This is a genomic window from Janthinobacterium pasteuri, assembly GCF_051380775.1.
Classification (GTDB): Bacteria; Pseudomonadota; Gammaproteobacteria; order Burkholderiales; family Burkholderiaceae_D; genus Janthinobacterium.
This window is the reverse complement of the sequence record NZ_JBNYXS010000013.1, coordinates 113,658-157,620: the sequence shown is the minus strand read 5'-3', so window position 1 is coordinate 157,620 and position 43,963 is coordinate 113,658. Positions and strand designations below refer to the sequence as shown.

Genomic DNA, 43,963 nt, shown 5'->3' with positions numbered 1-43,963 from the left:
TGAAGGTTTTCCACTGGGCTGGCTGCATGGAAGACTCCCGTTTGTCTGCTATGTACCGTCAGACAGCAGGGCCCCAGGAAAATTCTCGGAATTCCCCTACTTATCGGGGACAGAGCCAAAAATATCCGCAATCACCTGGACGCCAGCCCCAACGCCACCGTCGTGCTCGTGGCGCATGGCCTCGGCATCGATTTTCTGCTCGACGGCGCCATCGACAAGAATGGCACGCCGTATGACGTGGTGGTGCGCGAACTGGCCAAGCGCGGCGTGAGCTTTCGTGTTTGCAATAACACCTTGCAAGGAAGCAACATCGAGCGCCAGCGCGTGCTGCCCGAAGCCGTCATCGTGCCGTCGGGCGTGGCCGAGCTGAGCCGCTTGCAGTGGCAACAAGGGTATGCGTATATCAAGCCCTGAAGCAAACGCCGCGCCGTTGCCTGATGGCCAGCGGCGCGGCGTCAGTGAGAGCAGCCTTACTGGATCTTGGCGATCGACACTTCCGTCGATTTCACGAGGGCGATGACTTCGCTGCCCACTTTCAGGTCCAGGTCCTTGATCGAGCGCGAGGTGATCACCGAGGTGACGATACCGTGCGGCGTTTCCACGTCCACTTCCGAGACCACGGGGCCAAAGATGATTTCCTTGATCTTGCCACGAAACTGGTTACGTACATTCACTTCCGAGATAGCCATGATATTTCCTTTGTGCCCGTAAAACGCCGTGCGGCGCGACAACGCCAGAGTACGGCGCGCGCGGGATTTTGACCACGAATCGATGCGCATATCGATATGCGGAAGTGTGCCGGTTTTTCTGTTTTTATTGCGTCATCATCAGTGATGGCTGGCTCTTGCCAGTACGGTTCGCTTCGATGGCTGCCTGGAACACCTTTTCGCACAGGGTCGTCATGGTCTGAAATGGCGCATCCGTGCGCGCCGCCGGCTGTTCGCGTATCGAACTCATGAAATTGATGCAGTTATCGGTCATGTGCCCCTTCTCCAGCACCGCTTTCACGATCTCGACGCTGGCCCTGGCCAGATGGCGCGCCGTGGCGGGCGACACATTGCTGTGGACTCGGCCGCCTCTGAACTGTGCCGTCCCCGCTGCCGATGCGCTGCTGTCGGCCACTGCCGCGGCGATTTTTTTCTCCAGGGCATCTCTTTCGCTTTCGGCCTTGTCGACGGCCTGCTGGGCGGCGGCCAGGCGCGCGTCGAGCTGGGCCAATTTCAGTTGTGTGGAACTCGCCGCGTACTGCAAGGTCTTACTTTCTGCCGCTGTTTTTTTGGGATCTGCCTTGGCTGCGTCCCGCAGAGCCTGTTGTGCCTGCTCGCTTGCGCTGGCTTGGGCAATGCGCGCATCACGGACATCGTCGAGGTCGCCTTCGCGCTCGGCGAGGCGTTCCTCCGCCTTGTCAAGCTGCGCCTGGGTTGCAAGGACGCCAGCCGATGCGGCGGACTCGCCTTGTCCCGTCAGTGCCGCTTGGCGTGCCACGACCGCGCCCGTCAGCTGTTCGATGGCGAGCACGCCCATTGTCAGGTCTTGCGAGCGTTCCATCAGCAGCATGGTGTCAGCAGGGTTGATCGACTTGTTTTGCGCGTATTCACAGATACGGAACAGATGTTCTCGCATCAGGGTGATTGATTGCGAATGCAAGCCGACGCTGGCGGCATTGGCGCTCAGGGCCATTGAAATGGACGCGGCGTTTTGCCCGCTGTTAACGCCGGCGCCAGCGGCCGAGATATAGGCTTGCAGGGCATCTGGAGTCGGCTCAGCGCAGGTGTGCCCCAGGGCGTCGGCATATACGAGACGCTGCGGAGCGTCCAGATGGATGGCCTTGCCATTGAGCGGCAGATCCGTCGTGCGGTTGATGGTGTGCAGGTTGGCGCAGGCCGAGAGCAACAGCAGTACCGTGCCGCCCATAAGCAGGCGCCAGGGTGCAGGGTGAACGCCGGTCGATACGGCATGATCGGAAACGGCGGTATATATGGCGGGCATGATGCGGCTCCTTTAACGTGGATAGTTGAATTGATGGGCTGGCGGCAACGCCAGATGCTGACGCCATTGCCACCATGTTGCTAGGCTTGACGCGCGTGCGCATCCTTCACCTGAAGGAGGTGGCACCGTTAGGAGGGGGGATGAATAAGGAAGACGCCGATCCCGTCATCGCCGCCTTTTACCGGGCGGCACTGGAACCGCTGCAATGGAGCGTGGCCATGCGCGCGTTCGCCCGGCTGGCGGGCGGCGATGTGGCCTGCTGCTTCCTGAAAGCGGAAACGGGCGCGGTGCCCTCACGCGGCTATGTTACCGGGCTGGACCAGGGTGCCTGGGAGGATGGCTACCGGCGCTACTACCACGCGTTCGATCCCGGCTATGCGGTCCTCACGCGCGCGCCGCCCGGGCGCATGCATTTGATGCAGGATTATTTCAGCGAGCAGGCCGTGGCGCGCAGCGAGTATTTCCAGGATTTCTATTTGCGCGCGGGTGTGCGCTATTCGTGCAGCGGCGTCGTGCGCGACAACGGCGCGCTCACCATCCTGTCCGCGCACCGCGCCGCAGGCCAGGGCCCGTATGACGCGAACACGCGCGGCCAGCTGCAGCGCGTACTCGATCATCTGCCAAATGTGTTTCTCCTGCGCGATACGGCGCAGCAAGCCCAGGCGCATGGCGCGCTGGCCTGGGAGGCGCTCGATGCCTTGCCGCGCGCCATCTTGCTGGCCGATGCCTGCCTGCGCATGGTGTTCATGAATGTGGCGGCGCAGCGGCTGCTGGCCACCACGTCGCCGCTTGCCGCCGTGTTTACCTTGCATGGCGGTAAGGTGGCTGTGCGCATGAGCCAGTTGCAGCAGCAACTGGCGCAGCGCGTGCGGCAAGCTTGCCTCGGAACGGCGTGCCACCGTCCCGCGCCTTTGTATGCGAGCGATGCAGACGGCCGCCCGGCGCTGGAAATTGGCATCCTGCCGCTGCCCGTGCGTATCGGCCCGGCAGACGGCGATGGCGCCAGCCTGGCCATGCTGTCGTTGCGGCCGCTGTTCAGGGCAGGGATGCGGTATTGGCCCGGCGCGGCCGAGCGGCCATGCGGTTTGACGGGCGCCGAGTGGTCGCTGGCACTGGCCCTGGCCGACGGTATTGAGCCAGTCGAGTACGCGCAGCGCCAGGGCGTGCGCATCAGCACCGTGCGCAGCCAGATCCAGGCGATCCTGGCCAAGACGGGCACGCACCGCAGCAGCGAAATCGCCAGCCTGTTCAGCGCACTGGAGTGGGATGCTGGTGCGCCGGCATAAAAAAACCGGGACTTGTCCCGGTTTTTTGCTGATACGGCGCAGATTACTTCTGATAAATCTTGTCGAATTCACCACCATCGTCAAAGTGTTTCTTTTGTGCCTGTTTCCAGCCGCCAAAGACGTCATCGATGGTAAACAGGGTGATCGGCTTGAAGCTGGCCGCGTATTTCTTCGCGACGGCTGCCGAACGGGGGCGCAGGTAGTGTTTGGCGACCAGTTCCTGGCCTGGTTCCGAGTACAGGTATTGCAGGTAGGCCGTGGCTTCCTTGCGGATGCCGCGACGGTCGACGACTTTGTCGACGACGGCCACCGGTGACTCGGCCAGAATGGAGATGCTTGGATACACCACTTCAAAGTTGTCGCCGAATTCGGCGCGCACCAGTTGCACTTCATTTTCAAACGTCACCAGCACGTCGCCGATTTCACGTTGCGTGAAGGTGGTGGTGGCGCCACGGCCGCCGCCGTCGAGCACGGGCACGTTCTTGAACAGCTTGGTCACCAGCTCGCGCGCCTGGGCTTCGCTGCCGCCTTTTTTCACGGCATAGCCCCACGCTGCCAGATACGTGTAGCGGCCATTGCCCGAGGTTTTCGGGTTCGGCACGATGACCTTGATGCCGGGCTTGGCCAGATCGTCCCAATCCTTGATGTGTTTCGGGTTGCCTTTGCGCACCAGGTACACCATGGTGGAATAGAACGGCGCCGCATTGTTCGGGAATTTCTTGGCCCAGTCGGCCACCACCAGGCCGCGGTCGACGAGGATATCGATGTCATTTGCCTGGTTCATGGTCACGACGGACGCTTCCAGGCCATCGGCAACGGAGCGCGCCTGCTTGCTGGAACCGCCGTGCGACTGCTTGATGGTGATGGTTTCGCCCGTTTTGGCTTTCCAGTCAGCAACAAATGCGGGATTCACATCTTTGAACAGTTCGCGCATCACGTCGTACGAGGCGTTCAGCAAGACCACGGGTTCGGCGGCGCTGGCGGCCATCGGCAGGCTCATGGCGGCAGCCGAAGCGGCCAGGGCGCTGGCCAGGAACCAGCGGCGCGAGCGTTGGGTGAGCGTCGCTGCGTTAGTCGATACGGCGTTGGAATGGGTCATGTTGAACTCTTGTTGTGAGAATAGATAGACATAGTCTAAAATTCCGGCCGGAAAAGAAACGAATTTTTCGTAATATGCTTAGACTTGATTCCCGTTTGCGCTAAAAAACAGATATCGATTTTTGGAAACATTCGTGGGCAAGGTGCGCATCAGCACTTAGTCTGCAAGCATTGCGCCATAGGCAAAACCAGCCCGTGGCGTGCGGCAAAAAACCTGATTGCGCCGCTTGGTGTATAGTCGAATCGCACGGTACAGGGGTAAAACCGTCTGTATTGGCAACTGGAATATTTTGTGAGCGTACATGAGTCTTGACATTCGTATTGCAACATCGACCGACGCTTTCGAGGCGTGCAACGTATTACGACGCTCCATCGTCGAATGCTGCAGCCTCGATCATCGGGACGATCCGGCCATCCTGGAAGCCTGGCTGGGCAATAAAACACCGCAGATGGTGGCGTGCTGGTTTGCGTCGCCTACCAATTTTTCGCTGGTCGCAGTCGAGGCGGGCGCCGTCGTCGGCGTCGGTTTGCTGACGCGCGCCGGCAAGCTGGCCCTGTGCTATCTGCTGCCCGAGGCGCAAGGCCGGGGCGCGGGCAAGGCGCTGGTGGAACAGCTGGAAGCGCAGGCGCGCGAGTGGGGCATCAAGGCCCTGCAACTGCACAGCACGGCCAGCAGCCAGGCTTTTTTCGTCAAGCAGGGGTATGTCGAGGCGGGCAATGTGCGTTCGCCGTATGGTGTGGAAACGATTTTTTGCTGGAAACAGATCGACCCCACAGGTATCGCTAGCGGCGACCCCAAGCGCAAGCGCTTTTGCAATTGCAATTCGGCCTGACGGCCCTCCAGCACCTCAGCCCGCCCATCCGGCGGCGGGCTTTTTCCTCCCTTTAAATATTTCCCTTCAGTAACTGATCTGGATATACACGCCTTGTTGCGTGCCTTGTTGCGCGCTATCGTTTGCCTGCAGCAAGGTGCCGCCAGCAAACAATTTCAGTTCGCCGGGCGCGAACGCGAGCCAGTCTTCGTTTTGCGTCAGCGGATGCGTGGCGATGACGGCGATGCGGTCGTCCAGGTGGTTATGCTGGCGAAAGTCGATGCTGCGCTCGCAGTCGATCAGTTGCGCTACGGAAAACGGGTACTCGCGTATCACATAGTGCAAATGCGTGGAGCAGTGGGCAAACAGCAGCTCGCCATCGGAGAGGATGAAATTGAAGCTGCCGTGCGCGGCGATCTCCGTGGCGACCTCGGCGATGGCGGCGCGCAGCGCGGCGCGCGTGGGTACACCCAGGGGAAACTGCGTGCGCAAGCGGGCCAGCAAGTGGCAGAAAGCCTGTTCGCTGTCCGTGTCGCCACTGGCATGGTAATACGCATTGGCGGGCGCGCGCCACGTCTTGAGGTCGCCATTGTGGGCGAAGGACCAGGTCTTGCCCCACAGTTCGCGGGCGAACGGGTGGGTGTTTTCCGGCGCGATGCGGCCCTGCGTGGCCTTGCGGATGTGCGCGACGATGTTTTTCGCCTTCACGGGATGCTGCTGCACGGTGGCAGCCAGCGGCGAATCGATGGCGGCCAGGTGATCGGTCAGCAAAGTGCAGCCACTACTGGAATGATAAGCGATGCCCCAGCCGTCGCGGTGCTCGTCCGTGCGTCCGCCCCGTTCGGCAAAGCCGGCGAACGAAAATCCCAGCGCAGCGGGCTTGCTGCTGTTCATTGCGAGTAACTGGCACATGGCGGCGCTTCCTGATGGTATCGGTACACGCCAACAGTAAAGGCCGGGGCAGGGGGGCTGGAACGAATGTTTCCGACTATCGTTATGCGTCGGCCGTTGTTGCGTTCATATGTGCTGGACGCATATCAAATGGCGAAACCATTCGTTCTCCTTTGCCTGGCGCTGCCTTACTCTGCACACTTTGGCGTCGTCTTCCCCATGCGGGATGCCGACGCAGCCCCATGAAGGAGCACGTATGCCATTTCCCGTCCTGAAAAATTACCTGGCCCGCCTGTCGCATCAAACCCAGGCCGGCACCAGTGTCTGGCTCGACGGGGAGGGCAGGGCGCTGGGGCGCTTTTTCAACTGCACCATGACGAGCGCCTTCCAGCCGCTGCGCGAACTGGACAGCGGCAAGCTGGTGGCGTTCGAGGGCCTGGCGCGCAGCGTGTCGAAGGCGGACGAGGGCTTGTCGCTGTGGCGTTTGCTCGACCACGCGGCCAGCGACGATGAATCGGTGGAGCTGGACCGGCTGTGCCGCATGCTGCATGCGATCAATTTCTTCCGCCAGAGCGAAGCGGAGCAGTCCGACCTGTACCTGAACGTGCATGACCGCCTGCTGAGCGCCGTCAGCAGCAATCATGGCCACGCCTTCCAGCGCATCCTCGACGCGCTGGGTTTGCCCATCGAGCGCATCGTGCTGCAATTGCCTGCAGTGACGCCGAACCAGGGCTGGCTGCTCAACTACGTGGCCGACAATTACCGGCGCAACGGTTTCCGCCTGGCCGTCAACGTGGCCAGCGTGTACGAGGCAAGCGGCATGCTGGAACGCTTGCACCCGCATGCGTTCAAGCTCGATGCGGGCAATCTCAGCGACGAGCAGGCCGTCGCCAGCTTTGTCACCGTGTGCCATGCGGCGAACATTCGCGTCATCTTCAAGCGCCTCGACACGCCGGCTGCGCTGGCCGCGCTGCAGCGCGTCGCCGCCATCACGGGCTTGCCCATCGTGGCGCAGGGTTATTTACTGGACAAACCCCTGACGGCGCTGGTGCAGGCAAACCGGGACCTCGCGGCCAGCGCGGCCGCCGCGTAGGGCGCCAGATGCTGAAATGAGGGCGACACGATAGGCATTGAGGGTTTTTCTTCGCAGCACAATACGCTATAGTATTCGCATCGTTAAATTGGACTGACTATGGCATCGCGCAGAAATTTTCTACATCACGGTATGGGCCTGGCTGCGCTGGGCCTGGTAGCCACCCCGCTCATCGGCTGCGCCTCGCGCACGGCCGCTCCCGCCTCGGCTTCGGCCAGCGCCAGGCCGCGCGCGCCGCGCACAGGCGTGCCGCCCCAGCCGACGCAACTGGCCAGCGTCGACCGCTCGATCACGTCGCAGTCGCGCCAGGCCATCACGGAGATGGAACCGCCTCCCGACATCTTCGATGCGCAGGCGCTGGACCTGGAATTCTGGCTCAAGCCCCGCACCCTGGAAGTGGTGCGCCCGGCCAGCAATGAAAAGGCCAGGCTGCTGTACTGGAAAGATGGCGAGGTCATCGATTCGGCCTACCAGGAACTGTGCCACTTGCTGCGCGACGTGAACGGCAAGAAGACGGCGCCCATCGATCCGAAACTGCTGGAAACCCTGTGGGGCACGCAAGCATTCGTGGCTCGCTACGGCATCGAGCAGCCGCTGGAGATCCTGTCGGGCTACCGCACGGCCGAGTCGAACAGCCGTCTGCGCGAAGCGGGCGTGCCGGCCGCGCGCCAGTCGCTGCACATCTCGGGCCGCGCCGCCGATATCCGCGTGGCCAACCTGAACGCGGAAGTGCTCGGTTCGCTGGTGCGCAGCTTCAAACAGGGCGGCGTGGGCTTCTATTACCGCTCCGGCCCGCGTGGCGGCTGGATCCATGCGGATACGGGCTTGCAGCGCACCTGGAAGGGGTAAGTACCCACGCCAGGCAGGTGCTATACAGCCGCCGTCGCGGTACGGTAGTCGATGAGGCATCTTGACTTCGGTCATTGCCGATTTGACCGCCGGCGCGCCAAAAAGTGCCACCCTTTTCCACTCCATGAAACTCTCCAGCCATAACATCGAACTGTTTCTGGCCGTCGTCGACGGCGGCTCGTTCTCGGCCGCCGCGCGCGCCCTGCGGCGGGCGCCGTCGGCCGTCAGCATGGCGATCGCCAATATCGAGGCGGAACTGGGCATCGCCCTGTTCGACCGTGGCGCGCGCGAAGCCGTGCCCACGCCCGCCGCGATGGCGCTGATTCCGCACGCGCGCCTGATCGCCGAGCAGTTGAAGCAGTTGCACCTGCACGTGCAGGAATTGTCGCAGGGATTGGAAAGCCGCATTTCGCTGGGCATCGCGGCCGAGCTCGACCATACGCCGTTCCTGGCCGCCGTGCGCGCGCTGTCGCAGCGTCATCCGCTGCTCGACATCGAGGTGCTGACGGCGCCGCAGGACGATGTGCTCGACATGCTGCACCGGGGCCGCATCAGCGCCTGCATGGCCTTCGCTGGCGGACGCATCAATCACGAGGAACAGTTTCAGCTGGTGGGCAGTGATGCCTTGCTGGCGATCATTTCCACCCAGCATCCGCCTAGTGCGGCGGGCCGGCCCCTGTATATCGAGGAATTGGTGAATTTGCGCCAGATCATCGTGGCCAGTCGCGAACTGGACCTGGCCGATGCGCGCCCCGTGGTGGGCTTGTCCTACTGGCGCACGGACAGTTTGCCGATGGCGCTGGCGATGGTGGAGGCCGGATTGGGCTGGGGCAACTTTGCCGCTTCGGCCATCGCCCACTCGCTGGCGGCGGGGCGGGTGCGCCGCGTGGCATTCAAGAATACGGGCAATGGCCTGGTCGTGCCCATCCACCTGGTGTGGATGAAGGACCGGCCGCTGGGCATGGCGGCACGGTCCTTTCTTCAGTTGCTGAGCGAGGTGCCGGCAGCGGCGCCCTGAAGTCCGGTCGCTTCTTCCTTCGGCTGCTGTGCCGACAGGGGCACGCCGAACAGGCCATCGAAGAAATAGTTGAAGATGAAGCTGTAGCACGGGATGATCAGCATCAGGGCGAAGTCCAGCACGAAGGCTTGCCACAGGCTGATGTTGAGCCAGCAGGCGATCAGCGGGATCAGGTAGATGACCAGCGTGATCTGGAAGCCGATCGCATGCAGGATGCGGCGCCAGACGGTGCGCGTGCGCGACACCTGGCGGATTTCCCAGTATTCGAAAGCCGTGTTGTAGAGCAGGTTCCAGATCACGGCGATGCTGGTGATCATGATCGCCAGCGGGCCCGTGCTGGTGGGCGATTCGCCCGAAAGCAGGGTCAGCCAGGCCGTGGAAATGGCCATGCCGATGATTTCAAAGGCGGTGACGTAGACGATTTTGCGTTTGATGCCTTGCATGTAAAGCCTGTAAAGAAGAGATGGCGGCTATTTTAAGTCAGGCGTGCTGATGTTAAAAGTTGATAGCAATCAGTTTTTCTGATGAATATGCGCCGGCAATACCATGCTGGCCGTGAACGGTGGATAATGGCGGCTGGCGGGCAACCTGTCCCGCCGCATCACCGCAGAAGAGGTCAACGAGCATGCAAGGCGCAGCAGACAGCAACATCCCCGACACCCCCGCCAGCGCGGACGAACGTCCCCGTTTTCGCCCCTGTCCATGGGAGCACCTGGAAACGCCGTACGACGTGGAAGTGTGGATCGAGGAACATAACCGCAGCATGCAGGACAATATCCGTGCCACGGAAACGGGCGTGGGTATCTGTTTTACCCTGGCCGAAGGGGGCGACATTTATATGCAGACCAGCGCCGACGGTGCCGTCGTGCTGGACGTGACGCCGGACGCGGCCTGGGTCTCGCCACTCATCAGTGCGGCGACGGGCTGCGAGGCGCCGGACTCGTCGTTGTGGATCTTGCCTGACGATAAGCTGATTCAGCTGATCGTGGGTCTGTCCAGCCTGGTGGCCAGCACCTTGCTGGTGGTAGGCCATGATTTCGGCTTGCGCCGGCGCAGCATGGGCCGCTGAACCGTGCGCACGGCAGTGGGGGCGGGCGGCCGTGCCCCTTGTCCGGCCCCGGTTTGCGCTGTATGATGCGGGCGTTGCAAAATATGCCATGCCCGCGCCTGGCATGCCTTCCGTTGTACATTCCGATGAAAAGCCTGCGATGCATAATGACAAGCTGGACCTCCGCAACATCAGCCTGGTGTGCGTGGAAACGCGTTATCCCGAACTGGCCAGGTTTGCCATCGAGCGCTGCCTGGCCGGCGCCGATTTCAAGGAATGCCTGCTGTTCACTTCCCGCCTGCATGACTTGCCCCCGCATATACGCCAGGTGCTGATCGCCCCCATCGAGAGCGTGGAAGCGTATTCGGCGTTCATGGTGCATGAGCTGGGCGCCCATTTCAGCGGCACGCATGTGCTCATCATGCAGTGGGACAGTTTCATCGTGGATGCGCGTCAATGGCAAGGCGCTTTCCTGGACTGTGATTACATAGGCGCACCGTGGTCGCATCGCCCGGTGGCCGTCGGCAATGGCGGCTTTTCGCTGCGATCGCGGCGCCTGTACGAGGTCTTGCCACAGCTTGCCATCACGCAAGCCCATCCCGAGGACTACGCGATCTGTGAGCTGCATGGCGAGCAGTTGTGCGCGGATTTTGGCGTGCGCTTTGCCGATGCCAGCCTGGCCTCCAGCTTTGCCTTCGAATGTGTTGCACCCACCGGTCCCACGTTCGGCTTCCATGGTTTTTTCAACTTTGGCCGGGTGCTGGACGACGTGGCATTGCGCGACTACCTGCTCCTGTGCGACGATGCCATCATGCATGCATCCGCCGTGCGCAGGCTGGTCAAGCAGCTGTATGGTTCCGGCCGCTACCGGATGGCGGCACACGTATTGCGCCGGCGCCTCAACGGCGGCGCCGCCATGTTCGCCGATGCCTGCCTGCTTGCCTTGCGCGCCGGCTGGCATGCGCTCACGCGTGGCCGCTCGCGCGCCGCTGTGCTGCCGGCGCAGCTGTCCTGACGGTGGTGCGGCGCGAGTCGCGCTTGTGGTGAAAGTGCTATACCGGCATGCATCGCTCGACAGCGCGCATCGCGCATGCTAGTCTCGGTATTGCACCCACCTGTTTGCTAGGGCGGCAGTGCCAAGGACAGCCATGGATACATCACCGCAAGCGGTACCTGATCCGGATTCCTCACCGCGCTGCCACCACGGCGTGCCGCAGCATGCCGCGTCCCTGCTTGACGATGGCGTCTTCAGCCCGGAACGGGTGAAGGCCGAACGCGAGCAAGCCTATTTCAACGATTTATACCTGCTGGCGCCCGTCGCCTATTTCGTGCTGGGCCTCGATGGCTTGATTCTGCAAGTCAACCTGGTGGCGGCCGAGCTGTTCGGCCTGCCGCGTGAACGGCCCGGCCACGTGCTGTTCCACTCCTATGTCCACGAGGCCTTCCTCCACGATTACGAGCAGTTCGTGCAGCGCGTGCTCAATAGCAGCGAGCCCGAGCGTATCCAGCTGCAGGTGCGGCGGCGTCCCGGCGCGCGCGAGGCCGGCTTGCCCGTCAGCCTGCTGGGCAGCGCCGACCCGAACGGCCAGGCGCTGCGTCTGGTGCTGGAGCAGGCCGAGGGCAAGCTGGCGGCGCTTGAACGCAGCGAAGAACGCTTCCGGCGCATCGTGCACACCGCCGAGGAGGGAATCTGGGAAATCGATGCGCAGGCGCTGACCAGTTTTGTCAATCCGAAGATGGCGCAGATGCTGGGCTGCCAGATCGAGGATATGCTGGGCCAGCCGCTGGCGGCTTTCATGGATGACGAGGGACGCGCCATCCTTGAACGCAACATTGGGCGGCGCCAGGATGGTATTGCCGAACGCCACGAATTCAAGTTCCTGCAGCGTGACGGCAGCACCCTGTGGGCCACGCTGGCCACCAATCCCATCTTCGACTCCGGCGGCACCTACTTGGGCGCGCTGGCGCTGGTCAGCGACATCACGGCGCAGCGCGCCGCGTCCGAGCGCATCTGGCGGCAAGCCAATTTCGACCAGCTGACGGACTTGCCGAACCGCCACATGTTTCTCGACCGCCTGCAGCACGAGGCGGCCCACGCCAAACGCGAGGGCGCTTGCCTGGCCCTGCTGTTCATCGACCTCGACCATTTCAAGCAGGTGAATGACCGCCTGGGCCACGAGAAGGGTGACATGCTGCTGCGCCAGGCGGCGCGGCGCATCGGCGAACGCGTGCGCGCCACCGATACCGTCGCGCGCCTGGGCGGCGACGAGTTCACCGTGATCCTGGCCGGCGTGGGGCAGCTAGGCGGTATCGAGCGCGTGCTGCAGGAATTGACGGCGGCGCTGGCGCAGCCTTTCATGCTCGACGGCGACACGGCGCAAGTGTCGGCCAGCGTGGGCGTTGCCCTGTATCCGGCCGATGCCGAGGCACTGGACACCTTGCTGCGACATGCGGACCAGGCCATGTATGCGGCCAAGAGTGCGGGGCGCAACGGCTACAGCTATTTCACGCCGGCCTTGCAGCAGGCGGCCGAATTGCGCCGCCATACGGTGCGCGAGATGCGCCTGGCACTAGCGCAGGACCAGTTTGAAGTGCATTACCAGCCCATCATCCGCCTGTGCGATGGCAGCATCGAGCGGGCCGAGGCGCTGCTGCGCTGGCGTCATCCGCTGCGTGGCTTGCTGCTGCCCGCCGATTTCATCGCCTTTGCCGAGGCGAACGGTTTGATCATCGATATCGGCGAGTGGGTGTTTCGCGAGGTCGTGCGCCAGGCGCGGAAGTGGCAAGACGAGCATGGCGCCGCGTTCCAGATCACCATTAACAAGTCGGCCGTGGAATTTCGCTGCGACGCCGCGCTGTACCAGGATTGGGGCGCGCATCTGGCACGCCAGGGCCTGGCGCCGGGCGCCATCGTTATTGAAGCAACAGAAGCGGTGCTGCTCGACGAGGCGCGCCAGGTGGTCGAGCGCCTGCGCCAGTTCCGCGCCATGGGCCTGGCGCTGGCGCTCGACGATTTCGGCCGCGGCCAGGTGTCGCTCGCGTGCCTGAAAACGGCCGATATCGACTTTCTCAAGATTGACCGTTCGCTGGTGGGCGAGCTGGGACGCGATGATGCGGGGCCGGGCCTGTGCGTGGCGCTCATTGCGCTGGCGCAGCGGCTGGGCCTGAAAGTCGTGGCCGAAGGTGTGGAGACGGCATCGCAGCGCGATCTGCTGCGCGCTGCCGGCTGCGATTATGCGCAGGGGTATTTCTTTTCCCGCGCGTTGCCGGCAGGGCAGATGGACCGCCTGCTGGCGGCTCAGCCGGCTGCCTGAATGGTCGCCTGCGCCGGCCCGTCGCCTTCCATCAGCTGTTCCACGGCAGACAGGGTCTCGGCGGCGCTGACCTTGGCCAGCGTCAGGCCTGGTGCCAGGATGACGCGGTAATGGCGGCTGGCCGGATAAAACCAGCGATAGTTGTCGGTGCGGATGTAGTAGCCGACGATTTTCTTGTCATACGCCGAGGCGATGTGGATCACCGAGGTGTCGGGCGAGAGTATCAGTTCGCAGCGGCGTATCAGGGCCGCCAGCGCCAGGATGTGGCCGGTGGGTGGCGCGACCATCACGTTGGCATGGCCGGCACCGTCCACGATCTCGGCAGCGCGCGCCTCGGTGCCCGGTGCGGCGATCACCAGCAGCGCATGGCGCGGATAGCGGGCCGCCAGGGCGGCGCAGCAGCGCTGGGCATCGGCCACGCTGACCGTGCGTTGCGCATTGCTGCCCTGGAAATTGATGCAGAACAATCCTTCATAGGTACGCAGCAGGGTGTCGCAGGCGGGGTCGACCTGTGCCGCGTGCGCATCCACGCCGAACAGTTCATAGCGCAGGTCGATGTCGCGCAGGGAAAAGGCGTCAAACGTGGCGAAAAAGCTGTGCAGGATGTGGCGGCTGCGGTCGCAGGGTACGGTATGGTCGAACATGCCCAGATTGGCTGTCGAAGTGCCGTATTTGGGAATGGCAAAGCCCGTCAAATAGCGCGCACCCAGCCATTTGATGCGCAGCAGCAAGGGAATCGAAAAGCGGTTGTAGGGGTTGAAAATGACATCGTAGCGCCGCCGGCGCAGCTCGGCGATGGTGGTGCGCAAGTCGCGCAGCAGCGGCTGCTTGTCCCAGATGAGGATGTCGCTCACATGCGGATTGTCGGCGATAATGTCACGGTTGGCGCTGCTGGCTGCCACGTCGATCTGCCAGTGCGGATAGTTCTTTTTCAGCTCGCGCAGCAGGGCCGAGGTGACGACCATGTCGCCGATTTTGTCGTTGCGCAAAATCAATACCTTGCGCACGCGGGCGATATCGAGGGGCTGCTTGTCGGATTTGCCCAGCAGGGCGTAACTGATCAGCCGGGCGGCGGTTTTTATCAAGGGAACTCCGGAAGTGGATGACGGGATGCGCTGGCATATTGGTGAATCAGCAAGCGACAGCAGCATCTTACGTATTTCCACCGTCCTGAGCTAGGGGGCGTGCCGCATTATTGCTGTGCGCGCCAAGGCGGCGCACGCGGGAGGGCTTATTCCAGGCCCAGCAGGGCGACGACCCGCTCGCGGCTGATGCCGACGAGCGCCGAACTGATCGCCAGCAGCGATTCATAGCCGGGCTGGCTGGCCTTTTGCGTGAAGTTTTCGGCCAGCGTATCCATGCTGACGCTCACTTGCACCGGTTGTGCGCGGGCGACCCGTCCCGTGGCTTGCGCCAGGGCCACGCTGACGGAACTGCGCGCCGCCTGCAACCGGGCCAGCGCCTGCACTACTTGCTGCAGGGTGGCGCGCAGGGCTTCCATGTCGACGGTATGCCATTCTTCGGGGGTGATGGCGGCCGGTTCCGCATCCGTGCGCACGCGGCTCATCTGGCCGGTCGGGTAGCGGATACCGCTGCCGCGCACCGAGAGGCTGTCGCGCACGTTGGCCCAGGCCGCTTCCGACGTGCTGAACACCAGTTCGCCATTCTCGCCCAGTTTGACACCGATGCCGGACGGCATCAGTGCACGGTCGAAGCGCGACACGATTTCATTCTCGCTCAGGCCAGGTTCGATATTTACCGAGCGCAAGGCTTGGTTCGCGCCGCCGACGGAAAAGGCCAGCACTTCCTGCGGGCCTTCCTGCAGACTGGCCATGGTCAGGCCACGGATGCTGAAGTTCTGCTGTGACGCCTGCGGGCTGGTATAGTTGAGCTGTGCGTCGAGCGTGCCGCCTGAGGCGCTGGCGCGCTGGCGCCAGGTATTGCTGAACTGGCGCACGCGCGCTTCGACTTGCCCTTCGCGACCCTGGCGCGCGGCCAGCTTGGCCGCCAGCTCGCTTTTCAGCGCTTGAAGCTGACTGCTGCTGCGTTCCAGGTAATCGAGCGTTTGCTGTGCATTGGAAATTTCTCCCTGCAGCTGGTGATCCCAGTTGCTCAGGCCACGCTGCAGACTCGCCGTCGAAGCCCTCGCCGCCGGCGCCTCGCTGCGCGCGCTGGCGCTGCCGTTGATGGCGGCGGACGCGTCATCGACGACGCGGGCTGTGCCGGCGCCTTTGGCATTGACGCCGGAAGAGGAGGAGGTCTGAACGATTTGCATGGTGGTCAGAGAAGATCAAACAGGGAAATGTTGCCCACCTTGGCGTACGCCTTGTACGTCGCCTGCAGGGCCACCTGATAGCCGTTCAGTTCAATGGCGGCCGCGCCCATGTCGGTCTTTTTCAGGTCCAGCAGGGCCGAATCGTTCGACAGCGACACATTGGCCAGGTTGCCGGAGAGCGTGGTGAGGATGTTTTGCGCGCCGCCAAAGATGGCGATCTTGCCGGAGAGTAAATCCATGCCGTCATCGGTGCCAGCCAGGCCTGCGCCAACTATGGCGCGCACGGCAGGGTCGTTGGGGCTGACGCCCTTCGTGCTAAGGGTGGTGATGACCTGGTCGATCTTGTTCAGCCACACCTCCAGGTTCTTCACGTCGACGTTGGCTGCCTGCGTCACACCATTGCCCACCACCACGGTCTGCGAGTCGGTATTGCCGATATAGCTGTAGCGCGAACCAGCCACTGCCGACTGGTCATACTTGATTGCAGGCTGGTCGGTAGCGGTGCCGGAAAACATGTAGCGACCTTCCTGGTCCTTCAGGTTGGCCGTGTACAGCACGCTGTCGCGCATGGCGATCAGTGATGCCGACATCGCATTCAAATCGTCCGGCGCATTGCCGCCGTCGGCAGCCCATACCAGCAGGTCGCGGGCCTGGCCCATGTCGGTGACCATGCTTGACAGGTAGTTTTCGTTTTTCAACAGGCGCACTTTCACCGTGGCGATATTGTCCTGGTATTGGGTGACCATGGCTTGCTCGCGGGTCAGGCGCGATATGCGCACGTTGCCGATCGGATCGTCCGATGGCAGCTGAATGCGCAAGCCCGAGGCCATCTGCTGGGTCAGGTAATTGATGCGTTCCTGATTTTGCTGAAGCGAAATATTGATCAGCGCTTGGTACTGGCTGCTGGCGACACGCATGATTTTCTCCTTAACCCATCATTTGCAAAGTGGCATCAAACAAGGTATTCGCCACGGAAATGACTTTCATGTTTGCCTGGTACATATTCTGGAATTCCACCAGGTTCATCGCTTCCTCGTCCTTGTTCACGCCGCTGGTGGACTTCCAGTCATCGATGGCCTGCGCGCGCACCGTGTTGGCCGTCTTCAGCAAGGCCTGGTTTTGCTGGCTGTAGATAGCCAGCTTGCCGACGAGCTGCGTGTCGGCGTCGCTCATCAGGACAGAACCTACCCAGCTGACGGTGATCGGTTGATTCTTGATATCGATCAATTTCTGCAAGTTGCCGCTGTCGCCAGCCACCCCCGTCAGCGACAGGGCCAGGTCCTTGGCGTTGAAGCCGGGGGTAATGCTCAGCTTGCCATTCGCATAGGCCAGCAGGGGGCCGCCAGGAGTGCCAGCCATGGTTTTGCCCAGTGCCAGCTGCGCGTTGACCTTGTTGCTCAACTCGGTGGCCATGTCTTGCAGCGACTGTTGCAGCGGTTTCAGGGTATTTTTCTCGAATGCACCCAGGCCGCCCATCTGGCCGCCGATGGCGACCAGATCGAGGTTGTACGAGGACTTGGCGAAATCGAGGCTCAGGGTTTGGTCGCCCGTGTTTGTCATGCTGCTGCTCAGCGTGCCGGCAATGCTGCCGAGGACCAGCGGCTGCCCCGATTTCAGTGCGACATTGCGCGAGCCGTCAGGCTGGTCGAGCACGTCAATGCCCATTTGCGAGGCCAGGCCATCGATCAACTGGTCGCGCGCGTCCATCAGCGACGACACGTTTGTGCCCGAGGCCGTGGAGGTGCTGATGCGCTGGTTCAGTGCGGCGATATTGGCCAGGGCAGTATTGGCTTGTGGCACGATCGCTGCGCGTTGCTGCTGCAAAGACAGCAACTGATTGCCCATGACGGTGCTGATGCTGTTGAAGCGCTGCGCCATGGCGTCGGCGGAGGTGATGATCTGCTGGCGCAGCGGCGTCGACGTCGGGTCGACGGCGGCCGCGTTGAGCGCCCTGAAGAAGCCGTCGATGCCGTTGCTGATGCTGGAAGCATCGTCGCCCATCACGCGTTCGAGCTGGGTCAGGTATGGCTGGGTCTGCGATCGGGAGCCCTGGTCGGACGCGGCACGCCACATTTGCTGGCTTTTATAAGCATCGGCAAAGCGCAGCAGGGCCGACACTTCCACGCCATTGCCGGCCGAACGCACGCCGGCGGTCGCGCCAAGCGACGACAGCAGCACACCCTGGCGCGTGTAGCCCACCGTTTGCAGGTTGGCGATATTCTGGCTGGCCGCATTGAGTGCGGCCTGGGCGGCGATGCTGCCTGACAATGCATTGCTGATGATGCTCATTGGGCAAGTTTCTTTCGTGAAGAGTGTGGCGCGTGCGGGTGGGCATGCATTGAATCGTTGTTACCTTGTACAGGCGACACTTCAGACGGATTTATTAAGCGGCGCAGCAATATTGTCGGTCTTAACAGTACTTCGCGCGGCCACGGGGGTGCCGGACGCCGGCAGCAACTGGCGCAGGATGGCGTCGGCGATGCCGAAGGCGCGCTGGCCGGCCATTTTGTCGGCCACCAGGTTGTCGGCCATTTCCAGCATGTCGCTGTTGACGGGATCCTTGAAGACGCTGTCTTCGCCCGCCATCTCGCGCGTGCCAGAACGCATCTGGCGCAGCATGTGCGAGATGAAGAAGGCTTCGAACTTGACGGCCGCCTCGGTGGCCTTGGCTGCGTAGCGCGGATCGGCCGGCGTGGCCGCTGCAGGAGAGCGGTCGTCGAGCGCCGAAGGCAGGGCGCTGCTGCTGTCGTTGATATTGAGCATTAAATTACCACCAGTTCGCCTTCGATGGCCCCGGCCTGGTCGAGGGCTTGCAAGATTGCCATGATGTCATCGGGCGAGGCGCCCAGGCTGTTGACCACGTCGATGATGGATTGCAGCTTGGCGCCGGCCGGCCATTTGAACATATTGCCGTTGCCCTGGTCGACGGAGACTTTTGATTGCGGCGTGACGGTGGTCTGGCCACGGCCGAACGGCGCTGGCTGGCTGACGTTGGAACTTTCGGAAATGACGACCTTCAGCGAGCCGTGCGTGACGGCGGCCGCCTTCACGCGCAAGCCTTCGGCGATGACCACGGTGCCGGTGCGCGAATTGAACACCACTTTCGGCGTATCGACACCCACGTCGACGCTCAAGGCTTCCAGCTTGGCCATGAAGGCCACGCGCTGGGTCGGGTTTTCCGGCGCCAGCACTTCCACGCTGGTGGCGTCGCGCGTGGTGGCGACGGCGCCGAAGCGGCGGTTGACGGCTTCGACGATATTGATCGCTGTCTCGAAGTGCGGGTGGCGCAAGTTCAGGGTGACGGTCGGTTTTGTCGAGAAATCGCTGAGGATTTCACGCTCGATATTGGCGCCGTTGGGAATGCGGCCCGAGGTGGGCGTGTTGACGGTGACGGACGAGCCACTCTTGCCGGTGGCGTTCAAGCCACCGACGACGACATTGCCTTGCGCCAGCGCGTAGGTTTCATTGTCGGCTGCGCGCAGTTGCGTCAGCAGCAAGGTGCCGCCGCGCAAGCTTTTCGCATCGCCCAGCGACGAGACGGTGACGTCGATGGCCTGGCCACGGCGGTATCCTGGTGGAAACACGGCACTGACCATGACGGTGGCGACGTTCTTGCTTTTCGCTTCGGCACCGTCCGGCATTTTCACGCCGAACTGCTTGAGCATATTGACCACGGATTGGCTGGAAAACTTCACCTGGGTGGTGTCGCCGCTGCCGTTCAGGCCCACGACGAGGCCATAGCCGACCAGCGGGTTGTCGCGCACGCCCTCGATGCTGACCAGGTTGCGCAGCACTTGCGCGGCGCTGGCGGGCAGGGACAGGCCGGACAGGGCAGCGAGCATGGCTGCCAGGGGCAGGGCGGAACGAAATTTCATGAGCTCACCTTAAAACGGCATCCATGGGCCGACGAAGAAGCGCGTCAGCCAGCCTGGCTTGTTGGCGTCGGCCAGGGTGCCCTGGCCGGAATAGGCGATCTGCGCATTGGCGATGCGCAACGATGACACCTGGTTATTGGAATCGATGTCGGCCGCGCGCAGGTAGCCGCGCAGGCGCACGAATTCCTCGCCCTGATTCAGGGTCAGCGTTTTCTCTCCCTGCACGCGCAGCAAACCGTTCGGCAGCACTTCCTGCACGATCACGGTGATGGCGCCGGACAGCGCATTTTGCTGCGTGCTGGTCGAGTCGCCGGCGAAGTCGCGGTCGGCAGACAGGTCGATGCCCGTCTTGGGGAAAGTCTTGCCGAGGACGTTGGCCGCTTTCACGCCGACGGACGAGCCCTTGTTGAAGGAGGTACCGGCCTTCTTGCTGGCCTGCGTGGTTTCCTGCAGGGCCACCGTGACGACGTCGCCCACGCGGAAGGCGCGGCTGTCCGAGATCAGGTCGAGGCCCGCATCGGGATTGAATACGCCGCCGCCCACGCCGCCGCGCGCCGCACTGCGCGGCGCCACGGGCAGCGGCGTGTCGGAAAAGCTGGGCGCCAGCGGCGCGGCCGGCTGGCTGGCGCAACCGGCCATCAACACCAGCAGCAGGGCCGCCGTAGCTTTCATGGCGACTGTCATCAGCGTGCCGCTTGCGCCAAATATTGCAGCATATTGTCGGCGGCCGACAGCACCTTGGTGTTCATTTCATAGGTGCGCTGGGCTGCGATCATGTCGACCATCTCTTCGACCACCTGCACGTTCGAGCCTTCCAGCGCAAACTGTTTCAGCTTGCCCAGTGCGCCTTCGCCGGGACGGCCTTCCGTCGGCGTGCCGCTCGATGCCGTTTCCTGGAACAGGTTTTCACCCAGTGCCAGCAGGCCGGTCGGGTTGACAAAGCTGGAGAGGTTCAGCTGGCCCAGCTGGGTGCCATTGACATTGCCCGGCACGGTGGCCGTGACCATGCCGTTTTCGCCGATGGTGATCGCCGTGGCATTGTTCGGTACGGTGATCTGCGGCACCAGGGGCAAGCCCTGGGCGTTGACCATCACGCCATTTTCATTCAGGCTCAACTGGCCGGCGCGCGTGTAGGCCGCTTCGCCGTTCGGGCGCAATACTTGCAAAAAGCCGTTGCCGGTGATGGCGACGTCAAATTCGCGGCTCGTCGTTTGCAGGCTGCCGGTGGTAAACACTTTTTGCGTGCCCACCATATGGGTACCGTTACCCAGCTGTACGCCCGATGGCGAGAGGGTGTTGTCGGCGCGCTGCGTGCCTGGCTGCTGCTCGACCTGGTAAAACAGGTCTTCAAAGACGACGCGGTCGCGCTTGAAACCCACCGTATTGACGTTGGCCAGGTTATTCGCGATGGCTTGCAGTTTGGCATCTTGTGCCTGCACGCCGGTCTTGCTGATCCACATTGCTGGATTCATGTATTGCTCCTTGAATATTTAATCGCGGTGGACTCAGGCGCCCAGCAGGCGGTTGCCCGATTCCGTCATGGAATCGCTGGCCTTGAATACTTTCATCTGCATCTCGAAACTGCGGTTCAGGCTCATGGTGGCGACCATTTCCTCGACGGCCGAGACGTTGCTGCCTTCCAGGTGGCGGTCGCGCAGGCGTACCGTCGGGTCAGCCTGCAAGTCTTCGCCGCTGCGCGCCACGATCAGGCCCGCCTCGTTCTTGGTCAGCTCGCCCCCTTCGGCATTGACCAGCTTGAGCTTGTCGACGGTCTGCATTTGCGCGGTACCCGGCACCTGGATGGAAATCGTGCCATCGGCGCCGATCGACAGGCTGGTGTGCTCGGGAATCGTGATGGGACCGCCTTCGCCCAGCACCGGCCGGCCATTCAGGGTCAGCGCGCCCGTTTCATCGAGGTCCATGGCGCCGGCGCGCGTGTAGGCTTCGCCGTTTTGCCACTGTACCGCGAGAAAACCGTTGCCCGTGATGGCCACGTCGAGTTCGCGTCCCGTTTCCTTGATGGCGCCCGTGCGCGTGCCGATGGCGCTCGACTGCGTCTGCGTCATGTGGCGGTCGTCGTAGCCATAGCCGTTTTGCAGCGGCTGGGCAGTGGACACTTCCAGGTTGGCGCGAAAGCCGCCCGTCTCGATATTGGCCAGGTTGTTGGCGTGTACCTGCTGTGCCCGCAGGGCACGGTCGGCCCCGCTCATGGCGGTATAAATCAGCGCATCCATTGCTCTTTACCTTTGCGTGTCGTGGATTACAGCGCTTGCATCAGCGATTGCAGCATGGCGTTTTCGGTCGAGATGACCTTCGAGTTCGCCTGGTAATTGCGCTGCGACGTCATCAGGCCCACCAGTTCGGAGGTGATGTCGACGTTTGACTGTTCCAGCGAGCTCGTCACCAGTTTGCCGGTCATGCCGACGCCTGGGCGGTCATAGATGGCGGTGCCGGAGGTGGTCGAAGCGACCCAGCTGGTATCGTTGACGGCCGTCAAAGCACCTTCATCGGGGAAGGTCGCCAGGGCGATCACGCCGATGCTTTGCTTCTGGCCATTCGTGTATTTCGCCACGACGGAGCCGTCATCGGCCAGTTCCACGCCCGTATAGGTGCCCGAGGCATAGCCGTCGGCGCGGTCGGTCGAGGTGGTCGCTTCGCCGGCGAACTGCGTCGTGCCCGTGTAGTCGATGGCGATCGCCAGCGGCGCCGCGCCGTTCGGCGTGCCCAGCCCCAGCGGGACCGGTGCGGTTGTCGCCAGCTTGCCGTTCACGTTGAAGGTCATGTTCGTCACTGGCGCCAGATCGACGTTGTCCAGGGTGTAGTGCACGTCCACGCCCGTTCCCGTCTTGACGAAGTACTGGCCCAGCGAGTGCTTGGCGCCCAGCGAATCGTAGACGATCGAGGTCTTGGCGCTGTTGTAGGTCAGTTCATTGGTCTTGTCGAAGGGGCCAGCCTTGATGGGCCACTCGGCCGACATGTTGGCCGCATACGCCAGCTTGGTCGACGCCACGGCGGGAATCTGGCCCGTCGGAATGTTCATGTCACCCATGGTGCCCAGGGTGGTGCTGCCCTTGACGGCGGCATAACCCTGTACCAGGCGGCCGTTCGAGTCGATCAGCTTGCCTTCATTGCTGGCCGAAAAAATGCCGACCCGGCTGTAGCTCATGGTGTTTTGCGCATCGCGTGCAACGAAATAGCCGCGGCCGTCGATGGCTGCGTCGAGCGCGCGGCCCGTGTTCAGCACGCCGCCAGTGAGCGACATGCTTTGCGTGATCGAACCGATTTCCGTCCCCGTGGCGCGCGAACCGGCATACATGGCTGAAAAGTTGGCGCGGCTGCTCTTGAAACCGTAGGTGCCGGCATTGGCGATATTGTTACTGGTGCTGTTCAACTGTTGGTTGATGGACTGGATACCGGACAGGGCGATGTCGAAACTCATGTTGACTTCCTTTAGTGAAGGACGAGATTAGTGTGCAGGAAACGAAGGGGCAAGCGGATCAGGCCTTCTTGCCGTTAAAGCCGGTGATCGCGCCAGGGTTGACTTCGCCCAGGTTCGACACGCTCAATACCATGCTGCCGCCGGAGGACAGACGCACGCTGTTCAGTTTGCCTGCGATATCGACCGTTGGTTTTTCGGCGCCGCTGGTGCTGACTTTCATGCTGTAGGTGCCGGCAGGCAATCCCAGGGCCACGGGGTCGATGGTGAACGGCACCGTGCCAGCCGTCTTGGCGCCCAGTTCGATCTTGTATTCCTTGTCGTCCTGCCCTTTCAGGGTCACGGTGGTCTTGGTGGTGCTGGCGGCCAGCGCAATGCTGCCGCTGACCTTGCTCTTGTCGAGTTGCACCGTTTCGCTGTTGACCATGACTTCGGAGCCCACTTGCGCGCCCAGGGCCAGCACCTGCATCGATTGCAGCACGCTGGCATTGGCGCTGGTCAGCGCCGACAGGTTTTGCATCGCTTCGGTCTGCGCCTGCTGCGTCAATTGGTTGACGAACTGGCTCGGGTCGGTCGGCGCGAGGGGATCCTGGTTCTTGATCTGCGCGACCAGCAATTTGGTGAACATATCCTGGGTGGCATTGGTTTGCGACTTGACGGCATTGCTGCCGCTGTTGCTGCCACTGGTGTTATTTGTAAAGAGATTGGTTTCCATGGATTATGCTTCACCTAATTTGAGGAGCGATTGCTGCATCGACTTGATGCGGCCCAGAACTTCGACATTGGTTTCAAACGCGCGCGACGCCGACATCATGTCGGTCATCTCTGCCACCTGATTGACGTTGGGGTAGAACACCATGCCATCGGCATTGGCCATCGGGTGGCCCGGTTCATACACCTTGCGCAGCGGCTCATCGCTTTGCACCACGTCAAGCACCTGTACGCGCCCGCCGGCACCGCTGGCACCGGGGCCATCCATCACGGCCGCAAACACGGGCTTGCGCGCGCGATAGGTTTCGCCTTCGGAACCGGCAACGGAATCGGCATTGGCCAGGTTGCTGGCGATGGTATTGAGGCGCACGGTTTGCGCCGCCATCGCCGAACCGGCGATCTTGGAAATATCCTGGAAGCTCATGCTGATCCTTATTGTCCGGAAATGGCCTTGGCCAGACCCTTCAGTTTCATGTTGACGAAAGTGAGGCTGGTCTGGAAGTCGGTGGCATTCTGCGAGAACGCCGCCTGCTCGACGCCGATTTCGACGGTATTGCCGTCACGGCTGGGGTGGTAGGGTACGCGGTACAGGGCGCTGGCATCGTCATCGGTCGACAGCAGGCCGGCCTCGTTGTCCTGCAACTGCTGCAGGGCGCTGCCGAAATCCATGTCCATGGCCTGGAAACCGGGCGTATTTTCATTGGCTATATTGGCCGCCAGCACGCGCGTACGGTCGGCACGCAGCGCGAGTGCATCAGCGTGCACGCCCAGTGCATCCTTGAAATTAATCCCCATGGTCATCCTTTGTATTGAATTCGATCGTGCTTTTTGCGGTTCGGGCCAGAAAATAGGTGCTGCAGAGGTAAAATCCCAGCCTGGTCATGTTGACGCATGGTAAGGTCATGCCGCTTCAGTATCTTTAATTAAGGTTAGCAATGATTTACTTTGAGAACTATTCCATGACGTGGAACAAGGCGTCATGTCGTCACATACTGCTTCCTGGCCTAATTTTACTGACCAGCCTATATAGTAGTGCAGGTCGCGCAGAATTGCCAGCCGACAATATATTTTCGCGTGTGGAGCAGTTGGCGCGAGAGCAATTGGCGCAACAAGCAGCCTCAGCCGGATTGCTGGAACCGCAGTTCCAGGTGGCCGTGGTGAAAAGCACGCGCCCCGTGCCAGCGTGCGCGGCGCCCGTCGCGCTGGAGACGGCGGACAGTCGCTCGGCGCAGCGCATGCGCTTTGTCGCAGTGTGTCCTGGTAGCAACAGTTGGCGTTACGAAATGCTGGCGCGCGGCAGCATCACGGCCCAGGTCGCCGTCACCAGCGCACCGGTCACGGCGAATACGCCGTTGCAGGCGGGCGACGTGACGATGGCGCGGCGCGACGTGACGATGGTGCCGGACAGTATTTCTTCCTTGGCCGGCGCCGTCGGCCTGTCGAGCCGGCGCAGCTTGCGTGCCGGCGAAGTGCTGCGCCAGGGGCAGCTGGCTGCGCCCATGCTGATCAAGCGGGGCAGTGCGGTCAATATCGTGGCGCGCAAGGAGCAGGTGGAAGTGAGCATGGGCGGCGAAGCGCTGGACCCGGGCGCGCTGGGGCAGGTGATCCGCGTGCGCAACGCCACCAGCGGCACGGTGATACGTGCCAGGGTGGTCGATGCGGGCGTGGTGGAACCGGCCGATATTACCGGCCGTTAAGGAAGGTCAGTCTGCGGCGGCAGTGCGCTGCAAGCGCGTCGCCAGCTGGGTCAGCTTGGCGGCGTAGTTCGGGTCGGTGGCATAGCCGCCGCGCGCCAGGCCTTGCGCGAAGGCGCCCGCGTCCGCACCCGTGTTCAGGGCGGCGCGGTAGCGTGGATTGTCGAGCAACACCTGTGCATAGTCGCGGAAGGCGCTGGCCTGGTCCGGGTAGCTGCGGAAGCGCTCGGTTTTTTTCAGCGCCGTGCCGCTGCCCGCCTCGTATTCGGTGGTGACATTGCTGGCCACGTCACCCTGCCATTTGCCGCCGGCCTTGATGCCGAACAGATTATTCGTGTCCGCGCCCGTGCCCTGGCGCAGCGGACGCTGGCCCCAGCCCGATTCCAGCGCGGCGTGGGCGGCGACGATTTCCGGCGCCACGCCCAGGCGCGCGCCCGTTTCTTGCGTCCACGGCTTGATCGAGGCGAGGAATTGCTGCTGCACTTCGCCGATCTCGCCGCCCTGGTTGATGCTGCCGAGCACATTCACGGGCTGGCTCTGCTCCAGGTAGGCGCGTCCTTGCGGGCTCAGGCTGGTGGCGTTGCCGCCGCCCTGTTCGATGAAGCGGGCCACCTCGCCCTGTACCTGCTGGAACACGCTGCCAAAACTGCCAGCGGCCACTGTGGCAGCGGTAGCGTGCATATTGCTCTGCACGGCCGATGTGGCCGCCGTCGATTGTGTCGCCGCCGTAGCGCGGGATGTGGGGAAATCAGCCTGGCGCATACGTATCTTCCTCGCCATGCAGCACGCGCTGCATGATGCTGTACTGCTCTGTTAATAAATCACTGTTGCGCGAATTGAGGCGCTTGCATTCCAGCACCATCTGCTCCAGCGCGGCCCAGTCGGCTTCGGCCTTGCTGCGCGCGTCTTCTTGCAACAACGCAAACAATTGCGGCATATCGCCTTGCGGACCCAGCAGGGCGGTGACCAGGCTGACGCGCTGGCGGCGGCGTGCATCGAGGGGCTCGACGGCGGCGATGACCTGGTCAGCCAGCGCCGTCAGCTGGGTGCTCTGGTGGTGCAAGGTGGCCTGGAATTGCTCTTCCAATAATGTTTTCAGGGCGGCATAGCCGACGCTGTCGTCCGTCATGCCTTGCAGCACGCGGCGCATGGCTTCCTGGCGCGTGATGCCCTTGCGCGGCGCGGTCACGACTCACCGCCGTGGAAACGCTGGATCAGGCCTGCCAGTTTCGATGGATCGAAGGGCAATTCGCCCTTGGCCAGCGCATCGCGCAGCATGGCCACGCGCTCGTGGTCGATCTCGGGCATGGCGCGCAGGGCGGCCATGGCCGGTTGCAGCACGGCCGATTGCAATTCCGCCCCGGCCGACGAACCGCCCATGGCACCAGCTGCCCCCGCGTTCTCGGCGATCGCCTCGGCAGGCGCGACGGCGCTGCTGCGTACGGCAGCGCCGGTATTGCCGGAGGAGATTTTCATACGTTGTCCCTTGCCCTTAATTTGCATGCTCATCGCGCTCCTTCTTTGCGGGCAGGCCCAGTTTTTCGCGCAGGCGTTGCAGCGTTCCCGAGTCCGGTTCGCCCACCTGCAGCTCTTCGCCCTGTGCCTTTTGCCCGGCCATGCCGAACATGGCGGCGATGCTGTCGGCCTGGCCACGCGTCAATATTAACAGTTCGATGCGGCGGTTGATGCCGGCGCTGGCATTTTTCACGTCCAGCGGCGCGCGGTCGGCCATGCCCACCACTTGCAGCACGCTGTCCGGACTCATGCTGCCAATCAACAATTGTGCGCGCGCCGACATGGCGCGGTTGGCCGACAGGGTCCAGTTCGAATAGCCTTCATAGCCGTTATTGGCGTATTGCATCGAATCCGTGTGGCCGACGATCAGCATCTGGTTCTCCATCTGGGCGAAGACGGGCCCCATCTGGCGCAGCAGTTTGCGGAAGCGGTCGGTCGGCACGGCGCTGCCGCGCACGAACATGCCTTGCTTGTCCGTATCGTGCAGCATGACGCGCAAGCCGTACGGCGTGATCACCGATTGCAGATTGCTTTTCAGTCCCGCTTCGTCGCTGAGCTTGTCGAGCGCGCGCGACAGGGACAGCAAGTCTTCCGGCGACTGGTAGCTGACTTTCGTCTGGTTCTGCGGCGCGGCACCGGCCTTGCCATCCTGCGTCTGCTTGCCTTCCGTGCGCGTGTCGCCCGTGCCCTTGCGGGGCATGGGGAAACGTTCGATCAGGCTGCCGCGCGGGCCGCCTTTCTGTTCCGGCATGACGCCCTGGCCTTCGCCCTGGCGGCTGCCTGCCGACGCGTCCATCATGATTTCCTTCATCGCCTGCTGCTCGCGCGCGGCCATCAGCCACAGCACGAGGAAGAGCGACAGCAGGGCCAGGCAAAAGTCGGCGAACGCTACTTTCCAGGCGCCGCCATGGCCATCGTCGTCATGCTTGCGACCAGCACGCTTGATGATGGCCTGTTCATGTTTCTCATGCGGCTTTAGCACGGCGGCCTCCCCGGCCTTGGCCTTGCTCTTGTTCGGCGCCGCCATCTTCCAGCGCGTTGATCCAGCTTTCCAGCTGGGCGAAGCTAGGCTTGATGTTCAGCTGCACCAGGCGGCGGCCCGCATCGATGGCCAGCAGGGGCGGCTTGCCCGCCACGTGCGTGACCAGCACGACCTTCACGCATTCCATGGTCGAACCTTCCTCGCCCACCAGTTGTTTCATCATGTTGCACATCGGATCGAGCACGCCGTAGCAGAAGAAGATGCCGATGAAGGTACCGACCATGGCGGCGCCCACTTTTTCCGAAATTTCCGCCGCATCGGCGCCGTCGGCCACGGAATTCATGGCCATCACGATACCCAGAACGGCGGCCAGAATACCGAAGCCCGGCATGGCTTCGGCGATTTTGTGCAGGGACTTCGACGGTTGCAGCAACTCGTCGTGGATGGCTTCCAGTTCTTGCTCCAGCACGCCTTCGAGCTCGTGCGCGTTGATCTTGCCCATCGCCATCAAACGGAAGTTGTCGACGATGAAGGCCAGCAGCTTCGGCTCTTCCAGCACCAGCGGATAGCGCTGGAACAGGGCGCTTTCGCGCGGTGCTTCGACGTGGGCGTCGAGCGCCTTCAGGCCGCCGGCGGCCGTTTGCAGCAGTTCATACATCAGCAGCAGCAACTGGCGCTGGAATTCCGAACCTTGCTTCTTGTGCGTGACGATCTTGCGCATCTGGTGCAGCATTTCACCGAGTACATGCTTGGGGTTGCCCAGTACCAGGGCGCCAACGGCGGCGCCGATGATGATGATCAACTCGACCGGTTGCCAGATCGCGTGGACGGTACCGCCCATCAGGGCGAAGCCTCCGAATACACACCCCATCACGATTAAGATACCGATAATTACCATGTCAACTGCCTTTCTGCGTCATTGTGCTGCGTCAATTTGATGGATAGTGCTTGATACTTATGCGTCTTGCAGCATGGCTTTCATCTTGCCCAGTGCCGTCTTGTTCAGTTGGCAGACGCGGGCGTCGCTCAGGTCCAGCACGGCGGCAATTTCTTTATAGCTCAGTTCGAATTCGTAATACATCTGCACCACGCGCTGTTCACGTTCGTCGAGCGCGCGCAGGGCTTGCTCCAGGCTGCGCCGCACCATCAATTGCTCTTCCGGACTCGGTGCGCTGTCGGCCTGTCCCAGGCTTTCCTGCAACACTTCGTCAAAACTGGCGATCAGCTCGGCGTTTTCCGCCAGCTGGTATTCCTGGTAGGCTTCCGGCGTCAGCTTCAGGGCCGCCATGATTTCCGCTTCCAGCGGCTCGCGCCCCAGGCGCCGGGTCAGGGCGCGCACGCTGTCGCGCAGGCGATGGCTTTCCTGGCGCACGGCGCGCGGACGCCAGTCCTGGCGCCGCAGTTCATCGAGGATGGCGCCACGGATGCGCAGGCTGGCATAGCTGCCGAAAGACTGGTCTGGCAAGCCGTAGCGGCGCAGCGCTTCAAGCAAGCCCATCAGGCCAATCTGCTCCATGTCGTCGCGGTCGATGGCGCCCGAAACCTGCGAATTGAGCTGGCGCACAATGCGCTTCACCAAAGGGGAATACGCCACCAGATGCTGTTGCTCTTCAGCAACACTGAGCACGGCCGCGCAAGCGCTGGCGGCGGCGTATTCGCCGGCGCCATACGCTTCCTGGTATTGCTCTACATAGGCCACGGGATCTCCCACTAGGTCGGCTGGCGTGTTGGCTTATTCAATGATCAGCTTGCCGACCATGACTTCGGTGTAGGGTTTTTCCATCTGCTCGCGTTCGTAGCTGACATTGAAGGCCTTGTTGATCTGCTCGGCGTATTGCTCCACCGTCATGGTCTGTGCCTTGTCCATGGGAAAGCTCGACAGGGTACTGACGGCGATCGAGCGCATCAGCGGCAAGTGGTCCTTGGTCAGTTTTTCCTTTTCCTCGGTGGTAGCGATCACCAGGTCGGCCGACAGGTAATGCGTTTCGCTATCGCCAGGCCCGCGGCGCAGCATCACGATGACCTTGTCCAGCGTGAGGAACTTGCGGGCCTTCTTGCCCGTGGCGGGCGGTGGCGGTGCTTTTGCTTCGGCAACCTCGGCATGGCCGGCGACCGGCTTGGCCAGATACCACATGGCACCGCCAGCCGCACCGGCGGCCAGTACGGCCACGGCGACAAAGCCGCCGATCAGTTTCATTTTCATATTCATCAGGCGCTCTCTCGCTCATGCATGGCGTAAGTGGTGCTGGAAGAAGTGCCGGACGGCGTGCCGTCGGACAGGGCGCGGCCCGGCTCGGCATCGTCCTGCTGGCGGCCCGGTTGACGCTGGCCGCGCGCATCGCCTTCGGCAAACGCCTGGGCGGCAGCGCTGCGCGGGGTAGCGCTGATATTCACGGCGACGTCAGTGTACTGGCGCTGTGCCAGGTCGCTGCGCATGTTTTCGCCGATGCCTTGCAGCTGGCGCAACACTTCCGAGTTCGACGCCGTGACGTTCACTTGCAGCGCGCCGGCCGTGTGGCGGATGGAAATTTCAATGCGGCCCAGCATCGGCGGATCGAGGCGGATCGTCGCGTGTTCGCTGTTGCGGCCGATCTGCGTCTGCAGGCGTTCGCCCAGCGCTTCGCGCAGCGGTTCCTGCCATTGCTGGGCTGGGCCGTTGAGTTTGATGGTATCGCCAGCCGGGACCGCCGTGGCGGTATTGCCGACCGCGCCCGTCAGGCCCAGGTTGGGCGCGGCGGGTGTCGGCGTCGCGGCACCACGTTCGCCTTCGCGCGCGGCAACGGCTGGGGCGGCGACGGCTGTTGCCGGCGCGCTTTGCTGCAGCAGCGATTCGAAAGGCTGCGCCGGCATGCTGCCTTTGGCAGCCGTCGCCGGGTTGGCGGCGGCCAGCGGTTCGCGCATGTCGCGCGCTGCCGGTTGCGCCGTTGCCTGCGCGGTGAGGGTGACGGCCGCCGGATGCAGGCTGATGTTGAGTGCCGGGTTGGCCTGCGCCACATTCGCCTGCACTTGTGTCTGTACTTGCGCCTGTGCGCTGGCGCGTGCCTCCGCTGCTGCCGCGTCCGCCGGTGGCAGCAGCGTCACGGGCAAACCGAGGACGGGGGCAGCCATGGCTGGCAGGCTGCTGTCGGCCTGGCTGTCGCTTTCCTTTGCAGGCTCAGCTTTAGGGGCATCGGCCGTATCGGCTTCGGCCGTCGGCACGCCTGCGCCAACGAGCACCTGCGCAAACAGGGGCAGGGCGGAAGGCACGGCGCCATTAGTGGCGGCGGGCGCACTGCTGCCATAGCCCGGCGTGCCGGGCAAGGTTGTCGTCTGTGCCTGCGCTGGTGCCGCATTGGCCGCCTGTGCCGGAGCGGCCGGCGCCGTGTTGAAGTTCATGATCATGCTTGATACCCTTCAGAGTCGTATTCGCCGAGCGCGGCGTAGGCGACCCAACCTTCCTTATTTGCCTGTAATGCGCCCAGGTGTAAGCCCAGGCGTTCTTTTTCCTCAGAGCAAATTTTAACCGCTTGCGCGTGAATTTTGCGCAATTGCAACAATTCTGTTTGTTCCAGCGTAGTCCATGCGCCCCGTTTTGCCAAAAGCGGGATATTTTTCTCCAGGCTGGCCGAGATTTGTTGCATCGCCTCCCAGTCCGGCTGCGCGATCGCCGCGCTCAATTGCCGACTCAGCTGCTGCAGCGCAGCGCGCCTAGGCATTGTTAGCCTGGACGCCCACCCAGCCGCGCTTGATGGTCGTCATCAAGGTCGTCACTTCGTCGATCAGGGTCGGGTCGAGCTTGATGCCGGCCGTGTACAGGCGCGCCACGCAATAGTCGTACAGACGCGCCAGGTTGACCACGACTTCGCCGCCAGTGTCGAAATCGAGCGAGCTCGACAGGCCGTTGATGATCTGCGTGCATTTATCCAGGCTGATGGCCTTTTGCTCATAGCGTTTGCCTACGATATGCCCGCGCGCGCGCGCCAGTTCTTCCAGCAAGCCGTCCGTCAGCACCAGTACCAGCTCGACCGGAGTGGCGCGGGCGGTCTGGGCATCCAGGTTGACGGCGTGGTAGTTGCCGTAAGCTTCATTGTTTAACATTATTGTATTCTCGCTATGTTAACGTGCGGCGGCGCGGCAGGCGCATCCGCCTTAGGATTTGTTGTTGCTGAACATGGCATCGAACATGTCGACTGTCTTGGTCATCTGTTCCTGCATGACTTGCAGGCGCGTATACTGATCCAGGAAACGTTTGTAGGCCGTGTTGTACTGCGTCGTCAGCAGGTCGGTGCTCTTGCTCAGCGACTTCTTCAAGCTCGTGTTCGCATCGAGACGCTGTACCAGCTGGCCCTTGGTGATGTTGCTCCATTGGCCCAAAGCCTTGTCCAGGCCGCCGAGCACGCCCGATGGCGCCGACAAGCTATTGTTGCCAAACAATTTGTCCAGGTCGCCCGGGTTCGATGCCAGTTTGGCCGTCAGCTTGGCCGTATTCAGGCTCAGCGTGCCGTCGCGGTTGGCGGTCACGCCGTAGGACACCAGCGATACGCCGCCGACGCTCTGGCGCAGCAGATTGTTCAAATTGCTGCGCAGGGCGTTCAGGCCAGAATCGTGGGCAAAGATACCTGCCGCGATGTTCTTGTCCGGATCGCCGGAGCTGGCCAGACCGTCCAGCACGCTTTTCAGTTTGTTGTAGGCATCGACGAATGCCTGCACATTGGTTGCCGTGCCGCCGCTGTCGGTTCCCACATTGACCGTCACGGGCGCATCGCCCGTGTTCATGGCCTTGGTGAAGGTCAACTTCACGCCCGTCACGTTGGTAAGAGTATTCGACGCCTGCGTGATTTGCGTGCCGGTGTCCTTTGCGCCCAGCCAGACGATGGCGTCCTGCGCTTTGACGACTTCCTTGATGTTGGTCGCCGCGTCCGTCACCAGTGCCTTGGTCAGCGCGGTGTTGGTCACGCTCGAGGCGTCCAGCGTGACAGCGTTTTCCTTGCCCGTCAGGTTCGATGTCAGTACCAGCTGCGCCTGGTTGCCGATAGTGACGATGGAGGCCGTCACGCGCGAATTGTTCTTGCTGTTGCCATTGATGGCGGCGGCGATTTCCTGCGGCGTTAGGATGCCGTCGGCATCCTTGTCGGCCGCGCTCAGGTCGATGTCAAAGCTGTTGTCGGCGGTGGCGGCGGCCAGCGGATCACCGATCCGCACGGCCAGCGTGCCGCTGCCGGCGGCAGGGCTGTTGGCGAGGCCGCTGTAGGAAGTCTGGCTGGCTGTTGCCAGTTGCTGCACGAAAAAGGAATAGCTGCCAGCGACAGCCGTGGCATCGGCCGTGCCGCTGCCATAGGCGGTATTGCTGAACGTGGCGGACTGGCTCAGCAGCGACTTGGTGCTGCTGCTCATGGTCGTCATCGCGCTCTGGAAGGAGCTCATCGCCAGCTTCAGGTTGTTCAGCGCCGCCGCCGCGTTATTCGCCTGTGCGGTTTGCTTAGTCAATTTGTCCTGCTGCGCCGCGACTGACTTGGTTGCCAGGTTTTTTGCGGTGACGATCGGATCGTATTGCGGTGCGGTAATTACGTTTGCCATGCCAGACTCCTGAATAAAGGGATATACCGGTACAAGGCGACCCCCATTCCCGTTTCGTGAAGTTTTCCTGAAAGAAACTTACACCAACCTCATTTTACCTGCCCGCGGAACCAGAATTGCGTCGCCAGCTCGTCTTGTCGCTTGGCATCGACACGTTGTTGCTCATTTGCAACATATTTTTGTTTTTGCGTCAGCACCTGGTCCAGCACTTCGCGTTTGGCCCAGGCCGTATTCAGGGCGCGCTGCGACACGGCCATGTTGGCCTCGTGCAAGTGCAGGTCGGTACGGTGCTGGTCGGCCATCTGCATCACGGCTTGCTTGAAGTTGCCGCAGTTGACGGACAGGGCCAGGGGCAGGGCACCGCTGGGGCCGCTATCCGTGTACAGGCCCGTCAGGCGCTCCAGGTTTTTCTGGTAGCGCTCGCGCACGGCCGTCTGCGCCGCCATTTCGCCTTGCAGGCGTTCCACTTCGGTGCTGCGCAGGCCGACCAGAGTGGTCAGGTTGCGGATGGTATGCGCGTCGCTCACGTATGCTCCTAGGCCATGATCTGTTCAAGTTGTTCGATGCAAGGCCCCATCGGCGCCTCTTCCTTGGTGCCCTGGCACAGGAAGGCCTCGATAGGGGCGTGCAACTGCACGGCGCGGTCGGTGATCGGGTCGGCGCCCGGCACGTAGGCGCCCAGCGGGATCAGGTCGCGCACGCGCGCATGGCGTGCCATCGACGCTTTCAGCGCGCGCGCCGCCTGCATGTGTTCGGGCGTGATCACCTGTGCCATGCAGCGGCTGATCGAGGCGGCGATGTCGATGGCGGGGTAGTGGCCCCGCTCGGCCAGTTCGCGCGTGAGCACGATGTGGCCGTCGAGAATCGCGCGCGCCGTATCGACCACCGGGTCTTGCTGGTCGTCGCCTTCGGCCAGCACCGTGTAGATAGCACTCATGCTGCCTTCCTGGTGCGCGCCATTGCCGGCGCTCTCCACCAGTTGCGGCAAGTTCGAAAAGACGGAGGGCGGATAGCCGCGCGTGGCCGGCGGCTCGCCCAGGGCCAGCGCCACTTCGCGCAAGGCCATCGCATAGCGCGTCAGCGAGTCGACCAGCAGCAGAACGTGCTTGCCCTGGTCGCGGTAATGCGCGGCAATCGAGTGGCACAGTTCGGTGGCCATGATGCGCATCAACGGCGACTCGTCGGCAGGCGCGATCACCAGCACGGCCTTTTTCAAGCCTTCGGCGCCCAGCGACTTTTCGACGAATTCGCGCACCTCGCGGCCCCGTTCGCCGATCAGGCCGACGACGACGACATCGGCCACCGTCTGGCGCGTGATCAAGCCCAGCAGCACGCTCTTGCCCACGCCGGAACCGGCCATCAGCCCCACGCGCTGTCCCTTGCCCAGGGTCAGCATGCTGTTAATCGCCCGCACGCCCACGTCCAGCGGCTCGATGACGGGTTGCTTCTTCAGGGGATTGATTTTCGGCGGCGTGACTTCCAGGATGTGTTCGCCACCGAGGCGGCCCAGGTCATCGATCGGCTCGCCCAGGCCATTCACCATGCGGCCCAGCCACGACGGGCCGATCTGCAGGCTGGCCTTGTCGGGCAGGGGCAGCACGCGCGCGCCCGTGGTCAGGCCCGTGGCCTTCTTGAATGGCATCAGGTAAGACAGTTTTTCGCGAAAACCCACGACTTGCGCGTCCAGCCATTCGCCGCTCACAGTTTCAATTTGACAACGCTGGCCCGTGTGCAGGCGGCAGCCGGCGCTTTCCAGCAGCAAGCCGGACGCGCCGACCAGGCGACCGGTGGGTGTCGCGACCGGTATATCGCCGATCTCGAAGCTGCGCAGCGTGTCGGCAATCATGCAGGCGCGCCCTGGTCCGCGTGTTCGGCGGCCAGCGCCAGATGGCTGCTGACCTGGTCCATGCAGGCCGACAGGCGCTGGTGGCAGCCCGCGTCGACTTCATTGTCGCCCGCCTTGATGCGGCATTCGCCCGCGTCGAGCCTGGCGTCGGCGATCAGGTTCCAGCGCTTGGCGCGCTTCGGATCGAGTTCGCTGATGCGCTTGAGTTCTTCCGGATTCAGGAAGACATCGATTTCTTCGCGCGTGGGCGGCATCGAGGCCAGGGTCTCGTCGACCAGGGCCAGCAATTGCACCGGTTGCAGCGCCAGTTCGGCGCGGATCACCTGGCGCGCCACCTTGGCCACCAGGTCGACCACTTCCTTGCGCTGCGCTTCGCGGTAATCGGCGCGTACTTTTTTCAGGTCGCGCAAGATGGCGTCGACGGGGCGCGCCAGGCGGTCCAGCGCCACCAGGGTTTCATTGCGGCCTTCTTCGCGGCCCTGCGCCATGCCATCGCTGCGCCCGGAGTCGTAGCCGTCCTGCTGGCCTTGCACCAGGCCCACTTCGTAGCCATCGCGCTGGCCCTGCTCGAAACCTTCCGAGACGGATGCCTGCCACTGGCCATCCGTATCCTCGTTGGAGGCGCGCTGGCCGGCGGCGATGAATTGCGACAGGGGCGGGAAACGATACGAGCGGAAGTGTTTCATTCGATCACCGCTTCAGCAAACAGTTGCACTTCGATCTCGCCCGCATCGGCGAGGCCCTTGACGGTGGCCATGATTTCCTGGCGCGTCTGTTCGATACGGGACAGTGGCACGGGGCCGGAACGGCGCATCATGTCTTCGAAGCTTTGTGCCTGGCGGCGCGGCATGGTTTTCAGCACGGCGTCGCGGATCGACGGTTCTGCACCCTTGAGGGCGATGGCCCACTGTTCCATCGGCACGTCTTCCAGGATGCGCGTGAGCGTGACATCGCTCTGCGTAGCCAGAATCAGGAAGTCGTACATGCTCAGTTCGATTTCCGAGACCACGTCCGGGTCGTGCGCGCGCAGCAGTTCGACCAGCGCAGCGCGGTTGCCCGGCATGCGGTTGAGAATCTCGGCGGCCTGGCGGATGCCTTCCACGCTGGTGCTTTGCGTGTCGAGCGTGCCCAGGCAGCGGCCCACCAGTTCGTCGAGCTCGACCAGCAGGTCGCGGTCGATCTCGTCCAGGCGCGCCAGGTTCAGCAAGACCAGGTCGCGGCCTTCGACGGGCAGGGCATCGAGAATCTGTCCAGCCAGTGCGGGCGGCAGGAAGGCCAGGAACACGGCTTGCATCTGCACGTGTTCGTTGACGATGTATTCGGCCAGCCATTTTGGCGAAGCCCACTGCAGGCGCGCCATTTTCGGGCGGATGGCGTCGCCGTAAATGTTGTTCAGCACGCTATTTGCGATATCGCTGCCCAGCGCCATGTCCAGCGAGCGCTTCAGGTAGCTGCGCGAGGCGCCGTGCACGCCGCTTTGCTGGCGGTAGTCGTCGAAGAAGGTCTGCATGGCCGTTTTCACGGATTCGACCTTGATGCCGCTCATGCGCGACATCACTTGCGTGACTTCCAGCAATTCTTCGCGCGACAGGCAGCGCAGCACGTTGGCTGCCTGTTCTTCGCCTATGCTCAGCAGCACGATGGCGGCTTGTTCCACGGGATTCAGGCTGACGCTTTCGTACTCGGCGCCGTCGGAGGGATTATTGTTGTTGAGTTCGGCCATTTTTCTGCATCCATTGTTTGACGACTTCGGCGACACGCTCGGGTTCTTTTTCAGCCAGCACTTTCAGGTGGTCGACCATCACGTCGACCGCCGAGCCTGGTGGCGGCAAGTCATAGTTTTCCAGCAGGGGCACGACTGGCATGTTGCCAGCGCCGGTCTCGCCTTCGAGCGCCAGCGGGCTGCCATTCACACCCAGTGCAGGCGCGCCGGCGGCGGCTGCGCCATTCGCGCCGGCGGCGCTGCTGCCGCCCAGTGCCAGGGCAGGATCGAGCTGTTTCAGTGCCGGTGGCGCCAGACGCGTGGTCAGCAGGCGCAGCAGCGGACGCAGGATCAGGAAGTAGCCGAGCACGGCGCCCAGGGCATACAGCAGCCAGCTGCTGAAATCGACGACGGTGTCGCGTTCTTCCCACCACTGCGCCACAGGCGGCTTGGCAGGGAAGGCCAGCGCCGTCAGGCTCAGGCTGTCGCCGCGCTGGGCGTTGATGCCCAGGCCGCTGTTGAGCATTTTTTCAATATTGCCCAGTTCGGCAGGGGTCCAGCCCGTTTTCGGATTCGGTGCGGCGGCGCTGTTGAGCACGACTGCTACGCTGAGTTTTTCCAGGCGGCCACGGCTGCGCTTGATCTGCGTGATGCTGCGGTCATACGCGTACTGGCGCGTGGTGGCGTTCTTGCGGGCCGTGCCATCGTCGGACGGCTTCGGTGCGCCATCGGCCGGCGCGGCGCCAGCGGCGTTGGCCGGTACCGGCACGGCGGCCGCTGGCGGACGGTTCGACAGGCTGCCGGGAATGCCGGCCACGGTGCGGTTGCGTTCCTGCTCTTCGCGCATCGCTTCGCTGGTCACTTTCGGGGCTTCGCCGTATTTTTCCAGCGTTTCGTCCACGCGGTCGTTATTCACGGCGGCCGTCACGCTGAGCTTGAAGTTGTCTTCGCCGATGACGGGTCCCAGCAAGCCCGTGACGTTGCGGCGAATTTCATCCTGGAAGCGTTTCGCGCCTTCATTGCCGGCGGCCGAGGCATCGAAGCCATCCGTCAGGTCGACGTGCGAGGACAGCAGGTTGCCGCCCTGGTCGACCAGGCTCACGCGCGTCGGCGCCAGGCTGGCGACGCTGCCGGCTACCATGTTGATGACAGCGGCGATCTGTTCCGGCGCCAGCGTGCGGCCCGGTTTCAGCGCCACTACCACCGAGGCCGACGATTTGTCGCCGTCGCTGGCGACAAACGAGGTCGACTTGGCAATCGACAGGTGGACGCGCGCCGAAGCGATCGCGTCCATCGTCATGATGCTTTGCGCCAGTTCGCCTTCCAGGCCGCGGCGGAAGCGCACGTCCTGCACGAATTGCGATACGCCCAGCGGGTCATTTTTGTCCATCAGCTCCAGGCCGGCCGGCAGCTGCGCCGTCACGCCTTTCGAGGCGAGCAGCATGCGTACCTTGCCCAGCATGGCGTCGGGCACCAGCACCTGGCCGCTGTCCGGATGCAAGCGGTAGGGGATGTGCTCGGCGTCCAGGGTGGCCATCATGTCCGTCACGGCCACTTTTTCGCGCGCGCCAAACACCGGCTTGTAGTTGGCCTGGTCGCGCCAGGCGTACATGGTCACCATGGCGGTGATGCCGATGGCCAGCACGACGATGGGAACCAGGTTTTTCAGCAGGGCGGGCGGGATGGCGGGCTGGGCACCAAGGCGCCAGCGCGCAAATGCGGACTTCATGGGGGTAATCACTTGGGGTAACTTTCGCTGGGAGGCTGGGCGTGGATCAGGACGTGAAGATTATAGAGGCAGTTTGATGAGCTCATCGACAGCGCCCATGACCTTGTTGCGCACTTGCATCAACATGGAGAAGGACAGGTTTGCTTCCTGGCTGGCCAGCATGGCACCGACCATGTCGTCACTCTTGCCACTGTCGACGTCGCTCATTTTCTGCGCGGCCATGCGGTCGTCGCCATTGACCTTGCCGATGGCGTCTTTCATGCTTTGCGCAAAGGAGAAGCCCGATTGTTCCGGCGCGCCGAAATGGGCGGCGGGTGCGATGCTGGCGCCCAGGGCGTGCGCGTCATTGCTCAATGCTGCCAGATCGGCCTTGATCAGACCTGCGAGTTCGTTGCTCATCTTGCCCTCTACTTTCAATATGCGGTGACGTATCAATCAGAATTACTGGAGTTGCCAATCCGGCAGAAGTGCATTGAATGCCATCCTGCCCGGCCCGATCCGCAGGGCCCATCAGTTTTATCAGTTGCCACACCACCCGCTCAAGCAGATTCAAACAAACTCGGCAAACCCACGCCGATATAATTTACATGGCCATGACAACTAATATTTATCTGATAAAAGTTTCTGCTGTTGGCAATAAGAAGAATTGAAAACTGCCATAAAAACCGGAATCAGGTAAGCGGAATGGCGCACTGCAAATCACTATTTTGTCGTCACAAGCTTACCTCGGGGCAACTATAAAGTAAAGAGAGGATTGGCTCAAGGAATATTGATGCATGGCAATATTCAGCTTTTTCATGTATTGTTCAGCACTGTAGTCATCCAGCATGCGATACGATGCGCAACGTTTGCTTGCAGGCCTGTCGGCAAGATCAAGATGATGCTGTATTTAATTTCGGGTGATCCGTATAATTTGTTCTGCCACCGCAATACCGACATGACCACTACATGACAATCATTACCAAGACAGATCAAACTGTGCGCCATCAAGTCCTCGATTCCTGTCTGCTTGGACGTCCTGTCCATTTGCTGCATGTATTCGGCGCCCAACTGCGCGACGACCTGGCAGTGGCCTTGCGCCAACCGATGAGCCGTCGCTACTGGGGTAATTTCCAGATCGATGGCGTGACGTTGTCGCGCGTGGAAAACGAGGACAGCGTGAATCGCTGGCTGAGTTTTTCCACGCCGGCCGGCCAGACGGGCTTTACGCTCGAACGGCAAATACTCTTGAGCGTACTGAACTACCGCTACGGTAGTGCCGGTGCCAAGGGTGCGCTGCCCGATCCCGCGCAGGTGCGCGTGACGGCCACGGAAGAGCGTCTCGCTGTGGTGCTGGGACAACAGTTGGTGAACAGTTTGTTCGCCCGCGTCCACAAGAACCTGCAAACGCTGGGCAAAAACAGCGACATCGATACCAGTGCCGAGGTTGCCGTGCAGTCCGGCGTGCACCCGCCGCGCGGCAGCTGGATCGTCACCGTGGCGCTCAGCGACGTCGAAGCGGGGCAGAGCGGCCACTTCTGGTTCTCGCTGGACAAGCGCCTGATGGCCGACGTGCTGCGCGGCCTGCTGCCCGAGCGCGCGCAAGCGAAGAAGGCGCTGCGCAGCGTGCGTCCGCTCGCTTCGCGCCTGCAAGTGACCCTGGAAGGCAGGCTGGTCAGCAAGCAGGTGCAGTTGGGCGCCTTGTTCGACTTGCGCGTGGGCGACGTGATTCCCGTCAGCCTGAGCCGCACCGACGTCATGCTGGACGATTCGCGTTTATTTACAGCGGCTGTTTCCGAACACAAGGGCAAGCTCTGTTTAACCTCATTTGAAGATGTCGAATAATATGAATATCACCGATACCAACCAGAGCGAAACCCTGCTGGAAGACCTGGGCGATGACATGATCATCGACCAGGGCGACATGTCCGACGTGGCCAGCACCCGCGCGCGGCGCGACATCCCGCAGATGATGCGCAAGATTCCCGTCACCCTGACCCTGGAAGTGGGCTCGGCCCGCATTTCGCTGGAAGAACTGATGGCCATCGGCCCGGAAAGCGTGATCGAACTCGACATGCTGGCCGGCGAACCGCTGGTGATCAAGGTCAACGGCACGCCGATCGGTCGTGCCGAAGTGGTGGTGGCCGGCGAGAACTATGGCCTGAAAGTCATCGATCTCGATGGCCTCAATCTCGACCTGATGACAGCATGAAGCTGGCGGTACCCGGTTTGAGCCGGCGCCGCGGCGCGCTCGCTGCCGCGCTGGCTGTGCCTGCTTTGATGCTGTGCTGCAGCGTCGCCGGGGCGCAGGATTTGTTGTCCGGCGTGCTGCCGGGCGCGAAGACCGACCTGTCGGTGAAGATGCAGATCCTCGTCGTCATGACCCTGCTCGGGCTGTTGCCCGTGATGGTCATGATGATGACCAGCTTTACCCGCTTCGTCATCGTGCTGTCGCTGCTGCGCCAGGCTCTGGGCCTGCAGCAGGGCTTGCCCAACCGCATCGTCACGGGCATCGCCCTGATCCTCACCTTGCTGGTCATGCGCCCCATCGGCGACCAGGTGTGGAAGGAAGCGTTCGTGCCTTACGACCGCGACCAGATCGGCATGCAGGAAGCGCTGAAGATCGCCGAAGTGCCGATTTCGCGCTTCATGCTGGCGCAGACAAGCAAGGCTGCGCTGGCGCAGATCGCGCATCTGGCTGGCGAGCCGTCGACCATGCGCCCGCAAGACCATAGTTTCACGGTCAAGCTGGCGGCGTTTGTGTTGTCCGAACTGAAGACGGCGTTCCAGATCGGCTGCATGCTGTTCATACCGTTCCTCATCATCGATCTGGTGGTGGCGTCCGTGCTGATGGCCATGGGCATGATGATGCTCTCGCCGCTGGTGATTTCCTTGCCGTTCAAGCTGCTGCTGTTCGTGCTGGTCGACGGCTGGACCCTGACCGTCAACACCCTAGTTACCAGCATACAGGGCTATTGATCCATGTTTACCCCTGAAGTCGCCGTCGACCTGATCATCGAAGCGCTGCATGTCGTCATGCTGCTGGTGGTGATCCTGGTCGTGCCAGGTTTGCTCATGGGCCTGTTGGTCGCGCTGGTGCAGGCGGCCACCTCGATCAATGAACAGACCATGAGTTTCCTGCCACGCCTGCTGGTCACCCTGCTGGCGCTGATCCTGGCCGGACGCTGGATGGCCGGTTATCTGATGGATTATTGCGTGTCCATTTTTCAGCGCGCGGCCACCCTGGTCGGATAGCGCCGCGCGCCCATGGATCAGATTTTCAATCAGGTGCTACCGTTCATGCTGGCCGTGTGGTGGCCGTTCTGCCGCATCCTGGCCATGCTCAGCGCCTCGCCCGTGATCGGCGACGCCATGGTGCCCGTTCCCGTGCGGGTGCTGCTGTCGCTGGTGCTGGCGATCCTGATGCTGCCCGTGATGCAGGCGTCTGGCATCTCGCAGGACTTGTTGAAAATCGATCCGTTTTCGCTGCACGCCGTCGTCGCCACCCTGGAGCAGGCCATCATCGGCTTCGTCCTCGGCCTGGCCTTCCACTTTGCCATGTCGGTCATGTCGGTGCTCGGTTACCTGGTGTCGAGCCAGGTGGGTTTTTCCATGGCCGTCATGAACGATCCGCTCAACGGCACCTCGTCGGACGTGATCACGGGGATGCTCACCATCATGTGCATGATCGTGTTTTTTGCCATCGACGGCCATCTGGTGCTGGCGGGCGTGATCGGCGCCAGTTTCACGGCCTGGCCCGTGGGGCAGGGCTACGGACCGCTGCTGCTGCAGACGGTGGCCTATAACGTGGCGTGGATCTTCGCCGCCGCCATGCTGCTGGCCTTGCCCATCGTCTTTTCCACCATGGTGGTGCAACTGGGTTTTGGCTTCCTGAACCGCGTGGCGCCGTCGCTGAACCTGTTTTCGCTGGGTTTTTCCATGATCACCATGTTCGGCCTGGTGATGCTGACGCAGATCGTGCGCTTTATCCCCGAGCACTATATCGCCATGACCAACCGCGTGCTCGACATGATCACCGAACAGATGCGGGTGGCCCATGGCGGATAGCAGCACCGGCGACAAGACAGAAAAGGCGTCACAGCAAAAGCTGAAGAAGTCGCGCCAGGAAGGACAGGTCGTGCGTTCGCGCGACCTGTCGACGGCGCTGGGCATCCTGATCAGCATGAAAGTCTTCATTTACCTGCTGCCGGGCTATCTGCTGAGCTTTCGCGAGCTGTTCGCCATGGCCTTCATGCCGCTCGACAGCAAGGGCGCGCTGGAAAATGCCATGTCGATGGCGTTTACCACCTCGGTGGGCTTGCTGATCAAGATGATCGTGCCGCTGTTTTGCGTGCCCCTGTTCGTGGTGCTCGGCTCCCTGATCCCTGGCGGCTGGGTCATCAGCACGAAGAACTGGATGCCAAAGATGGAGCGCCTGAGTCCGGCCAAGAACCTCGGTCGTTTGTTTGCGCCCAAGCATGGCTTTGAATTCGGCCTGTCCATCGCCAAGGCCGCCGTGCTGGGCATGGTGCTGGTGCATGTGAGCCGTTCCAGCCTGACGCAGTACGTGGACTTGCAACACCGGCCGCTGCAGCAAGCCATGCTCGATGGTTCCGCGCTGATGCTCGACGGCTTGATGGCGCTCATTTCCGTTTTCGTCCTGTTCGCCATCATCGACGTGCCAGCCCAGGCGTTTTTCTTTGCCCGCAACCAGCGCATGAGCAAACAGGATGTCAAGGAAGAACACAAGAGCAGCGAAGGCCGGCCCGAAGTGCGCCAGCGCATCCGCCAGTTGCAGCAGCAGATCGGCCGGCGCAGCGTGCGCAAGACGGTGCCCGACGCGGACGTGGTGATCGTCAATCCCGAGCATTACGCCGTTGCACTGAAGTATGACCAGGACCGCGCCGAGGCGCCGTTTGTCGTTGCCAAGGGCGTCGACGAAATGGCGCTGTATATCCGGCAAGTGGCGAAGGAACACCATATTGAAACGCTGGAGTTGCCGCCGCTGGCGCGCGCCATCTACAACACCAGCCAGGTGCAGCAGCAGATTCCCGTGCAGCTGTACCAGGCCGTGTCGCAGGTGCTCAACTACATACTGCAGCTGAAAGCATTCCGGTCCGGGCAGCGTGCTGCCCAGCCCGTATTACCCACCGAGATGGCCGTGCCATCTCATTTGAGCGAGGTAGTCCCTTCATGAATTTCCTGAACCGGTTGGTTGCCGAAATGCGCCGCCACAAGTTCGCCACGCCGCTGTTCCTGCTGGTG

Annotated in this window: 53 protein-coding genes (1 of these 53 running past the window's edge); 17 read left to right on the top strand and 36 right to left on the bottom strand. The window is 62.4% G+C overall.

What is annotated here, in order from left to right:
• Positions 1–162: 162 nt before the first annotated feature.
• Positions 163–414 (top strand): DsrE family protein, encoded by a 252-nt coding sequence (locus ACQ4WN_RS15170; RefSeq protein WP_436552291.1) that lies wholly within the window; start codon positions 163–165, stop codon positions 412–414.
• A gap of 56 nt (positions 415–470) precedes the next feature.
• Here the strand turns inward: ACQ4WN_RS15170 and ACQ4WN_RS15165 are convergent, their stop codons facing one another.
• Together ACQ4WN_RS15165 and ACQ4WN_RS15160 are read right to left on the bottom strand one after the other, a co-directional pair.
• The gene (locus ACQ4WN_RS15165) at positions 471–689 is read right to left on the bottom strand and encodes a TOBE domain-containing protein (protein ID WP_034757699.1); all 219 of its coding nucleotides are present in this window, start codon (positions 687–689) and stop codon (positions 471–473) included.
• A gap of 124 nt (positions 690–813) precedes the next feature.
• The gene (locus ACQ4WN_RS15160; RefSeq protein ID WP_436552290.1) at positions 814–1,989 is read right to left on the bottom strand and encodes a hypothetical protein; all 1,176 of its coding nucleotides are present in this window, start codon (positions 1,987–1,989) and stop codon (positions 814–816) included.
• A gap of 140 nt (positions 1,990–2,129) precedes the next feature.
• Here ACQ4WN_RS15160 and ACQ4WN_RS15155 point away from each other — a divergent pair, with 140 nt between their 5' ends.
• A complete protein-coding gene (locus ACQ4WN_RS15155; RefSeq protein ID WP_436552289.1) occupies positions 2,130–3,275 on the top strand; it encodes a helix-turn-helix transcriptional regulator in 1,146 nt (381 codons plus the stop codon).
• A gap of 43 nt (positions 3,276–3,318) precedes the next feature.
• Here ACQ4WN_RS15155 and ACQ4WN_RS15150 read toward each other — a convergent pair whose 3' ends face one another.
• Complete coding sequence (locus tag ACQ4WN_RS15150) at positions 3,319–4,374, bottom strand: sulfate ABC transporter substrate-binding protein (RefSeq protein WP_436552288.1); 1,056 nt, start codon at positions 4,372–4,374, stop codon at positions 3,319–3,321.
• Positions 4,375–4,675: 301 nt separating this feature from the next.
• Between ACQ4WN_RS15150 and ACQ4WN_RS15145 the strand changes: the two genes are divergently transcribed.
• The gene (locus ACQ4WN_RS15145; protein WP_436552287.1) at positions 4,676–5,206 is read left to right on the top strand and encodes a GNAT family N-acetyltransferase; all 531 of its coding nucleotides are present in this window, start codon (positions 4,676–4,678) and stop codon (positions 5,204–5,206) included.
• A gap of 66 nt (positions 5,207–5,272) precedes the next feature.
• Here the strand turns inward: ACQ4WN_RS15145 and ACQ4WN_RS15140 are convergent, their stop codons facing one another.
• A complete protein-coding gene (locus ACQ4WN_RS15140; protein ID WP_436552286.1) occupies positions 5,273–6,097 on the bottom strand; it encodes a class II glutamine amidotransferase in 825 nt (274 codons plus the stop codon).
• Between the two features lie 235 nt (positions 6,098–6,332).
• Between ACQ4WN_RS15140 and ACQ4WN_RS15135 the strand changes: the two genes are divergently transcribed.
• The 3 genes from ACQ4WN_RS15135 (at position 6,333) to ACQ4WN_RS15125 (ending at position 9,036) form a co-directional block, all read left to right on the top strand.
• The gene (locus tag ACQ4WN_RS15135; RefSeq protein ID WP_436552285.1) at positions 6,333–7,169 is read left to right on the top strand and encodes an EAL domain-containing protein; all 837 of its coding nucleotides are present in this window, start codon (positions 6,333–6,335) and stop codon (positions 7,167–7,169) included.
• 99 nt (positions 7,170–7,268) lie between these two features.
• The gene (locus ACQ4WN_RS15130) at positions 7,269–8,018 is read left to right on the top strand and encodes a YcbK family protein (RefSeq protein WP_436552284.1); all 750 of its coding nucleotides are present in this window, start codon (positions 7,269–7,271) and stop codon (positions 8,016–8,018) included.
• A gap of 61 nt (positions 8,019–8,079) precedes the next feature.
• The gene (locus ACQ4WN_RS15125; protein ID WP_436552283.1) at positions 8,080–9,036 is read left to right on the top strand and encodes a LysR family transcriptional regulator; all 957 of its coding nucleotides are present in this window, start codon (positions 8,080–8,082) and stop codon (positions 9,034–9,036) included.
• On the opposite strand, the gene ACQ4WN_RS15120 is transcribed toward ACQ4WN_RS15125, so the two are convergent.
• Entirely contained in the window at positions 9,000–9,479 is a 480-nt protein-coding gene (locus ACQ4WN_RS15120) for a PACE efflux transporter (RefSeq protein WP_436552282.1), read from the bottom strand. The two genes, ACQ4WN_RS15125 and ACQ4WN_RS15120, sit on opposite strands and share 37 nt — an antisense overlap.
• 52 nt (positions 9,480–9,531) lie before the next feature.
• The gene (locus tag ACQ4WN_RS15115) at positions 9,532–9,663 is read right to left on the bottom strand and encodes a hypothetical protein (RefSeq protein WP_436552281.1); all 132 of its coding nucleotides are present in this window, start codon (positions 9,661–9,663) and stop codon (positions 9,532–9,534) included.
• On the opposite strand from ACQ4WN_RS15115, the gene ACQ4WN_RS15110 reads away from it, so the two are divergent.
• The 3 genes from ACQ4WN_RS15110 to ACQ4WN_RS15100 all read left to right on the top strand — a co-directional run bounded on the left by ACQ4WN_RS15110 (position 9,662) and on the right by ACQ4WN_RS15100 (position 13,398).
• On the top strand, positions 9,662–10,105 hold the full coding sequence (locus ACQ4WN_RS15110; protein WP_436552280.1) for a hypothetical protein: 444 nt from the start codon (positions 9,662–9,664) through the stop codon (positions 10,103–10,105). The genes ACQ4WN_RS15115 and ACQ4WN_RS15110 overlap by 2 nt on opposite strands.
• A 139-nt stretch (positions 10,106–10,244) precedes the next feature.
• Entirely contained in the window at positions 10,245–11,099 is an 855-nt protein-coding gene (locus ACQ4WN_RS15105) for a DUF5672 family protein (protein ID WP_436552279.1), read from the top strand.
• Between the two features lie 133 nt (positions 11,100–11,232).
• On the top strand, positions 11,233–13,398 hold the full coding sequence (locus ACQ4WN_RS15100) for a putative bifunctional diguanylate cyclase/phosphodiesterase (protein WP_436552278.1): 2,166 nt from the start codon (positions 11,233–11,235) through the stop codon (positions 13,396–13,398).
• Here the strand turns inward: ACQ4WN_RS15100 and ACQ4WN_RS15095 are convergent.
• From ACQ4WN_RS15095 to flgB, 13 genes are all read right to left on the bottom strand, one after another.
• Positions 13,383–14,483 carry a glycosyltransferase family 9 protein gene (locus tag ACQ4WN_RS15095; protein WP_436552277.1) on the bottom strand — a complete coding sequence of 367 codons (1,101 nt, stop codon included), beginning with the start codon at positions 14,481–14,483 and terminating at the stop codon, positions 13,383–13,385. The genes ACQ4WN_RS15100 and ACQ4WN_RS15095 overlap by 16 nt on opposite strands.
• 146 nt (positions 14,484–14,629) lie before the next feature.
• Positions 14,630–15,673, bottom strand: a complete 1,044-nt coding sequence (locus ACQ4WN_RS15090; RefSeq protein WP_436552276.1) for a hypothetical protein — start codon at positions 15,671–15,673, stop codon at positions 14,630–14,632.
• 5 nt (positions 15,674–15,678) lie between these two features.
• Positions 15,679–16,590 carry a flagellar hook-associated protein FlgL gene (gene flgL / locus ACQ4WN_RS15085; RefSeq protein WP_436552275.1) on the bottom strand — a complete coding sequence of 304 codons (912 nt, stop codon included), beginning with the start codon at positions 16,588–16,590 and terminating at the stop codon, positions 15,679–15,681.
• A 10-nt stretch (positions 16,591–16,600) separates the two neighbouring features.
• A complete protein-coding gene (gene flgK, locus ACQ4WN_RS15080; RefSeq protein WP_436552274.1) occupies positions 16,601–17,962 on the bottom strand; it encodes a flagellar hook-associated protein FlgK in 1,362 nt (453 codons plus the stop codon).
• Between the two features lie 81 nt (positions 17,963–18,043).
• Positions 18,044–18,436, bottom strand: coding sequence for a rod-binding protein (locus ACQ4WN_RS15075; RefSeq protein ID WP_436552273.1), 393 nt, complete (start codon positions 18,434–18,436; stop codon positions 18,044–18,046).
• A complete protein-coding gene (locus ACQ4WN_RS15070; RefSeq protein WP_436552272.1) occupies positions 18,436–19,548 on the bottom strand; it encodes a flagellar basal body P-ring protein FlgI in 1,113 nt (370 codons plus the stop codon). The genes ACQ4WN_RS15075 and ACQ4WN_RS15070 overlap by 1 nt, the downstream gene beginning before the upstream one ends.
• Positions 19,549–19,557: 9 nt before the next feature.
• Positions 19,558–20,220 carry a flagellar basal body L-ring protein FlgH gene (flgH, locus tag ACQ4WN_RS15065; RefSeq protein WP_436552271.1) on the bottom strand — a complete coding sequence of 221 codons (663 nt, stop codon included), beginning with the start codon at positions 20,218–20,220 and terminating at the stop codon, positions 19,558–19,560.
• Between the two features lie 11 nt (positions 20,221–20,231).
• Complete coding sequence (gene flgG / locus ACQ4WN_RS15060; RefSeq protein WP_326456109.1) at positions 20,232–21,020, bottom strand: flagellar basal-body rod protein FlgG; 789 nt, start codon at positions 21,018–21,020, stop codon at positions 20,232–20,234.
• Positions 21,021–21,053: 33 nt separating this feature from the next.
• Entirely contained in the window at positions 21,054–21,782 is a 729-nt protein-coding gene (gene flgF / locus ACQ4WN_RS15055; RefSeq protein ID WP_436552270.1) for a flagellar basal-body rod protein FlgF, read from the bottom strand.
• Between the two features lie 26 nt (positions 21,783–21,808).
• Positions 21,809–22,987 (bottom strand): flagellar hook protein FlgE, encoded by a 1,179-nt coding sequence (locus ACQ4WN_RS15050; protein ID WP_436552269.1) that lies wholly within the window; start codon positions 22,985–22,987, stop codon positions 21,809–21,811.
• A gap of 58 nt (positions 22,988–23,045) precedes the next feature.
• On the bottom strand, positions 23,046–23,699 hold the full coding sequence (locus ACQ4WN_RS15045) for a flagellar hook capping FlgD N-terminal domain-containing protein (RefSeq protein WP_436552268.1): 654 nt from the start codon (positions 23,697–23,699) through the stop codon (positions 23,046–23,048).
• Positions 23,700–23,702: 3 nt separating this feature from the next.
• Complete coding sequence (gene flgC / locus ACQ4WN_RS15040; RefSeq protein WP_034757795.1) at positions 23,703–24,119, bottom strand: flagellar basal body rod protein FlgC; 417 nt, start codon at positions 24,117–24,119, stop codon at positions 23,703–23,705.
• A gap of 8 nt (positions 24,120–24,127) precedes the next feature.
• Positions 24,128–24,490 (bottom strand): flagellar basal body rod protein FlgB, encoded by a 363-nt coding sequence (flgB, locus tag ACQ4WN_RS15035; protein ID WP_219135536.1) that lies wholly within the window; start codon positions 24,488–24,490, stop codon positions 24,128–24,130.
• 305 nt (positions 24,491–24,795) lie between these two features.
• Between flgB and flgA the strand changes: the two genes are divergently transcribed.
• Positions 24,796–25,392, top strand: a complete 597-nt coding sequence (flgA, locus tag ACQ4WN_RS15030) for a flagellar basal body P-ring formation chaperone FlgA (RefSeq protein WP_436552267.1) — start codon at positions 24,796–24,798, stop codon at positions 25,390–25,392.
• Positions 25,393–25,398: 6 nt separating this feature from the next.
• Here the strand turns inward: flgA and ACQ4WN_RS15025 are convergent, their stop codons facing one another.
• The 17 genes from ACQ4WN_RS15025 to fliE all read right to left on the bottom strand — a co-directional run bounded on the left by ACQ4WN_RS15025 (position 25,399) and on the right by fliE (position 39,118).
• A complete protein-coding gene (locus ACQ4WN_RS15025) occupies positions 25,399–26,151 on the bottom strand; it encodes a glycoside hydrolase family 73 protein (protein WP_436552266.1) in 753 nt (250 codons plus the stop codon).
• Positions 26,138–26,578 (bottom strand): flagellar export chaperone FlgN, encoded by a 441-nt coding sequence (gene flgN / locus ACQ4WN_RS15020; RefSeq protein WP_436552265.1) that lies wholly within the window; start codon positions 26,576–26,578, stop codon positions 26,138–26,140. The genes ACQ4WN_RS15025 and flgN overlap by 14 nt, the downstream gene beginning before the upstream one ends.
• A complete protein-coding gene (flgM, locus tag ACQ4WN_RS15015; protein WP_034757812.1) occupies positions 26,575–26,865 on the bottom strand; it encodes a flagellar biosynthesis anti-sigma factor FlgM in 291 nt (96 codons plus the stop codon). The genes flgN and flgM overlap by 4 nt, the downstream gene beginning before the upstream one ends.
• A gap of 16 nt (positions 26,866–26,881) precedes the next feature.
• Positions 26,882–27,886: a flagellar motor protein MotB gene (locus ACQ4WN_RS15010; protein WP_436552264.1), complete on the bottom strand. Its 1,005-nt coding sequence runs from the start codon at positions 27,884–27,886 to the stop codon at positions 26,882–26,884.
• The gene (motA, locus tag ACQ4WN_RS15005) at positions 27,870–28,784 is read right to left on the bottom strand and encodes a flagellar motor stator protein MotA (RefSeq protein WP_034757817.1); all 915 of its coding nucleotides are present in this window, start codon (positions 28,782–28,784) and stop codon (positions 27,870–27,872) included. The genes ACQ4WN_RS15010 and motA overlap by 17 nt, the downstream gene beginning before the upstream one ends.
• Before the next feature lie 57 nt (positions 28,785–28,841).
• Positions 28,842–29,585 carry a FliA/WhiG family RNA polymerase sigma factor gene (locus tag ACQ4WN_RS15000; protein WP_436552263.1) on the bottom strand — a complete coding sequence of 248 codons (744 nt, stop codon included), beginning with the start codon at positions 29,583–29,585 and terminating at the stop codon, positions 28,842–28,844.
• A gap of 33 nt (positions 29,586–29,618) precedes the next feature.
• A complete protein-coding gene (locus ACQ4WN_RS14995; protein WP_436552262.1) occupies positions 29,619–30,095 on the bottom strand; it encodes a flagellar basal body-associated FliL family protein in 477 nt (158 codons plus the stop codon).
• Positions 30,095–31,267, bottom strand: a complete 1,173-nt coding sequence (locus ACQ4WN_RS14990; protein WP_436552261.1) for a flagellar hook-length control protein FliK — start codon at positions 31,265–31,267, stop codon at positions 30,095–30,097. The genes ACQ4WN_RS14995 and ACQ4WN_RS14990 overlap by 1 nt, the downstream gene beginning before the upstream one ends.
• Positions 31,264–31,542 (bottom strand): hypothetical protein, encoded by a 279-nt coding sequence (locus ACQ4WN_RS14985; protein WP_436552260.1) that lies wholly within the window; start codon positions 31,540–31,542, stop codon positions 31,264–31,266. Before ACQ4WN_RS14985 ends, ACQ4WN_RS14990 begins: the two co-directional genes overlap by 4 nt.
• A 31-nt stretch (positions 31,543–31,573) precedes the next feature.
• Positions 31,574–31,963, bottom strand: a complete 390-nt coding sequence (gene fliS, locus ACQ4WN_RS14980) for a flagellar export chaperone FliS (RefSeq protein ID WP_436552259.1) — start codon at positions 31,961–31,963, stop codon at positions 31,574–31,576.
• Between the two features lie 51 nt (positions 31,964–32,014).
• On the bottom strand, positions 32,015–33,442 hold the full coding sequence (gene fliD / locus ACQ4WN_RS14975) for a flagellar filament capping protein FliD (RefSeq protein WP_436552258.1): 1,428 nt from the start codon (positions 33,440–33,442) through the stop codon (positions 32,015–32,017).
• Positions 33,443–33,531: 89 nt separating this feature from the next.
• Complete coding sequence (locus ACQ4WN_RS14970) at positions 33,532–33,969, bottom strand: flagellar export protein FliJ (RefSeq protein WP_077403163.1); 438 nt, start codon at positions 33,967–33,969, stop codon at positions 33,532–33,534.
• Between the two features lie 8 nt (positions 33,970–33,977).
• Positions 33,978–35,288: a flagellar protein export ATPase FliI gene (gene fliI / locus ACQ4WN_RS14965; protein ID WP_436552257.1), complete on the bottom strand. Its 1,311-nt coding sequence runs from the start codon at positions 35,286–35,288 to the stop codon at positions 33,978–33,980.
• The gene (fliH, locus tag ACQ4WN_RS14960) at positions 35,285–35,974 is read right to left on the bottom strand and encodes a flagellar assembly protein FliH (RefSeq protein ID WP_436552256.1); all 690 of its coding nucleotides are present in this window, start codon (positions 35,972–35,974) and stop codon (positions 35,285–35,287) included. The genes fliI and fliH overlap by 4 nt, the downstream gene beginning before the upstream one ends.
• Positions 35,971–37,011: a flagellar motor switch protein FliG gene (locus ACQ4WN_RS14955; protein ID WP_035818015.1), complete on the bottom strand. Its 1,041-nt coding sequence runs from the start codon at positions 37,009–37,011 to the stop codon at positions 35,971–35,973. The genes fliH and ACQ4WN_RS14955 overlap by 4 nt, the downstream gene beginning before the upstream one ends.
• On the bottom strand, positions 36,989–38,719 hold the full coding sequence (gene fliF, locus ACQ4WN_RS14950; RefSeq protein WP_436552255.1) for a flagellar basal-body MS-ring/collar protein FliF: 1,731 nt from the start codon (positions 38,717–38,719) through the stop codon (positions 36,989–36,991). Before fliF ends, ACQ4WN_RS14955 begins: the two co-directional genes overlap by 23 nt.
• A 60-nt stretch (positions 38,720–38,779) precedes the next feature.
• Positions 38,780–39,118: a flagellar hook-basal body complex protein FliE gene (gene fliE / locus ACQ4WN_RS14945; RefSeq protein WP_436552254.1), complete on the bottom strand. Its 339-nt coding sequence runs from the start codon at positions 39,116–39,118 to the stop codon at positions 38,780–38,782.
• 549 nt (positions 39,119–39,667) lie between these two features.
• Between fliE and ACQ4WN_RS14940 the strand changes: the two genes are divergently transcribed.
• The 7 genes in view from ACQ4WN_RS14940 to ACQ4WN_RS14910 are tightly spaced (at most 12 nt apart) and all read left to right on the top strand, a layout consistent with a single transcriptional unit that may run on beyond the window.
• A complete protein-coding gene (locus tag ACQ4WN_RS14940; RefSeq protein ID WP_436552253.1) occupies positions 39,668–40,543 on the top strand; it encodes a FliM/FliN family flagellar motor switch protein in 876 nt (291 codons plus the stop codon).
• Position 40,544: 1 nt separating this feature from the next.
• Positions 40,545–40,910: a FliM/FliN family flagellar motor switch protein gene (locus ACQ4WN_RS14935; RefSeq protein WP_071077826.1), complete on the top strand. Its 366-nt coding sequence runs from the start codon at positions 40,545–40,547 to the stop codon at positions 40,908–40,910.
• Complete coding sequence (fliP, locus tag ACQ4WN_RS14930; protein ID WP_436552252.1) at positions 40,907–41,677, top strand: flagellar type III secretion system pore protein FliP; 771 nt, start codon at positions 40,907–40,909, stop codon at positions 41,675–41,677. Before ACQ4WN_RS14935 ends, fliP begins: the two co-directional genes overlap by 4 nt.
• A gap of 3 nt (positions 41,678–41,680) precedes the next feature.
• Entirely contained in the window at positions 41,681–41,953 is a 273-nt protein-coding gene (locus ACQ4WN_RS14925) for a flagellar biosynthetic protein FliQ (RefSeq protein WP_034757874.1), read from the top strand.
• A gap of 12 nt (positions 41,954–41,965) precedes the next feature.
• Positions 41,966–42,766 (top strand): flagellar biosynthetic protein FliR, encoded by an 801-nt coding sequence (locus tag ACQ4WN_RS14920; protein ID WP_436552251.1) that lies wholly within the window; start codon positions 41,966–41,968, stop codon positions 42,764–42,766.
• The gene (locus tag ACQ4WN_RS14915; protein ID WP_436552250.1) at positions 42,756–43,895 is read left to right on the top strand and encodes an EscU/YscU/HrcU family type III secretion system export apparatus switch protein; all 1,140 of its coding nucleotides are present in this window, start codon (positions 42,756–42,758) and stop codon (positions 43,893–43,895) included. Before ACQ4WN_RS14920 ends, ACQ4WN_RS14915 begins: the two co-directional genes overlap by 11 nt.
• Positions 43,892–43,963: the start of a flagellar biosynthesis protein FlhA gene (locus ACQ4WN_RS14910; RefSeq protein ID WP_436552249.1), read on the top strand. It continues 2,016 nt past the right edge of the window; the window shows 72 of its 2,088 coding nt (coding positions 1–72); its start codon is at positions 43,892–43,894; its stop codon lies off the right edge, out of view. Before ACQ4WN_RS14915 ends, ACQ4WN_RS14910 begins: the two co-directional genes overlap by 4 nt.

Bases quoted from the DNA above. Each gene is read 5' to 3' on its own strand.
- fliE (WP_436552254.1), bottom strand. From the start codon at position 39,118: ATGAGCAACGAACTCGCAGGTCTGATCAAGGCCGATCTGGCAGCATTG.
- ACQ4WN_RS15130 (WP_436552284.1), top strand. From the start codon at position 7,269: ATGGCATCGCGCAGAAATTTTCTACATCACGGTATGGGCCTGGCTGCG.
- flgB (WP_219135536.1), bottom strand. From the start codon at position 24,490: ATGGGGATTAATTTCAAGGATGCACTGGGCGTGCACGCTGATGCACTC.
- fliD (WP_436552258.1), bottom strand. From the start codon at position 33,442: ATGGCAAACGTAATTACCGCACCGCAATACGATCCGATCGTCACCGCA.
- ACQ4WN_RS15105 (WP_436552279.1), top strand. From the start codon at position 10,245: ATGCATAATGACAAGCTGGACCTCCGCAACATCAGCCTGGTGTGCGTG.
- fliP (WP_436552252.1), top strand. From the start codon at position 40,907: ATGAAGCTGGCGGTACCCGGTTTGAGCCGGCGCCGCGGCGCGCTCGCT.
- flgH (WP_436552271.1), bottom strand. From the start codon at position 20,220: ATGAAAGCTACGGCGGCCCTGCTGCTGGTGTTGATGGCCGGTTGCGCC.
- ACQ4WN_RS15150 (WP_436552288.1), bottom strand. From the start codon at position 4,374: ATGACCCATTCCAACGCCGTATCGACTAACGCAGCGACGCTCACCCAA.
- fliI (WP_436552257.1), bottom strand. From the start codon at position 35,288: ATGATTGCCGACACGCTGCGCAGCTTCGAGATCGGCGATATACCGGTC.
- ACQ4WN_RS15155 (WP_436552289.1), top strand. From the start codon at position 2,130: ATGAATAAGGAAGACGCCGATCCCGTCATCGCCGCCTTTTACCGGGCG.
- ACQ4WN_RS15120 (WP_436552282.1), bottom strand. From the start codon at position 9,479: ATGCAAGGCATCAAACGCAAAATCGTCTACGTCACCGCCTTTGAAATC.
- flgC (WP_034757795.1), bottom strand. From the start codon at position 24,119: ATGAGCTTCCAGGATATTTCCAAGATCGCCGGTTCGGCGATGGCGGCG.
- ACQ4WN_RS15140 (WP_436552286.1), bottom strand. From the start codon at position 6,097: ATGTGCCAGTTACTCGCAATGAACAGCAGCAAGCCCGCTGCGCTGGGA.
- flgF (WP_436552270.1), bottom strand. From the start codon at position 21,782: ATGGATGCGCTGATTTATACCGCCATGAGCGGGGCCGACCGTGCCCTG.
- ACQ4WN_RS15050 (WP_436552269.1), bottom strand. From the start codon at position 22,987: ATGAGTTTCGACATCGCCCTGTCCGGTATCCAGTCCATCAACCAACAG.
- flgK (WP_436552274.1), bottom strand. From the start codon at position 17,962: ATGAGCATCATCAGCAATGCATTGTCAGGCAGCATCGCCGCCCAGGCC.
- ACQ4WN_RS15160 (WP_436552290.1), bottom strand. From the start codon at position 1,989: ATGCCCGCCATATATACCGCCGTTTCCGATCATGCCGTATCGACCGGC.
- motA (WP_034757817.1), bottom strand. From the start codon at position 28,784: ATGGTAATTATCGGTATCTTAATCGTGATGGGGTGTGTATTCGGAGGC.
- ACQ4WN_RS14990 (WP_436552261.1), bottom strand. From the start codon at position 31,267: ATGATCATGAACTTCAACACGGCGCCGGCCGCTCCGGCACAGGCGGCC.
- ACQ4WN_RS14920 (WP_436552251.1), top strand. From the start codon at position 41,966: ATGGATCAGATTTTCAATCAGGTGCTACCGTTCATGCTGGCCGTGTGG.
- fliS (WP_436552259.1), bottom strand. From the start codon at position 31,963: ATGTTAAACAATGAAGCTTACGGCAACTACCACGCCGTCAACCTGGAT.
- fliF (WP_436552255.1), bottom strand. From the start codon at position 38,719: ATGAAGTCCGCATTTGCGCGCTGGCGCCTTGGTGCCCAGCCCGCCATC.
- ACQ4WN_RS15090 (WP_436552276.1), bottom strand. From the start codon at position 15,673: ATGCAAATCGTTCAGACCTCCTCCTCTTCCGGCGTCAATGCCAAAGGC.
- ACQ4WN_RS14915 (WP_436552250.1), top strand. From the start codon at position 42,756: ATGGCGGATAGCAGCACCGGCGACAAGACAGAAAAGGCGTCACAGCAA.
- ACQ4WN_RS15070 (WP_436552272.1), bottom strand. From the start codon at position 19,548: ATGAAATTTCGTTCCGCCCTGCCCCTGGCAGCCATGCTCGCTGCCCTG.
- ACQ4WN_RS14995 (WP_436552262.1), bottom strand. From the start codon at position 30,095: ATGAATATGAAAATGAAACTGATCGGCGGCTTTGTCGCCGTGGCCGTA.
- ACQ4WN_RS15110 (WP_436552280.1), top strand. From the start codon at position 9,662: ATGCAAGGCGCAGCAGACAGCAACATCCCCGACACCCCCGCCAGCGCG.
- ACQ4WN_RS15025 (WP_436552266.1), bottom strand. From the start codon at position 26,151: ATGCGCCAGGCTGATTTCCCCACATCCCGCGCTACGGCGGCGACACAA.
- ACQ4WN_RS15135 (WP_436552285.1), top strand. From the start codon at position 6,333: ATGCCATTTCCCGTCCTGAAAAATTACCTGGCCCGCCTGTCGCATCAA.
- ACQ4WN_RS15145 (WP_436552287.1), top strand. From the start codon at position 4,676: ATGAGTCTTGACATTCGTATTGCAACATCGACCGACGCTTTCGAGGCG.
- flgL (WP_436552275.1), bottom strand. From the start codon at position 16,590: ATGCGTGTCGCCAGCAGCCAGTACCAAGCGCTGATCAATATTTCGCTT.
- ACQ4WN_RS15045 (WP_436552268.1), bottom strand. From the start codon at position 23,699: ATGGAAACCAATCTCTTTACAAATAACACCAGTGGCAGCAACAGCGGC.
- fliH (WP_436552256.1), bottom strand. From the start codon at position 35,974: ATGAAACACTTCCGCTCGTATCGTTTCCCGCCCCTGTCGCAATTCATC.
- ACQ4WN_RS14935 (WP_071077826.1), top strand. From the start codon at position 40,545: ATGAATATCACCGATACCAACCAGAGCGAAACCCTGCTGGAAGACCTG.
- ACQ4WN_RS15075 (WP_436552273.1), bottom strand. From the start codon at position 18,436: ATGCTCAATATCAACGACAGCAGCAGCGCCCTGCCTTCGGCGCTCGAC.
- ACQ4WN_RS14955 (WP_035818015.1), bottom strand. From the start codon at position 37,011: ATGGCCGAACTCAACAACAATAATCCCTCCGACGGCGCCGAGTACGAA.
- ACQ4WN_RS15165 (WP_034757699.1), bottom strand. From the start codon at position 689: ATGGCTATCTCGGAAGTGAATGTACGTAACCAGTTTCGTGGCAAGATC.
- flgM (WP_034757812.1), bottom strand. From the start codon at position 26,865: ATGAAAATCTCCTCCGGCAATACCGGCGCTGCCGTACGCAGCAGCGCC.
- ACQ4WN_RS15115 (WP_436552281.1), bottom strand. From the start codon at position 9,663: ATGCTCGTTGACCTCTTCTGCGGTGATGCGGCGGGACAGGTTGCCCGC.
- flgG (WP_326456109.1), bottom strand. From the start codon at position 21,020: ATGAATCCAGCAATGTGGATCAGCAAGACCGGCGTGCAGGCACAAGAT.
- ACQ4WN_RS14940 (WP_436552253.1), top strand. From the start codon at position 39,668: ATGACAATCATTACCAAGACAGATCAAACTGTGCGCCATCAAGTCCTC.
- ACQ4WN_RS15100 (WP_436552278.1), top strand. From the start codon at position 11,233: ATGGATACATCACCGCAAGCGGTACCTGATCCGGATTCCTCACCGCGC.
- ACQ4WN_RS14925 (WP_034757874.1), top strand. From the start codon at position 41,681: ATGTTTACCCCTGAAGTCGCCGTCGACCTGATCATCGAAGCGCTGCAT.